Origin of the sequence: Methanoculleus sp. DTU007, assembly GCF_001512385.1 — an archaeon.
GTDB classification, from domain to species: Archaea; Halobacteriota; Methanomicrobia; order Methanomicrobiales; family Methanoculleaceae; genus Methanoculleus; species Methanoculleus thermophilus.
In genome coordinates this window covers 1-46,691 of record NZ_LFRO01000033.1, presented here as the reverse complement: position 1 = coordinate 46,691, position 46,691 = coordinate 1, and the positions used below count along the sequence as shown (strand labels likewise).

Sequence of the window (46,691 nt, the reverse complement as noted above, 5' to 3'; positions counted from 1 at the left end):
TTTGCTATTGTAAGACAGATCTCGAGCGCCTCGGGGTTCATCGGGGCCGGGGGCTCCTCGTCGTGCTCCACCAGGCAGACTGTATCGTAGGTGTAGTAGCAGAACTTCCGCACAAGCCGCATCTCCTCACGTGCCGCCTGGTCGATCTCTCCAAGTTCGCTCTCCGTCGCCCGGAGGTAACGGTAGAACTCCCCGGTCCGCTCGTCAATATCCCGCAGACACGTGGGGCAGCGGCAGAAGAGTTTCTCGGCCGTATCGAGTTGCTGGTGGATCTCGATACCGGCCTTGAGCCCGAGTTCTTTGTAGTCCATTATAGCGACCTCCGCCGGATCTCACCCGCAAGATCGGTCTGCATGAGCAGACGTGCCTTCTCAGGATCGTTCTCATTCCCGAGCACCCACATCAGTTTCACGAGCGCCGCTTCAGGGAGCATATCCTCCCCCTCAACGACGCCGATGGCAAGAAGGTCTCTGCCTGTGTTGTAGACACGGTCGCAGACCCGGCCGTGCAGGCACTGGGAGGTCATGACGACGGTCGTCCCGCCATCGATCATCTCCTGGAGCGGGGCAATCCACTCTGTCGAAACATGTCCTAGCCCGGTCCCCGATATGACCAGTCCCGCATAGCCCTCAAAGGCATCAAGGACCGCAGGAGGCATTCCGGGATAGAAGTGGAGGAGAGCGCAGCGCTCCTCGAGCGCATCGTGGATCTCGAGGTTTTCTGCACCCCGCCGGACCGCCTCGTCCGAGAGGGTGACTGAGAGGGACGGGTAGTCGACGTAGCCAAGCGGCTCCATCCCGATGCTCAGGAAGGCGTCGCGCCGGGAGGTGTGCATCTTTCTTACCCGCGTCGCCCGATGGACGGCGCAGCGGTCATCGCTCGTCGTTGCGTGCATCACCACCGCCACTTCACCGAGGTCGCCGGTAGCGACCGCAGCGCTGCAGAGGGCGTTCATGGCGTTGTCGGAACTCGGGCGGTCGGCGGACCGCTGCGACCCGACAAAGACGATCGGCACCGGAGTCTTGAGCATGAACCTGACCGCTGCGGCCGAGTAGGTCATGGTATCGGTACCGTGAGTGACGATCACCCCGGCGGCGCCGGCCCGGATCTCCTCATAGATTGCCCGGGCAAGATCCTGCCAGAGGGCGGGGCGCATGTTCTCGGAGAGGATGTTTGCAATCTGGCGATCGCGATAGCGGGCAAGATCGCCGAGTTCCGGGATCGCCCGCAGGATATCGTTTGCCGAGAACTGGCTCATCACCGCCCCGGTCCGGTAGTCCACCCTGCTTGCGATCGTCCCGCCGGTGGAGATGATGGCGAGCTCCGGAAGGCCCGGGTTCTGGATGACCACCCCGGCGCCTGCCGGCGGTTGCGGAGCGGGTCGTTCGATCAGTTCTAGTTTTTCGGGGGATACTCCAATATTGTAGCCGCTCTTCAGTTTGATGACGGCCATTCCATCTCGTTCGGCAATGTAGGTCCCGGTGATCGTGACCGCACCCTTCGCGTAGCGCACCAGGTCTCCAGTCAGAAGCGTCTCCATTATGCTGCAAACCTCCGTGATTCAAGGATCAGGTCTCTAAAGGCGTTTGATAACGCCGCGTCGGTCTCCTCCACCCATGCCGCGTCGCGGGCAAGAAGGTCTTTCTGCTCGGAGAGTTGCACCGCGACCGCTGCGGGCGCCGGACCGCCGGTGATGCTGCGCAGCGCGACGGCATGGCGTGGGTCGAGCACCGTGGTGATCTTCTCCTCGGTCACCCCCAGCTCCACGACCGAGATGCCGGCAGCCTCCCGGGCGGCGGCATCGAGCGTGGCCAGATCGAGCGAGCCATACCTGACCGCCCGCCCTACGATCCGGTGGGCGGTGCGGAAGGGCAGTCCATACTCACGGACGAGAAGATCCGCGAGATCCGTTGCGGTAGAAAAGCCTCTTCCCGCCTCGGCCGCCATCCGCTCCACATTGAAGGTCGCAGACCCGATCATACCAGAGAGGAGCGGGATGCTCTGCCGGGCGGCCTCCACTCCCCGCCAGAGGTGCGGGGTCAGTTCCTGGAGGTCGCGGTTGTAACTCATGGGGAGACCCTTTGTGATCGTGATCGCCGCGGCAAGCTCACCGGCAACCGTCCCGGCCTTCGCCCGCATGATCTCCGCCACATCCGGGTTCTTCTTCTGGGGCATGATCGAGGAGGAGGAGCAGTAGACGTCGTCGAGCTGGACGAACCCGACGAATGCAGTGCTCCAGAGGACAAGCTCCTCACAGAGGCGGCTCGCCGTCGTCATGCAGATGGCGGCATCGGAGAGCACCTCGATCGCAAAGTCACGAGTGGCAACCGCATCCATGCTGTTTGGCGCCGGGCGGGAGAAGCCGAGGAGCCTCGCGGTGTAGGCGCGGTCGAGCGGAAATCCGGTCGAGGCAAAGGCCGCGGAGCCGAGCGGCGATACATCCAACCGGGCGTATGCCTCCCGGAGCCGGGCCGTATCTCGCGAGAAAGCCTGCTCGTAGGCGAGAAGGTAGTGCGCCAGTGTCGTGGGCTGGGCGTGCTGGAGGTGGGTGAAGCCCGGCATCACCGTCTCGATATGGGCGGCGGCAACGTCGAGCAGGGTCCGCCGGAGTTCGGTGAGCGACCGCACGAGGGCGATGATCTCCTGTTTCAACCGAATCCGTATGCAGGTAGCGACTTCGTCGTTCCGCGACCTCCCCATGTGGAGGCGGCCGCCATAATCCTCCCCGACTCGGTCGATGAGGTAGGCCTCCTTGCCCGCGTGGACGTCCTCGAACTTCTCGTCGAACGCCTCCTTTGGGATACCATGATCGTGAAGATCGAGGAGCGCCGCCATCAGCGCCCGGGCCGGAGCCTCGTCGATGATCCCCTGCCGGCGAAGCCCGAGGAGGTGAGCCATATCCACGAGGAGATCCGCCTCTGCAATCCAGCGGTCGGCCTCCATCGATGCAAGGAAGTGCTCGATATCGCCCGAACGCTCGCCGGAGAGACGGCCCTGCCGAATCTGATCCGAACGCATTCTATCAACAATCCTGTCTGTACCGTTTGGCCGGAGAAGAGATTAAAACCACGCACGGGGTGAGGAAGGGGGGCGAGTGGAGGAGGGGCAGGTCCTCATCCGGGGGTGCGCAGTCCCGTGGCTGCGAACCTGATGGCATCTCTCAAGCGTTGAATCGTTTCAGCCGGCCGCATTTCGATAATGCGAGACCCATACAGGGGTTTTCACCGGTTTTTCATCTGGTGGTGCTTAAGCTCCGGTCCTTCGGACTATCGCAACTCGCACCCCCGGTGCTCGAACTCCGGTCCTTCGACCGTCGCACTCGAAAACCGCCATCCGTTCAGGACAACTTGAAACGTGCTGATACCTATATGGCTCCACCTGACACGGATTCCGTGGGGACATCACGCTTGGGGGTGGGGCTGACGGGGGGGAGCATCCCCCCTCCCCTGTCCCCTCCCCCCTATATTGTGATGCCCCCACGGTCCAGTGTATCGGGTTTTTCCCACCAGTTCCCGGCCCACGCCGGCAGCCAGCCATACGCAAGCATACCTCCCGACCGATTTCTACCACACAAATTGTCAACATAAGGAAAAATAAATTGCAGGATTTTCAACTATGGTATAATAATATTGTCAATTTTCGACAATACTATATACCCATAGCGTGAAGATTAGGCCATATACAGTTACTTTTAGGTGGAGACTCATGAGAGCAGTAACCGCAATTCTCCTGGCCGTGGCCCTGGTCGCGGCGTTCACGTTTGCTGCCGGGTGCACCGGAACCAGCGATGTAACGCACCTGCGCATCGGCTACCAGCCAAGCACCCACCAGGTCGCCCACACCACCGCGATGGAGAAGGGATGGTGGCAGGAAGACCTCGCGCCCTACGGTATCACGCAGGTGACCGACTACCAGTTCGGGACCGGTGCGCCCGAGATGCAGGCGATGCTTGCCGGCGACCTTGATATCGCCTACGTCGGCTCCGCCCCGTTCATCGCAGCCGTGAGCAGCGGACTTGATGCCAAGATCATTGCAGCGGTGCAGACCCAAGGGTCCGACCTCGTGCTCAGGAACGATGTGTCCTACTCGAGCCCTGCAGATCTCGTCGGCAAGAAGATAGCCACCTTCCCGCCGGGAACCATCCAGGACACCATCCTCCGGACCTGGCTTGAGGAGAACGGCGTCGACCCGGCAAGCGTCAACATCGTCCCCATGGACCCCGGCGCCGCAACCACCGCAATCTCCGCAGGCCAGGTCGACGGCGTCTTCCTTCCCCACCCGTCCCCATCCATCATCGCAGCGGAAGGCGTGGGAAGGACCGTCGTGCACTCGGGCGAGATGATGAAAGACCACGCCTGCTGTGTCCTCGTGGCGAGCGGTTCTCTGATCCGCGAGCACCCTGAGCTCGTCGAGCAGATCGTGAAGACGCACATCAGGGCGACGGAGTACAATTTTGAGCACCAGGACGAGGCCGCAGCCCTCTACTCGAACAAGACCGGTCAGAACGTCGAGACCGTGAAGGCATCCTTTGAGGAATGGGACGGCACCTGGACCGCTGATCCGAACGTCATTACTGAGTCGGTCGTCGAGTACACGAACCTCCAGTATGAACTTGGCTACATCAACAAACCCCTGACACAGGATGACCTCTTCGATCTCTCATTCTACGAGAAGGCTCAGGCGTAACTCCTAAACCCCACTCATTTTTACCGCCAAAAGTATCTTTTAGCGAGATGCTGATGAAATAAGGGAGAAACTCCCGGAGAGATGCGGCCCATACCACACCTTCCGACAGGAAAAATCAGGCAATGGAACAGAGACATGAACCTTAAAACAAAGAAACGAGTACTCGGCATTACAGCGCTCGTTGTGGCTGCAGTGATCTGGCAGATCGTCGCTGAATACGTCGTCGGCCGATCCTTCATCCTCCCGAGCGTCACCGACGTCGCCATCGCGTTCGTTGACCTCTTCGAGTCCGGAACCCTTCTTGCCGATATCACGGCAAGTCTTGAGCACTTTGGGATCGGACTTATTGCGGCGCTCCTCCTCGGCATCCCGATCGGGATCCTGATGGGATGGTTCAGAGTGGCGGACTTCCTGCTCGACCCGATCATCGAGATCCTCCGCCCAATCCCACCGCTCGCCTGGATCCCGTTCGCCATCATCTGGTTCGGGCTCACCACCCAGGCAGCAGGATTCGTCATCTTTGCCGGAGCGTTCTTCCCGATCTTGATCGCGACGTACTCCGCGTTCCGGAGCGTCCCGAAGGTCTACGTCGAGGCGGGCAAGGTGCTCGGGTGCGACACTTCACTAGAACTGATCCGTCATGTTGCCCTTCCCGCCGCCATCCCGGCTATCGTCTCCGGCATCAGAACCGCCATGGGCGTCGGGTGGATGTGTCTTGTCGCCGCCGAGATGTTCGGCGTCTCCGCGTATGGTCTCGGCTACCAGCTCTGGCATAACTACTACCTCCACCAGATGTCCGAAGTCGTCGCGTACATGCTGATCCTCGGCATCATAGGCCTTGTCATCGACCGGATCTTTAGAAACTACGTAGACCAGCGGCTCCTGCGCTGGCATGCCGGGGAGGTGGCCTAGAATGGGCGCGGTAAGTATAAAGGACGTCAACAAGGCATTCCCGAAGGAAGACGGCACAGCGACGCAGGCACTATCCGGCGTAAACCTCGAGATCCGCGACAAAGAGTTCGTCTGTCTGGTCGGCCCCTCGGGATGCGGAAAGACTACGCTTCTGCGGATCATCGCCGGGCTTGAGACGGCAACCTCCGGGAGCGTGACCGTTGACGGTCATCCGGTCATCGGCCCGGACCCAAAGCGGGGGATGGTCTTTCAGGAGTACTCCCTCTTTCCCTGGCGAAAGGTGATCGATAACGTCGCCTTCGGCCTTGAGATGAAGGGCATCGCAAAGGAAGAGCGCCATAGAATTGCGGAACACTACATCGAGATGGTCGGTCTTGCCCAGTTCCGGAACGCTTACCCCTATGAACTCTCCGGCGGGATGCGGCAACGGGTGGCGATCGCAAGAGCGCTCGCAAACGACCCCGACGTCCTCCTCATGGATGAGCCATTCGGGGCGCTGGACGCCCAGACACGCAACAGGATGCAGAAAGAACTCCTCTCCCTCTGGGAGCAGACGAAGAAGACAATCATCTTTGTCACGCACAGTGTCGACGAGGCGGTCTACCTATCCGACCGGATCGTCGTCCTCTCGCCCCGGCCCGGAACGGTTCGGGAGGTCATGGAGATACCCTGGTCACGGCCACGAGATCGCACCAACGCCGAGTTTGCAGAGGTCCGGCGACGGGTACTCAGAATGATCGACGAGACTGAAAACGGCCAGTAAGGTTTATTAGAGGAAATCCCCATTTTATAAAGCACCTATAGATCGGCAGGAGTTTTTAACCATGGTAAGAAAACCAGCGAAGATGTACAGGAACCTCGCAAAGAAAGCATATACACGCAGAGAATATATGGGCGGCGTACCGGGCAGCAAGGTCGTGCAGTTCGATATGGGCAACCTCAGCCAGGACTTCCCGGTCGAGCTCTCCGTCGTCGTCGACGAGGCCTGCCAGATACGCCACACGGCTCTTGAAGCTGCCCGTACCAGTATCAACAGGCAGCTCATGAAGGAAGTCGGGAGGGCAAACTATCACCTCAAGATCCGGACCTACCCGCACCATGTTCTCCGTGAGAACAAGCTGGCAACCGGCGCAGGTGCTGACCGTGTCTCGGAAGGCATGCGTCTCGCCTTCGGGAAGGCCGTCGGCACCGCAGCACGGGTTGAGAGGGGCCAGAAGGTCTTCACGGTCTGGACAACCCCACAGTATGCAGAGAAGGCAAAGATCTCCCTCAAACGTGGCATATATAAGATCCCGACTCCCGCAAGGATCGTCGAAGAGCGGACTGTGACTGCATAAAACCACAGCCGTTCTCGTCCTTTTTTTGAAACCCAATCCCCGAGTGCATACCTGCAGGAATACAGGTATTTATAGTCTCTTCCCACCAGTATTACATGATGCATCCGGAAACTGCGCGGCTTGCAGGAGCACTGGCAGACGCTACAGAGAGAGCATTGCGGGAGGCAGAGATCCGGCTCCCCCCCGATGTTCTCGCGGCGCTGAGAAAGGCCGCAGAAGCCGAGAGGAACGAGGTCGCACGGCAAGAGTTGGCCAATATTCTGGAGAATATCGCACTTGCAGAGGAACGGCAGGTGCCTATATGCCAGGATACCGGTGTGCCGGTGGTCTATCTCACCCTGCCACCCGACATCCCGCTCTCTCCGGATCTCTATCAGGGGGTCCGGGAGGGGGTGCGCCGGGCGACAGCCACAGTTCCGCTCCGTCCGAACGTCGTCGATCCCCTCTCCCGGGAGAACACCAACGACAACACCGGCGCGGGGATGCCGGCAATCCACGTGGCACCCGGTGATCGGTTCACGGTAACGGTCCTCCCGAAGGGCGCGGGATCCGAGAACGTCTCAAGGATCGGGATGCTCCTCCCCTCGCAGGTGGCGGAGATCAAGCGATTCGTCGCGGAGACGGTGCTCCTTGCAGGTGGGCGGCCCTGCCCCCCTGTGATCCTCGGCGTCGGGATCGGCGGGACGTTCGATCTGGCTGCAGCGCTCGCAAAGGAGGCCCTGCTCCTCCCGATCGACGTCATGGACGACTACGAGCAGGAACTCTGCGACGCGGTGAACGCCCTCGGGATCGGCCCGATGGGACTCGGTGGGGATACGACAGCGCTCGCGGTGAAGGTGAAACGGGCCGATTGCCACACCGCCTCCCTTCCGGTGGCGGTGAACGTGCAGTGCTGGGCCTGCCGACGGGCGACCGTGGAGGTGGAACGATGATAGACCTTACAACACCGCTCGGCGACGAAATCCTCTCGCTCCGGGCCGGCGATCAGGTCACCCTCTCGGGGACGATCTACACCGCCCGGGACGAGGCACACCTCCGTATGATAAAGGAAGGAATACCCTTCGATCCAGAGGGCGCCGCAATCTATCACTGCGGCCCGGTGGTGCAGGGCGATCGCCTCGTCGTTGCCGGGCCCACGACGTCCGCACGGATGAACGCGCTCACGGGGTTCCTCATCGATGCTGGTGTCCGGGCCCTCATCGGCAAAGGGGGAATGGGCCCAGAGGTGGTCGAGCAACTCCGGGGGCGCGCCGTCTACCTCGCGCTCACGGGAGGATGCGCCGCGCTCGCTGCCGCCCGGATGAGCCTATCCGGCGTCTATTTCGAAGACCTCGGGATGGCCGAGGCGGTCTGGGTCCTCAAAGCCGATCGCCTGCCGCTGACGGTCGGGATCGATGCCCACGGCGGCGACCTCTTCCACACCGTACATGAGAAAGCGAAAACACAATTTCACCAGCAATTCAATATCAAATAGGATACCGTCTCATGAAACTCGTCATCGATGAAAGCCGCTGTAAAGGATGCAACCTCTGCGTTCTGGTCTGCCCCTACAAGATCTTTCGGGAGGGAAAGGAACTCAACAGCCGGGGGATCGTCACCCCGGTCCTCGACCGACCCGAACGGTGCACGAACTGCAGGTTGCAGGCCCTCTACGGACGGATGCTCTGCGGCGTCTGCCACATGATCTGTCCCGACCAGGCAATCTCCTGGGTCGAGGAGAAGCCGTTTGAACCGCACCGCGTGGAGGTGGAGTTTTGAGCAGGACGGAGTTCATGCAGGGGAACGCCGCCTGCGCTGAAGGTGCACTCGCCGCCGGGTGCCGGTTCTTTGGCGGCTACCCGATCACGCCGTCGACCGAGATAGCCGAGATGATGGCACGGCGACTCCCCAAGGTCAACGGCGTCTTCATCTCCATGGAGGATGAGATCGCAAGCATCGCCGCGGTGATCGGCGCCGCCTGGACGGGTGTTCGCGCCATGACCGCGACAAGCGGTCCCGGGTTCTCGCTGATGATGGAGAATATCGGTTACGCCGTCATGACCGAGACGCCGTGCGTCATCGTCAACGTTCAGCGGGGCGGACCGAGCACCGGCCAGCCGACGCGGGCGGCGCAGGGGGATATGCTCCAGTGCCGGTTCGGTTCACACGGCGACTACAGCACCATTGCACTCACCCCGAACTCCGTGCAGGAGATGTTTGACCTGACCGTGAAGGCATTCGACCTTGCCGACCGGTTCAGAGTTCCCACCTTCCTGATGTCCGACGAGATTGTCGGCCATATGCGAGAGAGGGTGACCCTTCGCGATTCGGTCGAGATCGCTCCCCGTCGCCCGCTCGCAGAGGGCTGCCTCCCATACGAAGCAGACGATGACGGAATCCCGGGGTTCGCACCCTTCGGGTCGGGTCGAGCCATCCACGTGACCGGCCTCACCCACGATGAGCGGGGCTACCCGGACACGACCGACCCAGGTGCTCACGACCGCCTCGTCCGTCGGCTGGTTGCCAAGGTCGAGTCGGCACGCCACGAGATTGCCGACTACGAGGTAACAAACCCCGATGCAGAGACGGTCTTTGTCACCTACGGTCCCCCGTCTCGGACGGTCGAGCAGGTGATGCGCGACCGCCAGGACGACTCAATCGGCCACCTGCGGCTTCGGGTTGTCTGGCCGTTCCCGGAGCAGGCTCTCCAGAGATTCCCTAACGCCAAGGTCTTCCTGATGCCGGAGCTGAACATGGGCCAGATGGTGCGGGAGGTCCAGCGCCACGTAGACCAGCCGGTCATCTCCCTACCGAAGATCGGCGGCGAACTGCACACCCCTGCCGAACTCGTCCGGGCACTGGAGGTGCACCGATGATCGCGCCAGAGTGGTTGAGAGCTGACCGCCTCCCCCACATCTACTGCACCGGATGCGGCAACGGAACGGTCATCAACTGCACTCTTGCCGCAGTGGAGGAGATGGGATGGAAGCGCGACGAGACGATCTTCATCTCCGGGATTGGATGCTCATCCCGTGCTCCCGGCTACATCCTCTCCGACTCGCTCCACACCACCCACGGGCGGGCGCTCGCATTCGCCACCGGGGTGAAGATGGCAAAGCCGGACTTAAACGTCGTCGTCTTCACAGGAGACGGAGATCTTGCCGCCATCGGCGGGAACCACTTCATCCACGCCTGCCGCCGGAACGTGGACATGACAGTGGTCTGCATGAACAACCACATCTACGGCATGACCGGCGGACAGGGGAGCCCGACGACCCCAAGGGGAGCATACTCAACAACGACGCCCTACGGTATGAGTGAGCCGGCCTTTGACCTTGCTGAACTTGCCGTCGCCGCCGGCGCAAACTACGTCGCCCGCTGGACGTCCTATCACGTCAAGGAACTCACAAAGGCCATCGCCACCGGGATGCAGACCCCGGGGCTTTCGTTCATCGAGGTACGGACCCAGTGCCCGACGAACTACGGCCGTCACAACAAACTCCGGCGGGTCTCGGATATGATAGAGTACCTCCGGAGCCACGCGATGCTTGTCCAGAAGTACAACCGACTGGTTGCAGAGGGTAAGCCGATCCCGGACGGGACCTTCACCGTGGGAGAACTGGTCCGACGGAAGCGGCCGGCGATGGGGGTGAAACCGTGAGGCACGAAGTAAGGTTCTCGGGATATGGCGGTCAGGGGATCATCCTCTCAGCAGTCATTCTCGGGCGGGCGGCGGCGCTCTACGACAACAAGTATGCTGTCCAGACGCAGGTCTACGGCCCGGAGGCCCGGGGCGGGGCCTCGATGGGGCAGGTGGTGATCGACGACGACCCGATCCTCTATCCAGAGGTGACGGACCCCGATATCTACGTCATCATGTCCCAGCAGGGGTTTGAGAAGTACGGGGTTCGGGCAGGCAAGGATTCCGTCATGCTCCTCGATTCGGACCTGGTCCGGTCCCGCCCGGCCTCCCGTTACTATGAGATCCCGGCAACGACTGAGGCAAAGATGAATCTCGGTCGTGAGATCGTGGCGAATATCGTCATGATCGGGGCCCTCGTGGCGGCAACCGGAGTCGTAAGCAGAGAAGCAATCGAACGTGCGGTCCTTGACAGCGTCCCGAAAGGCACCGAGGAGTTGAACGTAAAAGCACTGAAACGAGGATTTGAACTTGGAGAGCGAGCGTGTAGATCATGAAGATGCTGGAGTACGAGGCAAAATCTATCTTTTCTAAGTATGGGGTGCCAGTCCCGAAGGGAATTCTCATTCGGACGGCGGAAGAGATCACGAAACATCTGCCGGAGTTCGGCGACGGCGTGGTGCTGAAGGCACAGGTGGACGTCGGCGGGCGGGGGAAGGCCGGTGGAGTCCTGATGGCCGATCGCACGACTGCGGTCGAGACCGCCCGGGAACTCTTCTCGCGAACGATCAAAGGAGTTCCGGTCAGGGAGATCCTTCTCGAGGAGCGGCTCCCCATCGAGCACGAGTATTACGTCAGCATTGCCATCGACCGGTCGAGCAAACAACCGGTGGTCCTCTTTGCCGATGCCGGCGGTGTGGAGATCGAGAATATGGCGCTGGCAGACGAGTCCGCCGTGAGGAAGATCGTCGTATCCCCACTCCTCCACGATATCCCTGCGTTTCTCATGCGAGAACTCCTTGGTGGCGCCCCTAAGGAACTCGCCCCCGTCATAAACAGCCTCTATCATGTATTCCAGGAGAAAGACGCCATGCTCGCAGAGATAAATCCGCTCGTGACGACACCGCGGGGAGTCTATGCGGCAGACGCGAAGTTGATCATCGACGACAACGCCCTTGCCCGCCAGGGGATTGAGATCAACCGCGACCTCTCCGAGCGCGAACGTGAGGCCGAGCAGCACGGCTTCTCCTACGTGGAACTCGACGGGACCATCGGGGTCATCGGGAACGGTGCCGGACTCACGATGTCGACGCTCGACCTCATCGAGTACTACCACGGCCGGGCGGCGAACTTCCTCGACGTCGGCGGCGGTGCCGACCAGGAGCGTGTGATGCATGCCGTCCGGCTCGTCGCGAGCATGCCGAAGGTGAAGGTGATCGTGGTCAACCTCCTTGGTGGCATCACCCGGTGTGACGAGGTGGCGAGAGGCATCATCGCCGCCGGCGTCGCACCACCGGTCATAGTCCGAATGGCCGGGACGAACGAGGAGGAAGGCCGGAAGTTGCTCGCGGAATGCGGCTACCGGATGCTTGAGAGCATGGATGCAGCCGTAAAGGCAGCGATGGAGGCCACACAATGATCTACGGGGACAAGAATCTCGGGGTGATCGTTCAGAACATCACCGGCAAACAGGGCACGTTCCACACGGAACTGATGAACGCCTATGCCCGCGAGGTCGGCGGACGGGGAGTCGTTGCGGGGGTTGCGCCCGGCAAGGCCGGTCGGGAGGTCCACGGCGCCCCGGTCTACAACACGGTAAAGGAGGCGCTCGCCGAGCACGACGCGACCGCAAGCGTCATCTTCGTTCCGGCGCCCGCCGCATGCGACGCGATCATGGAGGCGGCACACGCGGGGATTGAACTAGCCGTCGTCATCACCGAACATATCCCGGTCCACGACACGATGAAGGCCCTCGCCTACGCAAAACTCCACGACTGCACGGTCATCGGCCCGAACTGCCCGGGCCTCCTCTCGCCGGGGGAGTGTAAACTCGGGATCATGCCTGCCCATCTTGCCACCCGGGGAAGTGTCGGTGTCGTCTCCCGGAGCGGCACCCTCACCTACGAGGTCGTCGACGAACTCACCCGCGCCGGTATCGGCCAGAGCACGGTCGTCGGGATCGGGGGCGATCCGGTGATCGGCCAGACGTTTGTGGACGTCCTCGCACGGTTTGAGGAGGACCCGCAGACCAAAGCCGTCGTCGTCATCGGCGAGGTGGGAGGCAACCTGGAGGAGGAAGGTGTCCGGTCGACCGATCTCCCGGTCGTCGCTTATATCGCCGGTGTGAGCGCTCCTCCAGAGAAGAGGATGGGCCATGCGGGGGCGATCATCGAAGGGGGTGAGGGCGACGCGCGCTCCAAGGTGCGGCGGCTCTCGGCTCTCGGTGTCCCGGTCGCATCCCGGCCCTCAGAGATACCAGGCCTTATCCGTGAGATGTTATGAATGGCGATCTGATGCTTGCAACCGCCTGTGATGTGGCGGTAAAGATTGGCGCGCGGGCGGTCGTCTCATTCATCGAGCCGATCCCGGTCCTTGCGGAAACGCCCGAGATCCCGATCATCCAGGTGCAGGAACTCCAGCTCGACGTCCTAAAGGACCTTACCATGCACGACATCCTGGAGGTGAGCGAGCGGCATATGCTCGATGCCGCAGTCCACCTCTATCTCCGAAGAAACCTGGAGAGCGGCCTTGTCGTCGGTGCTTTTCCCTATGCTATCATCATCTACGATATAGAAGAAGGAAAGAACTTCATCAGCCTCAAGGACTTCACCGATATCGTCCCACGCGACGTCCTCCACGCAGCCCTCACACTGGCCCTCGAGATCGCGGTCGAAGGCCGTGAAGGACGGTCGATCGGGACCGCGTTCATCATAGGTGACCCCGAAGAGATCTTCAAGCACTCGCACCAGGCGATCCTCAATCCTTACCAGGGGCAGCCCGCAGCCCTCCGGGACATCAAGAACAGGAACAACTGGGAGAGCATCAAGGAATTTGCCCAACTCGACGGTGTCTTCGTCATCGACAAAAACGGCGAGGTGCGGGCGGCAGGACGCTATCTCGACGTCACCGGGCGGGGGATCTCCCTTCCGAGTGGTCTTGGGGGGCGGCACCGCGCAACCGCATCAATCACGCACGAGATCCCGGCCGTCGGCATCACGGTCTCGGAGAGCGGAGGCATGGTGCGTGTCTTTAGAGACGGCTCCTGCAAGATAGTCATCCGTTCCGACATCAGGGTTCGGAGCAATGGTTAGAAATGGTTATATGAATTGCAGTCATTCCATATATAATACTTTAGAACTACGGTGGATTTGATGACCAGAAACATCTGCGTTGAAGGGCTTGACCAGATCCCGATCGAGAAGCAGCAAATTGAACTCGTGGAGAGGAAGTGCCTTGGACACCCCGATAGCCTTGCGGACGGCATTGCAGAGTCGATCAGCCGGGCGCTCAGCAAGGCATACCTGGAGGAATGCGGCAGCGTCCTGCACCACAACACCGATCAGGGCGAAGTCGTGGCAGGCGAGTCGCTCCCGAAGTTTGGCGGAGGCCTGATCACAAGGCCGATCTACTTCCTCATATCTGGTCGGGCGACCAAGACCTTCAACGGCGCAAACATCCCCGCGGACGCGATCGCCGTCGAGGCGGCACGCGACTACATCCAGAAGATCCTCCCAACCATCAATATGAACCGCGACGTCATCGTCGACTGCCGGATGGGTAAGGGGTCGACCGACCTGCAGGACGTCTTTAGGACCTGCGAGGGAAAGGTACCGCGGGCGAACGACACCTCCTTCGGTGTTGGATATGCGCCGTTTAGCGAGGCGGAGAGCATCGTTCGGGGAGTAGCCGCGTACATCGACGAAACACTCCGCCCAAGATACCCGGTCATCGGCCAGGACTGCAAGATCATGTGCCTGCGTGACGGCGATTCAATCACCCTCACGATCGCGATGGCATTTGTAGACCGCTACTGCTCAAGCCTCACGGAGTACATCGAGCAAAAGAACATCTTTACCGAGCAGATAGCCAATATCGCTCAGCAGTTTACCAAGAGATCCGTCAACGTCGCCATCAACACCGCTGACGACCTCGAGAACGGCAGTGTTTTCCTTACAGTCTCGGGCACTTCCGCCGAGATGGGCGACGATGGATCGGTTGGCCGCGGCAACCGCGCAAACGGACTGATCACACCAAACCGCCCCATGAGCATGGAGGCAACGAGCGGAAAGAACCCGATCAACCACATCGGCAAGATCTACAATCTTCTCGCAACGCAGATTGCACAGGACTGTGTAGCTGAGATCGACGGCATCGAGGAGATATATATCCGGCTCCTCTCACAGATCGGCTACCCGATCGACCAGCCGCACGTAGCAAGCGCTCAGATTCTCACAAAGCCCGGCGTGAAGATCGAGTCCATCAAGCCCGATGTTGAGGGTATCATCGATGAGTGGCTGGAGAGGACCACAACCATCACCGAGAAGGTTATCAAGGGAGAACTCTCCACCTTCTAATACTTTCTAACTTTTTGGAGTTCACAATCCATGAGTGACCCATCATCCCAAAGGCCTAAACCAGGGCCCGCTCTTGTTCGTCTCGTCATCCCTAACAAGGGAAGAATCGCCCAGCCCATCAACGAGTTGATCGAGAAGAGCGGTCTCCATCTGGTTGACGGAGGGGAGCGAAGACTCATCACACGGACTCGTGACCCGAACGTTGAGATCCTCTTTGCCCGGCCGATCGATATACCGGAGTACGTGGCAAACGGTGTTGCCGATATCGGCATTACCGGGAGGGATATGGTCATGGAACGGGGCTCAGTAGTCGAGCAGGTGCTCGACCTGCAGACCGGCAGGGCAACCCTCGTCGTCGCGGTGCCGGAAGAGTCCAGGATCGAGACCGTCGCCGACCTTGCGGGAGCGAAGGTGGCGACCGAGTTTCCGGGGATCACGCGCTCGTTCTTTGCGGAGCACGGGATTGATGTAACGATCGTGACGGTCGGGGGGGCATGCGAAGCGACGCCGCATCTAGGAATCGCCGACGCCATCGTCGATCTCTCCTCCTCAGGGACGACGCTTCGGACGAACCATCTTCGAGTCATTGAGGAGATTCTTACCTCCACGACGATCCTGATTGCAAACCCCATATCGCTTGCAGAAAAGAGGGAGAAGATCGACGAGATCGTTCTTGCTCTCGAGAGCGTCATCAGGGCGAAGGGTCAGTGTTATCTGATGATGAACGTCCATAGAAGCGCTCTTGCGGACGTTAGAGAGGTGCTGCCCGGCCTCTCCGGCCCTACGGTGATGGACGTTGCATCCGACGAGAACCTGGTCGCAGTTCACGCCGTCGTCAAAGAGGAGCGGGTATATCAGCTGATCAACCAGTTGAAGCGTGCGGGCGCAAAAGACATATTAGTCATGCCCATTGAACGGATCATACGCTGAGAGCATGGAGATCTATCCCGCAGTCGATATCCTGGATGGGCGATGCGTCCAGCTCGTGCAGGGGCGGCCGGAGGCAGCGACGGTATACGGGGAACCGGCCGCCTGGGCATACCGGTGGCTCGACGAGGGCGCGGACGGCATCCATATCGTCAATCTTGATGGCGCTTTCGGCCAGGCGCAGAAGAACGCCGACCTGATCCGATCCTTTATTAGAGAGACCAGCGCCTTCGTCGAACTCGGGGGCGGTATCAGGAGCGTCGAGGACGCCGCCGGATGGCTTGATACCGGCGTCGACCGGGTCATCCTCTCAACGCTGGCTGTCCGGGAGCCGGAGACGATCCGTACGCTCGCCGAAGAGTTCGGCAGCGAACGGATCATGGCCGGGATTGACGCCCGGGGGGGTGAGGTGATGATCGAGGGCTGGAAACGCCCGGCTGGCAGTTACCTAGCGTGGGCTGAGCGGTTCGAGAACCTCGGCGCCGGAGCGCTCCTCTACACAAATGTGGACGTGGAGGGGCTTCAGGGAGGAATCGCGGTTGCCCCGGTGGCGGACCTCCTTGCGAGAACAAAGGTCCCGGTCGTCGTCTCGGGCGGGATATCGAGTCCGGCGGATGTCCGTGCGCTCCGCGCGATCGGGGCGGCAGGTGCAGTCATCGGCTCGGCCCTCTATGCCGGTAAAGTGCGACTATCAGAACTTCTGGAGGCAGCAGATGAGGATAAGTGAGGTCCACCGGACCACGAAGGAGACCGATATCAGCCTCTCTCTCGACCTCGATGGCTCCGGAGCGGGGACGATCGAGACGGGGATACCGTTCTTTGACCACATGCTGAACTCTTTTGCCCGGCACGGCAGAATGGATCTCAGCATCCGGGCGATCGGGGACCTTGCGGTGGATGCCCACCACACTATTGAGGATATCGGGATTGTCCTTGGAATGGCACTTGCCGAAGCGGTCGGAGATGGACGCGGGATCACCCGGTTTGCCGATGCCGCCGTCCCGATGGACGAGGCGCTCGCCCGGGTGGCACTCGATGTAGGCGGGCGGGGATACCTCGTCTTCGAAGGAACGTTCTCGCCGGTGGGCCCGGGCGGCATCCCCGGCGACCTTATCGAGCATTTCTTCTACAGTCTCTGTAACCACGCCGGGATCACCGCGCACATCACGGTCACGGGCAGGAACGATCACCACATCTGCGAGGCGGCATTCAAGGCGTTTGGACGTGCATTACGGGCGGCCGTGGCGATCGATCCCTTGATAAGCGACGTCCCGAGCACCAAAGGGACACTTTAAACAAGCATCAAGCATACCAACTATTTTTCGGGGTCTCCCGGGAGCATACGGCAGCCATTGGCATCAGAGCGACGTAGCGGCTCATAGGGCACCTGTCACGACGGGATCGTTAATTACCATCCCTCAACTATAGCCCGGCTAGAATCGCCAGGAGATGGCTTTGTGTGGCATCCTGGTGGCGGTCGCACGTCTGACATTGGAAGAGACGAGCCAAGCCCCCTATGGCAACAAACGACGCGTGAACCAAAGGTGCAGGCGGAAGTTCGAGCACCGCAGGTGCATAAGTCCCCACGATCCAGTGCACCCCAGCAAAAACCCACAGAATAGAGAGACCAGAGAAGGGGGTTTGATCAACCCCCATAAAGAGGGATGATCGAGTTACGCGGATTTAACCGCAAGCTCGACGTCTTCTGCCTTGATCGTCTTGCGTCCGGCGTGCTGGGCAAGCCTGTTGGCTTCCTTGGTCAGCTCAGCGATATACGCCTCAGCCTTGGTAACCAGCGCAGCAGCAGCATCGCTGCCTACTCTCTCAGCACCATTCTTCTTTGCGATACGTACAACCGCAGCAATAGGTAGATCTGCCATAGTCAAATTCACCTCTAAAAAGAGGTGTACGAGTTAATATTTAAACGTTTCGGGATTATCTCAAAAATTTGCGTTCCTCTTTCCTATCGGAATTACATATGGGGAGTGCATCTTGATACCCGGCAGATAATTGAGGCAATTCAAATAAATGTGGATACAGCCTCCTTTAGCAAAATAAACGAATATCTACGATTTCTTAAATTCCGCCAAAGATTTTGCGAGCATTACTGCATTGGTATAATTTGCTGAGGCGCGCGACGTATCTACGAAAATATCATCGATATTTACCACCGGTGCACCATGCCCCGTCCCCGCTCCGAGGAACGTGAGCGTGCGAAAGATCAGGTTCCCCGATATCCCATCGGGAGCGAGAATCATCCCATACCGCCCCACCACATCCTCGATCAGGATCTCGGCATGCTCCGCACCGGTCAGGCGAGCGACAAGTTCAGCATCCGCCATGCTCCGGTCGACGGTCGGATGCCGCCCGACATCTCCGAGCCTTCCGCCCGAGAGGACCGCCACCTTCTCCGGGAGACCGAAATTTCGGGCAATAAGACGGCCACGCTCTACGAACCGCATCTTCTCTGTGACGGTCCAGCCCTCGTCGACTCCGACCGGGGCGAGGAGAAAGAGGCGCCCGTCGGCGGTCTCAAGAAGGGCAATCCGCTCCAGTTGATCGACGCCTGCGACTCGTTTGAGAGCCTTCAGGGTGGAGGACGCAGGCAGCGTGCCCCTGACGGCGGCGTCAATCCTGCCGTCGGTGAGAGCCGCAACAAGGGCCTCCTCTGGTTGCTCCGCCTCGATGACCTTCACAGCATCTCCGAACGAGCCAGCAGTCCCCGGCTGGGAAAAAAGAACGAGGTCGACCTCATGACCGACCGCCCTGACAGTTGAAAGGATGCTCTCTGTGGGGGATGCCGCTCCAAGCCCAACCGTTACCGGCATGCTCCACCTTCGGAGAAGATCCGCATGATACCCTCCTGGTCCAGATCAAAGACCTGTGTCTCACGGCCCAGGTACCTGACAGCCAGTCTTCGGCTTCCGTCGACCTTCCCGATTGGGGCCGCAGTGATGCCGACGTCGGCAAACCGATGGCAAACCTCCTCCACATTCTCCTCCTTCGCGGTCAGGATGAACCCCATACCCGGGTACATGCGCACCCACTGCTCGAAGGGCAGCTTGAGCGCGGCGAGATCCGGTCGGGGTATCGCCTCCAGGTCAATCACTGCACCCTTTTCGCTTACCTCAAGGAGCATACCGAGTGTCCCGATGACACCAGGGTTGCTGATGTCTTTTCCGGCCGTCACCAGATGCTCTCTCCCGAGATCCTCCATCAGCCGGATCTGGGCGCGGACCACTTCTGCGGACTTCATCGTGACCGAATCCCAATTGTAGCAGCATGAAGGGTGTATCCGGCCATCGAGGTCTATCGCCGCGATCACCCGGTCGCCCTCCTCCGCTGTATTCGAGAAGATGATCTGATCCATCCTGGCTGTTCCGAGGATCGCCACGTCCACAACGTTGTATGGTGTATCGGGGTGCAGATGCCCACCCACGATCGGAACGCCGAACTGCGCCGATGCCGTGACCATACCCCGGGTCACCTCATCGCGGATCCGGTCGTTCGTGACTGAGAGGATATCGACTATCGCAACAGGCCTCCCTCCCATGGCAGCGATATCGTGAACGTTCACGAGCACGGCACAATACCCAGCCCAGAGAGGGTCCGCTTCCATGAGTTTGCTCCAGATGCCGTCAGCCGCAAGCAGCAGTGCATCATCTGTATTATGCCTGATAACTGCAGCATCCTCACCAAACGAGGCGACGACATCGGGGCTCTCTATACGGAGGGAACGAATCACGTCTCCAATAACTTTCTTCCGGATAACGCCCTCATACTCTCTGACGGCCTGTGCTACCGTATCGGTGGAGCAATCCTTCACCACAGGAACACCAACACTCCACTTTTCTTTATGGTATTCTGCCTCATCAGAGATAATGTATTTGATTCCCCGGTATTATGCACACTGTTCCCGATGATGATCAGGGCGGCAGAGATCCGGGTCATCTCGTTTTGCAAGAAGAACCGCGGACTGTTGCCGCGCAGGGACGAGTCCAATCCACGTGTTCTGATACAGAGTTGAATTTTTGTTCCACCGCGACGAATAGATCAGCATGGACTGGGCGGAGAAGTACAGACCACAGCATCTCTCGGACATTGTGGGGAACTCGAGCGCCATCAGGCAGATGTACGAGTGGGCGCGGGACTGGTCGCGAGAGAAAAAACCGCTCGTCCTGTACGGAAAGCCCGGCATCGGCAAGACCTCGAGCGCTTATGCCCTTGCAAATGATATGAACTGGGAGGTGGTAGAACTGAACGCCTCCGACCAGCGAACAAAATCGGCGCTCGAGCGGGTGGCGGGGTCGGGATCTACAACAGCCAGCCTCTCCGGGGCGTCCCGTAAACTCATCCTGCTCGATGAAGCCGACAACCTGCATGGGCAGGCTGACCGGGGCGGGGCAAAGGCGATCATAGAGATCATCGCCGAGTCGAAGCAGCCAATGATTCTGATCGCAAACGATTACTACGCTCTCTCAAAAGAGCTCAAAGCAGCCACCGAACCCGTCCAATTCCGGGCTCTTCAGGCCCGCTCGATCGTACCCCGCCTCCACCATATCTGCGCTGCAGAGAACCTGGCATGCGACCCTGCCGCACTCGACGAGATTGCAAACCGCGCCAGCGGTGACATGCGGGCCGCTGTGAATATGCTCTACGCCGCAGCCATAGGTAAGGACAGCCTCACGATGGACGATCTCCAGACCTCCGCAAAGGATGAGCGCTCCACCATCTTCGAACTCATCGGGGAGGCATTCAAGGGTCGTAGAGATGCCGATCTGATTCGCATGGCTTTGGAGGTCGAGGATACCCCGGATACCATCGCACAGTGGCTCGAAGGGAATATCGATCAGATGCCCGATCTCGCTTCCCAGGCAAAGGGTTATGCTTACCTCTCAAGGGCCGACGAGTATATCGGCCGCACCTATCGGCGGCAATACTACACCCTCTGGCGATACGCGAGCGCTGTGATGCTCCTTGGCATCGCCGATGCTGCGGGAGGGCACGGAATCCATAGCCGCATCATGCCGCCGGCGCGCTGGCAGAAGATGGCATCATCCAGGAAGCAGAAGGCAATCAGAGCGGGTTTGACCAGGAAACTCAGCGAGATGATGCATATCCCGGAGAATCTCCTGCGCGAAGAGTTCTTCACCGCAATCAGCCTCCTCGTTGAGGCAGATCCCGCTGCTTACGTCCGCGAGTTCCAGCTGGATGCCGACGAGCTCGTCCTCTTCGTTCACGACAAAGCCCTGGCTACGAAGGTGGTCAAAGGTGTTGCAAAGGAGGAGAAGGATAAAGCCAAGAAGGCTTCCAGAAAAGAGAAGACCTTGAAAAAAGGGCAGAAGCCAAGAGACGATGATCCTCCCGACGAACCCGATGAGGTGCGGCAGGACCTACCCCCGGGCCAGGCAACGCTCTTCTAAGTTCGGCGGTGGTAGCGGTGAAGGAGAACGGGACCACAGTTCACGAGTTCTCCGCCGCCCTCATAAATCTCGCATCCCAGATGGTAAACCAGGAGATCGCTGTTGACCGATCTTGCAAGCGCGATCAGCGGCGGGATCATCTCCACACCGGGGCGGACGGCATAGATCACGTCCGCACCCGCATAAAGTTCACGTTTGGGCTCGAAGATGTCATCGGTCACAACGGGGAGGCCCTCGTGTCGGATATCGGATCGTATGTCGGTGCAGAGCATGAGGGCGCCGGCAGAAGCGACCATCCTTGCGGCCTCGGGATTATTCCCGATGCCCACTTCCACGGCCCGCCGGTAATGATCGGCAATATACTCCCCAATACATCGTTCAATACGTTTATACCGACACATTACCCAGAAATTAGGTAATGAGCATCAATATTCTTTGGGATCAGCAGGCACCAAGAGGTATCGAGCTCCCCGTCGCCCGGATGATCGAGATGATCCTCGGGCGAGAGACCAGACTCCTCGAACACCCGTTCCTCATCGATGGCTACAACAGGGACCGAGACCAGCACGATGCTCAAAAGATCCTTGATCGCCTGCAGGATACGTTCACCCGCAGGTATTCGATCAATGGCCCCCTGCTGCTTGTGACCTCCCGCGACCTCTACGTCACCGGGTGCGACTTCGTCTTCGGCCTTGCACGATCGGCAAGCAGTGTCGCGGTCGTCTCGACCGCCCGACTTGGTAATGAATACTACGGCAGAAGACCGGATGATGCCGATCTGATCGATCGGACAGCAAAAGAGGGAGCACACGAACTCGGGCACCTTCTTGGGCTTGGACACTGTGACAACCCCGAGTGTGTCATGTTCCGGCCGCGGACACTGGACGAACTGGACCGAAAGAGAAAGATGCTCTGCCCCGCCTGCAAGGAAGCCCTAGACTCGTGAGAAAGAAGGTGTCTATGTGCATCAAAGACACCAAAAACTCACGCTCCGAGTACTACCGGCGTTCAGAAGCGAGCGGCGGGGAAGGATAAAGGAAAGTATTAAACGAGGGTCTGGGAAACCTAGAAGTGAGTTAGTATGGGCTACTCTTCTTCCTTGATCCAGCGAAAGTTCAAAGATATTGTCGGGAGGCGCTACGAGGCAGTTCTCAAGGAATATGGCGAATTCCTGCTTACCGACGAGGAGATGATCATCCCGGAGGTCCGCTCCATCCTGATGCCGCTCGATCTCTTCGTCCAGGATATCACCGATGAAGCCATCGATGTCCTCTCCGCCTACGATGCCACCATCTCGCTCGCCTACATTACCGATGCCAGGGTTATCGAACTCATTGAAGAGACACTCGACCATGAATCGATGAAAGAGTTTCTGGCAAAGAAAGAAGAGGAGGGCCAGAAGTTGCTCAAGCAAATCGCAGCAAGACTTGAGGAACACGGTTTTTCAACACAGTCAAGGATGTTTGTCGGGCGTAAGGGTGATGATGTCGTCCGAATGGCAAGTAACTTTGATATGGTTGCGCTCTCCCGGCGCTATGCCCATGGTACGGAGACCGATCCCTCGATCAGCCCGACCGTCCTGCGCATCTGCCAGCGGGTAGAGATCCCTGCGTTCATCTACTGACGGGTGCCGAGATGGATACGGTTGCACTGATCGCGGTAGCGGTCTTTCTCTTCACCTACGCGCTCATCATCGACGAGCGGATCCACCGGGCGGTCGCCGCCATGCTCGGCGGCGCGATCGTCGTCTTCGTCGGGATCGTCCCCTGGGATGCACTTCTTCACCATATCGACTTCGGGACAATCTTTCTGCTCCTCGGGATGATGATCATCGTCAATACCGCCCGCGGCAGCGGTCTCTTTGAATATATTGCAATACGGACAGCAAAACTCGCTAAAGGCAGCCCGATCAAGGTTCTCGTCCTCTTTGCGGCCGTAACGGCGATCGTGAGCGCGTTTCTTGACAACGTCACCACTGTTCTTCTTCTCACCCCGATGCTCCTCTACATCGCGAGGGTGATGAACCTCAACCCCGTCCCGTTCCTGGTCACGGAGATCTTTGCCTCGAACATTGGCGGGGCGGCGACGCTCATCGGGGACCCGCCGAACATCATGATTGCATCCTCTGCAGGACTGACGTTCAACGAGTTCCTGATCCACCTTGGGCCCATCATGGTCATCGATATGGTCATCCTCATCGGGTTGATGTACGCCATCTATGGTCGGTCCATGAAGGTGAACCCCAGTGAGCGCCAGGAGATGATCAGGGTACTTGAGGGACTTGACGAACGGGCGGCTATCGTCGACCGGTCCCTCTTCAACAAGTCGGTGGCCGTGATCGCCTTCGTGGTTCTCCTCTTCTTTGTCCACGACCGAATCGGGGAGATCCTGCATATTGTACTGCCGTTCGTCGACCCGGCGATGGGGCTTGAACCCGCAGAGGTGGCCCTTATCGGGGCGGCGATCCTCCTCTTCTGGAGCCGGCAGTCGCCTGAGGAGATCTTTGAGAAAGTCGAGTGGCCCGCCCTCATCTTCTTCGGCGGACTCTTCGTCATCGTCGGCGCCCTCGTCGAGACCGGCGTCATATCGAGCATCGCCGCGATCATGATCGAGAACGTCGACTCGACCGGGGAGGCGATGTTCATAGTGACCTGGTTTGCGGCCATCGCCTCGGCAATCGTGGACAACATCCCCCTGACCGCGGCGATGATCCCGCTCATCCACGACCTCGGATCGACGATGGACATCTACCCGCTCTGGTGGTCGCTTGCCCTCGGTGCGTGCCTTGGCGGCAACGGCACCGCCATTGGAGCATCGGCAAACGTCGTCGTCATCGGTATCGCCGAGCGGGAAGGGATCGGCATCACGTTCATTGACTTCCTCAAAGTTGGAATGCTCGTGCTCTTCCTGACGGTAGCGGTAGGGTTTGGAATACTCTGGTTGAAATTTGTGGTGTGAATAGTATGAAGATACTCGTGCTCATCGATGGGTCAAAGTGGAGCCAGAAAGCGGCTCTCCACGCGATCAAACTGGCAAAGCGGAAGAATGCCGAGGTCGTCCTCTTCTCAGTCCTGGATATCGCTGAGGCCAAAGCGATGGCGTTCAACTTCTGCACGCAAAGCGGTATCTGCGAGATGTTGAAGGATTATGAGGGCCGGATCTGGAACGATATGAAGAAGAGCATCGCGGACGATCAGAACAACATCCTCACACGATACCGGGGGGAGAAGATCCTCTGTTCGGGAAAGATTGTCGAGGGCAATATCCGGGATGAGGTCATCAAGGAGGCAAACTCCGGCGGATACGGTCTGGTCGTGATGGGCGCTTTCGGTCGGAGCGGAAAGAACCGGATCAGCGCCCTGCTCGAACAGATCGGCGGCGCGGTCAAGCCGCCGCTGCTCGTCGTCAGATAACCCTCATTTTTTGACAGACTCCACCTGTTTGAGATCATCTGTGAGGTCTTCGGATAGGTCAACCGTCCAGAAGTCTCCGCTCGCCGGAAGCCTCATGGTGAAACTCGTCGTAGTGTCGACCGAAACGATGCTGCCAGCGGGCACAACGATCTCAAGCAGGTGCCCACCGGCGGTGCGGTCGGCGGTGATGAAGTGGAGATGGTAGCCGGGAACGTTGATACCCTCTGCGAACCTGGGTGCCCAGAACCCGACGGCGGTTCCGGTGACGTTCTCTAAGGTAAAGACCGTCTGGTTTGCCGTCACGTCCGCCAGCCGCGGGTAGGGCTTATCCTGGGCGGGCACGCTCCGGGTTACCGCCCGCGGGAAGGTGCCGTCCATCCGGATCGCATAAAAGAGGTTCTTTGAGGGGAGCTCCGCCTCCAGGCAGCGCCCGAGACTGGTGAGGTTCATCGGCTCGCTGGTAACGAGAAAGAGATCCGGGTTAAAGAACGTCGTCGCTGCAAACGGCGTCGTCGCGTTCCCGGCGACAGGGTAGGCCCGTCCATCGACCCGTATCAGATACCACTCGCCGTCCACCCCAACGAGTTCCCCGTCGAGCCGATCGCGCACCCGATCCCGAGGTCCCCATAGGTTGCGAGTTCGTCGTAGGTCATGCTCCCGTCATACACGCCCTGCAGGAGCGCATCGATCGTCGAGACCTGAAAGAGCCTCTCACGGTCGATCTCGTCATCGGGCCCGGCAAAGATTGGTGCGATCATAAGGGTGATGCAGACCCCGGCAAAGAATGAGATGGCAAGAGCAGCAGCGCCATAATAAAATAATGTCCGTTTATTCATGTAAAACCGCTCATAATAGCCCGATATCCTCATACCAGAGGTCGGGATGAGCCTCGATGAACGCATGCATCATCGTCTTGCAGACATCAAGATCCAGATCGAGCACCTCAACCCCATGGGACTCAAGAAACTCCCGTGCTCCCGGGAAGTTCTCCGACTCCCCCGCCACGACCTTCCCAATCCCGAACTGGACAACCGCTCCCGCACAGAGATAGCAGGGCATCAGCGTGGAGTAGAGGGTGCAGTCCGAGTAGTTCAGGATCCTCCCGGCGTTTCTCAGACAGTCGATCTCGGCGTGGAGGAGGGGGTCGTTACACTGGACACGCCGGTTCCGGCCCCGCCCTATGATCCGACCATCGCGGACCAGCACCGCCCCTATAGGGATCCCGCCTTCTCTCAGCCCCGCCTCTGCCTCCTCAATGGCACACTTCATGAATAGATCCAACTCACCACACCACCCTGGCGCCTAATTCAGTATATAACCTGATCGCAACGGCCAAATAAGTAAATGAGGTTGTTCCAAGATTATAAACCCATAGGAGTCGAGAGTGGTGCACCCAAAGATCAGGAGTCGGTATGACTCCCGCAAGAAGAAATGCATCCAGGATGGAACGGTGCAACGAAATCCGCACCGCGCAAGGCTCCAAGAACCGGAACTTCGGTGAGATGCTTCATGCAACCTATGGCATAACCAGTATCGAGGAGCGGTAACACGATCCCCGGCAGGGGGCTTTGCTGGCCATAAACAGATCGTCTCTCCCGTAACGAGCAAGGCCCCAAAGAGGGCAGCATCCTGTCAGATGGTTGGGATCTCTCGCTCGGTTACAATCTCATCAAGCGCCTCCCGGGCAGCAAGCCTGACCTCGCGGTCGGCGTCGCCGAGAAGGTTGACCAGGGGTCCCCTGGCACGCAGATTTCCTATCCGCCCGAGCGCCCATGCAGCCATCTTCCGGACTCGCGGCTTTGGATCGTTGAGCACCCGGATCAGCGGCTCGACCGCCCGGGGGTCGCCGATATTCCCGAGCGCCCACGCTGCACCCGCCCGAACCCAGGGGCTCTCATCCGCAAGGCAATCTATCAGCGGGAGAACGGCTTCGCGTCCATCGAGATGCCCGAGTGCCTTCGCCGCCTTCCACCGAACATCGACATACTCGTCATCCAGCGCCTGGATCAGGGGCTGCACCGCACGACTATCGCCCAACTCACCAAGCGCATCAGCAGCTCGCCATCGGTCGTTGAGATTCTCGGACTCCAGCATCGAGAGGTACCGATGAAGCCTCTTCTCCCTGTTGAGGCTTCCTATCTCTCCTCCAGTTACTGACGAACCCTCTCCCACCATAGGCCATCTTGCGCTCACTTGGGCCGCCCAAGTATAAGGTTTTGCCCCGGAGAAGTATGCCTCTCATGAGGTGCATTTTTCTACTTTCCCTGCCTTCACCATAGTATGGAGAGTTCGACCGGTAAACCGGAGGGCACAGCATTCCCAAAGGACCTGGAAAGCATCGGCATCGTTCCCGGAGCGAAGATTGATATCAGAGACCTTGACACGCTGAGTAAGCAGCGTAACTTCCATGTCTACCTTTACTTCGAGGAAGACCTGGCCCGGGACTCCACACTCCCAAAAGACCTGCAGGAGTATAGCGACGTCCCCGACCTTGAGCGCCCGTTCATCAGACTGGATGCGTTCCTCCGGTTCGCCACCGAGTCGGACCCTTACTTTGTCCAGCGCCTGAACGAACTTCCGCTGGTCATCGAGGTCATCGCCTACGGGGAACTCAACATACGGGAAGGGAGATCCATCCCATACATAAAAGGAGTGATGCCGTTCCTGGACGAACTCACGATGGAGGATACGCCGGGCGTATCCTGATCCCCCTGTCGCTTGATCCGCAGGCACCTTAAGGACATCCAGATGAAGGAAGGTGCCTGATCGACATTTTAACGCCGCTCTGGCCCGAGAAGGAGCGGTTCTACATTATATAAAGATCGGAAGCATATTTTAGTGCGAGATCGAAAACCCTATGCCATAATTATCTCAAAACTACAGTCCACTCACTCAAGCAGACAGGATGTAGTGCACCCCGATCCCCCGGAAAGGGATCTTAATTATTGTATAGGAATGTTGCCACAGTGACAGAGAGTTATTGCCCAACGGACCTACCAGAAATATCCTGGGGTACGCATGCCTGCCTCTTCTACCAGAACCAGCATGAGATCGTCAAGACTCTGGTGCCCTATGTCCAGAGTGGATTGGATCAGGACGCATATTGTCTCTGTATCGCGACAGAGCCTCTGCCGGTCGACTCATTAAGGAAGGCCCTTGCAAGGAGGATTAAAGACCTGGACCGACGCCTGAGGCGAGGAGAGATCGAGATCCTGGATATCCACGATTGGTATTTACGGGGCGGCAAATTCTCGTGCTCTACAGCGTTGGAGAACTATCTCCAGAAAGGCCTCGACGCCCAGGAGAGGGGCTACGAAGGCATGTTCATTACAGGTATCCTCTCCTGGCTGACAGAAGCAGAATGGGATGCCTTCATGAATTACGAGACGTCGGTTAACCGGACAATAGGTGATTGCCGGATAGCTGCCCTCTGTGATTATTCGCTTGAGACCTGCGGGCCATGCGAACTGTTGGAAGTCGCTTCCAGGCACCAGGTGGTTATCATCCGGCGGGACGACGGATGGCAGCAGATCAGCATGCAGGATGAACCGGCATCCTTTATAGAACAAAGCGTTATTGACCAGCTTGAGACGAACATCGGGCAATTCGCAACCCTTGCCGACCGAATCCGCCATCCCCTTCAGATGCTCATGGCGATAGCCGACCTACATGAGAGTGAACACTCTGAGACGATCCGCAAGCAGGTCCAGAGCATCAATGCAGTCGTCCGGCAGCTCGACGCCGGCTGGGCCGATACGAGGGTGGTCAGGGAGTATCTCCTGAACCACGATCTCGCGAGGAGCCATCCGGGATCAGTCAGGGGAGCCGGATCGTGCCTGCACCCTTCAGGATATCCAGACTCACATCAAAATTCCTGACCGTATGGGTGAGGGCGCCCATGCTGATGATGTCGATCCCGGTCATGGCATACCTGGCAAGGTCAGCGGCAGAAACCCCTCCGGAAACCTCGAGGATCACCCGTTCCCGAAGACCCCGCTCTTTGAGTGTACGGACTGCCTCCTCGACCGCATCCGGCCCCATATTGTCGAGCAGGATGATGTCGGCTCCGGCATTGGCGGCCGTGACCGCATCCTCAGCCGTCTCGACCTCCACCTCGACGGCACGGTAGAGACTCTTTTCTTTCGCTCTTCGAACTGCTTCCGGCAATGGCACCAGCGCGAGGTGATTATCCTTGATCAGGATCATGTCCGAGAGCGTGTAGCGGTGTGGGTCTCCCCCGCCAAGAACCACCGCCTTCTTGTCCAGCAACCGCAGCCCCGGTGCCGTCTTTCGGGTCGCTGCAACCCGCACGGTAGGCGAGACTGCTCTGACCGCATCGACCGCTTCACGGGTCCGGGTCGCTATCCCGCTCATGCGCCCGATGATATTGAGCGCTGTCCGCTCAACAAGAAGGATCGCCCTCGCAGGACCGTCGAGTTCGAGAAGGGTGGTCCCCGGCCTGACCGGCCGACCGTCGGCTGAGCGTGCTCGAACCGTGACCCCAAAATGCTCAAAAAGCGCCCGTGCCTCCGCAAGACCGGCGATGATTCCTGAATCCTTCGCCTGAATAACTGCCCGGCAGGTTACCTCGGGAACAACCGCATCGGAAGTGACGTCGCCCCACGGTGCGTCTTCTTGAATAAACCTGAGGAGATCTTCGATCGGGATCACAGGCTCACCTCCCGACAGCAAGCATCCGTTCGATGGCTCGCCGTGCCCGGTCCATGACCTCAAGCGGCAGGACGACCTCGTGCTCCTCGTGCTCGAGTGCTCTACGAAGGTCAGCGAGGGTTATCTTCTTCATATCCGCGCATACTGCCTCCGGTTTCTCGTAAAAGACCCTTCCCGGGTAGAGCATCCGGAGGCGGGCGACCAGCTCACGCTCGGTGAAGACCGACCAGGGCTCATCCGTACCTGCAGCGTTCCGGAGCATGCCCCCGGTGGACGCAATCAGGTCGGCCTGCTCCAGGACCTCCGGCGGGCATTCGGGATGACAGACGATCATACCGCCTTTCTTTCGTGCCGCCTCAACGTCGGCAAGGGTGAATCCGGCATGGACATAGCAGTGGCCATAGGGCGGTACCGGAATGATAGTCTTTTCGGGAACTTCCCGCTGAACGTACGCTGCAAGGTTTGCATCCGGCCCAAAGAGGATTGTATCATTCGGTAGCGATCGAACGACGCTGACTGCGTTTGCAGAAGTACAGGTGATGTCGGCAAGTGCCTTGACCTCTGCCGTGCTGTTGACGTAGACTACAACGGCCGCATCAGGATACCGCTCTTTTGCCTCCAGGAGAAGATCCGGGGTCAGGAAATCGGCGAGAGGGCATCCCGCATCCTTAATTGGCATGATCACTTTCCGTTCAGGGTTGAGGATCTTCGCCGTCTCGGCCATAAACCGGACACCGCAGACGACGAGCAACTCCGCACGGGTCTCCTTCGCTTTCACTGCAAGCTCGAGGCTATCGCCCACCACATCGCCGAGTGCCTGAATAGCTACGGGCTGGTAGTTGTGCACCAAGACGACGGCATTCTTCGCAGATTTGAGAGCACGGATCTCCGTCTCCATTGTTACGTACCCACCACCAGAGGGTTCTCGAGGTTCTTTAGGAGCGTCAGGATGGAGAGGGCAGCCATATAACTTGTTGCAGGGTTATCGGGGCTCGGGACGTTCCTGACCCGGACATAAATATCCCCGAAGTCGCCCTCGACGAATATCTCATGAGTGTTCCTCTCTGCCTCGGGGTCAACCCAGAGTTCCACATCGGCATCCCTGCCGGCAGCGAGTCCCAACGCTACTGCGACATTGATGTTTTTCGGGTATTGCCTAATACAGTCGTGCGCCAGGCCCTTAAATATCTCCATCCGCCTCGTAGCCGACATCCCAAGCGACGAAGGCGGTTTTGTCGTTCGCAGGAGGAGTTTTGTCGGAGGTGAAACCTGGCCTATCTTGAGGTTATCAAGCCCGAGGATTGCGCCGCTCGGGATCCGGATCTTCCTTCCCGCCTCTCGCGCAACCCCGACGAGATGATCACGGAACTCCGCATCCGCAAGGGCTCCGCTTGAGAGAAGGATGATATCTCGCCCGGAACGGAGGACCTTTTCCGCGTAGTTCCTGACAGCGTCGACGGAGGCGGCTTCCACAACGATCGAGAAGTCCTCTCGCATGAAGGCGTCAAAGTCCGTATAGGGGCGGGCGTGACAGAGTGCCGCTAACCTTTCCGCCCGCTCAGGAATAATATCGAAGACCGCAACAACCTGGATGCTCTCAGCGTGCGTGGCGATGATATGTCCAACGTTGCCGCATCCCAGCAACCCTATTTTAATCATCAAATAAAGAAATTGTAATATCAGCGGTTAAGTATTGTGCTCCACGCAGAAAAAAACGCATCCTACGACGGCGAATAGACCCGTCGCTGAATACGCGCAGGGGAGTCGATGGTCATTACCCTGGATAACTTACAAGGAAAGAAGGTTTACATCGAGAGTTATGGGTGCACCTACAATCACGCCGACACCCGGAGGCTTGAAGCGATACTGGAAGGTCTCGGCTGCCAATTGACCGGGCCGGACGAGGCGGACGCTGTGATCATAAACACCTGCACGGTGATTGGTGCAACGGAACGTAAGATTCTCCGACGCCTTGCGGCGTTCGCCGACCGGGACCTCTATGTGACCGGGTGCATGCCGCTTGTCCAGGAGGAGTTGATACGATCGGTCTGCACCCCACAGATCATACACCCGGACGAAATCCACAGGCTCTCCAGCGGCGTGGGAACCCGTAGTCCTGGAGCTGTCGGTGTGGTGCAGGTGGCAAGCGGATGCGTCGGCCGGTGCAGTTACTGCGTCACGCGACTTGCGCGAGGACGGTTGAAGAGCGCGCCGCCCGACGAGATCATCAATGCCGTCCGAAACCTTGCCGCATCGGGGGCCTACGAGATCCAGCTGACCGGACAGGACGTGGCTGCCTGGGGACTCGACCGGGGCGAGTCCCTCCCAGATCTTTTGAGGGCGATCTCAGAAGTCCCCGGACGGTTCGCTCTCCGGCTGGGGATGATGCACCCCGCCTCGGTTCTTCGGATCCTCGATCCCCTGGTTGATGCCTATGGGAGCGAGAAGGTCTTTCGGTTTCTCCACCTCCCTGTCCAGTCAGGCTCAGATACAGTTCTAGAGCGGATGCAACGCGGGTACCGTGCGGCGGATGTTTTGACGATCGTCGATACGTTCCGGGAACGCTACCCGGATATGATGATCTCATCGGACTTCATCACCGGCTTCCCCGGAGAGACGGAGGCGGAGTTCCAGGAAACGCTCGAACACCTCCAACGCGCAGCATTTGTGAAGGTGAACATCACCCGCTATTCCCGGCGACCCGGCACACCCGCCGCAGCCTTGAAAGACCTCCCCGAGCGGGTGCGGAAAGTCCGGTCCCGGGCGCTCCTTCGTGAGGCGGACCGGATCTACGACCAGTACAACGAAACCTGGATTGGAAGAGAGACTCCAATCGTTGCAACAGAGAAGAACGCACCCGGATCGACCGTCTGCCGGAACCCGTGCTACCTCAACGTTGTCATCAAAGAGGATCTGCCGTTCGGATTCTCCGGCCGGGCGGTGATCACGGAGAACCACCGGCACTATGTCATCGGGGAGTTGGTCCCGGGCGATGATCGGGGCGAAGTTTAGCCCCACCGAAACTTTTTCTACCGGTGAAGCGCACTGATACCTCATGCAGGAGATCACCGGGCACGAGCTCTCTGCGAAAAAGGCAGAATATCTCAAATACATCCATATGCAGGGCGGCACCGCGAAAACGAGCGAGATCGCCACACATTTCTCGGTCGCGCCCTCGACGGTGACAAAGGCGCTCACGGAGATTGCAAAAGCAGGATACCTCGAGCACTCACCATATCACGGGGTGAAACTCACTCCCCGCGGTGGCGACTACGCCCGGTTTCTGATCCGGCGTCATCGGATCGTCGCCCTGGTGCTCAGCCGGCACGGTCTTGAGCCAGACGAGGCATGCAGGGAGGCGAAAAAGATAGAGCAGTATTTCTCAAAAGACCTCACCGACCGAATGTGCACCTCGCTCGGACATCCGATGATGAGCGTCTGCGGCGAGATCGAGCACGATCACTGCTGCTGCCCTTCAAGTGATGGCCGGCGGTGAGAGCAGAACGTATGTATTCCTGTGCAGAAAAATTTAGACCTCTACCAAATTTAGAGGAAAAGCAATGAGGTCGCAGCGCAAAGGCAACACCGCCCCAATATCCCCTGTTGCAGCCATACTTGCAGTTCTCCTGCTTGCAGCAGTCACGGCAGGGTGTACCGAAACCGGGGAGGAGGGAGAGAAAGATATCGTCGTCGCGGTCACCATACCGCCCGAACAGGAATTTGTGGAGCGTGTTGGAGGCGACCACGTTCGGGTGATCGTGCTCGTGCCGCAGGGAGCCGATCCGCATACCTATGAACCGCCGCCAGGAGTCCTCGCCGGGGTTGCAGAGGCAAAGATGTATGCAGCGGTAGGATCGGGGATCGAGTTTGAACTCGCCTGGATGGATAAGATCGCCTCACTGAACCGCAATATGCTGGTCGTTGACTGCTCGCGCGGCGTCGACCTGATATCGACAGGCGAAGGCAGCCACCAGGGAACCGACCCGCATATCTGGGTCTCCCCGAGGAACGCGAAAGTCATGGTAGAGAATATCTGTGAAGGGCTCATGGAGGTAGATCCGGCAAACGCCGATGAGTATCGCCGAAATGCCGATGCCTACCTGGAGGAACTTGACAGACTTGATGCCGAGATCGCTCGCGCGCTTGCTGAGTCGGGCGTAGAAAAGATCATGGTCTACCACTCGTCATGGGCCTATCTAGCCCGTGACTACGGTCTTGTCGAGGTACCCATCGAGGACGAAGGGAAAGAACCCTCCCCACAGAGGATCGAGCGCCTCGTCACGCTGGCAAGGGACGAGGGGATCAAGGTGATATTCGCATCGCCCGAGCACTCCACCCGGAGCGCTGAGGTGATCGCCGACGAGATCGACGGCACGGTGGTGACGATAAGTTCCCTCGAAAAGGACTACATCGAAAACATGCGCTACGTGGCCTCGGTCTTTGCAGGGAGCAGCGAACCATGAAGAGCCCCGTCATCGAGGTCGATGATGTCTGGGTCAGGCTGCGCGGCCAGACCGTGCTCGAGGGGGTGAGCCTGGCGGTCCACTCAAACGATTTCTACGCAATCATCGGGCCGAACGGCGGCGGGAAGACGACACTCCTCCGGGTGATCCTCGGTCTCCTCACCCCCTGCCGCGGGGAGGTCCGTATTCTTGGTGCCACGGGAGCGGAGATGCGAAAGGATCTCGGCTATGTACCTCAATTCCGGACATTCGACTTCGAGTATCCCATAACCGTGCGCGAGATGGTCCTCTCCGGCCGCCTTGGCCACATCAAGCGCCATCCACGCCGCTATAGTAAGGAGGACAATGCCCGGGCAGAGGAAGCGCTTGAGACGATGCATATCGCCGATCTTGCCGACCGGCAGATCCGGGATCTCTCGGGCGGCGAGCAGCAGCGGGCGATCATCGCCCGTGCACTCGTCAGCGATCCAAAGGCCCTGCTCCTCGACGAACCGACGGTCTACGTGGATGCCCCGACGGAGGCGCAGTTCTACAAAATCCTGGACCAACTCCGCGAACGGATGGCGATCGTCATGGTAACCCACGATATCGGTGTCATTCCTGCACACGTGACCCGGGTTGCCTGTTTGAACCGGCGCCTCTATACTCACGATACAAACGAGATCACACCGGATATGCTCGAAGCCGCATACCGCTGCCCGGTGGATCTGATCGCCCACGGGATCCCCCACCGGGTCTTCTCAAAACACTCGCGGGAGGAGGAGTGAAGATGTTTGAGGTGCTCGGTTTTGAGTTCTTCAGAAATGCTCTCATCGCAGGGGCTCTCGCGAGCATCGCCTGCGGGATCATCGGGACCTATGTTGTGGTTCGGCGGATGGTCTCGGTCAGCGGCGGGATCTCCCATGCGGCCTTCGGCGGGATCGGGCTTGGCTACTTCCTCGGGATAGATCCCCTTCTTGGTGCAACCGGATTCACCGTCGCAACAGCGCTCGGGATGGGGGCGCTCCAGCTCCGGGCCCGGCAGCAGATGGATACGCTCATCGGTGCAGTCTGGGCGGCCGGGATGGCCGTAGGCATCCTCTTCGTCTACCTAACGCCCGGGTTCGCCCCGGACCTCTTCTCCTACCTCTTTGGGAATATTCTCCTTGTGCCGCGGGGGGATATCCTGCTGATGGCGATCCTTGTGGCCGTCATCATCGTCACCGTGGTCTTTCTCTACCGGGAGCTCCAGGCGATCACTTTCGACCCGGATTACGCAACGGTCATGAATCTGCCGGTCGAGCGGCTCTCGCTCCTCCTTCTCGTTCTGATCGCACTAACAGTGGTGATGCTGATTCGGGTTGTTGGGATCATCCTGGTGATCGCCCTCCTCACCCTCCCGGCGGCGATCAGCCGCCTTTATACGACCCGCATCTGGAGCATGATGTTCCTCGCCGCCGTTCTCGGGATCGTATTCACTACGGCAGGGATCTGGCTATCGTATCTCGTGAATGTCCCATCGGGGGCGACGATCATTCTGGTGAGCACGCTCGCGTACGCGGGTGCTCTTGGGGCTGAGCGCCTCCGACAGGGGACTTAACGGGACAAACCGGTGCCCTTATGCCGGCGCGCGCAAGAGATAGGTGAGCAATGGATCCGATCATCGAAGAGGGATACGCCAGGCTCCTTGAGGTCATCGAGGACCTGCGGGCAAAGAATGAAGAGTCGGCCGAAACGATTCGGGAGAACTCAGGGGCCCTCCTTGGGAAGATGGCCGCCGATGCGGCGCCGGTAATCAAGCAGATCGGGCTTGAGATGCTCCGGCGCGCAAAGAGGGAAGCATCCGGCGACCTCTACGATCAGGAGTTTTACGAGAAGAAGATGATCCTCCTCGGGAAAACCGACCCGCTCCCATACCGCCCAGACAACCTGGGCATGCCCGTCGATGCGCAGTTGTGCGTCCTTGACGAGGACGGGATCTTCCATGAGTTGATGTACACGAACACCGAGATCCGGACGGATTCATATCTCAGCTCGCTAACACCGGAGGAAGCTTTCGAGATCTACGGTTACGACCTCGTCTTCATGCTCTACCGGGCGCTGTATGAGTATGCAGAGAAAGAGCAGGAACTGATGGCGGCACTGGCACGGACGATCGAGTACATCCAGTCATAACTTCTGTGACCGCTCTCCCGACAGAAGCCGGGGGTGACCGGCAACCGCACCCCCAGGCACGTGTACTGCAGTCAGTATATCGATCCGGATATCCGTTTTTCCATCTTTTCCGCTTCACCGGCGCCCGAAGATCGGGAACATCGGTTCGGTGAGGTCCCTCCCGGCCTCGAGCGCTTTGAGGGGGTACGATCGTGTCTGCTTCTGACCGGCGGTGTTTTCATACGTGACGACCGCTTTCGCCTCAGAGATCATCGATTCGAGACTGAATCCTGACTCCTCATCCGGTTCGAGCGAGGCAAGCTCGAAATCGATGTTCAAGGGAACAAGGGCAATCCGAATATTCTGCGCCTTTGCGGTCCCCGTATTGGTGACGATGATCTCGCGTGCATCTTCTGAGAGAGTTGCGGTAACGAGGGGATAGTTGCCGGTCTCCTCCATGATACGAAGACTCATCAGGAGAACAAGCACCAGGATCAGGGCAATGAGGGCGATGAAGGGGTCGATGAAGAACAGCCCGAGCGTAATGAGGCCGCCAATCACCAAGACGATCCTCTGGTTCTTATTCATAGAAGAATGGTTGGTTTTCCAGAGATTATAAGAGTAAGTTCCCGGGGAGAGGGCATGATGGATGCTACCCGGGCGCAAGGACTGGAACACCTGCGCAAAACCCGTCTGCCAAGGAGGGCAACACCACCATATACCGTCATGCCAAATGTACATACAGAGACAGTATGCTTGAGTTGAAGTTCGTTCGTGCGCACCCCGAGATCGTCAGGGCAGACCTCACGAAGAGAGGAGACACCGAGAAACTGGCCTGGGTCGACGAGGTGCTGGAGATGGACCGGAGAGTACGGGAACTCACCGTAGAGATTGGGGACCTGCGCAACCGGAAAAACGTTATATCTCGCGAGATCAGCCAGGCAAGGAAGGCCGGACAGGATACCGCGGGTCTTCTAGCGGAGGCGGCGAACCTTCCCGCACGGGTCAAGGAGGCGGAGGCGGAGCGCGACCGCCTTACTGAAGCTGTGAAGTACCGCCTGATGCGGCTCCCGAACATCCTCCACGAGAGCGTGCCCATCGGCAAGGACGATACTGATAACGTCGAGATACGGCGGTGGGGCGAGCCTAAGGTTCCTCCGTTTGAACTGAAAAACCACGGCGCGCTCGCCGTCGAGCATGACTGGGCGGACTTCGAACGCGCGGCAAAGATCGCCGGCTCCGGGTTTTACTTCTTAAAGGGCAGGCTCGCTCTGCTCGATATGGCTCTTCAGCGGTTTGCAATGGACCTCCTTGTCAAGCGCGGCTACACCCCGATAATTCCCCCGTATATGCTGAACCGGGCCGCATACGAGGGCGTGACGGATCTCGCCGACTTCGAGAACGTTATGTATAAGATCGATGGCGAGGACGAGTATCTCATTGCAACGAGCGAGCACCCGATGGCCGCGATGTACAGCGGTGAGATCTTCGAGGAGAAGGATCTTCCGCTCCGGCTGGCGGGCCTAAGCCCGTGCTTCCGGCGCGAGATCGGGGCGCATGGGATCGATACAAAGGGGCTCTTCCGCGTTCACCAGTTCCACAAAGTAGAGCAGTTCATCTTTGCGACGCCGGAGCAGTCCTGGGACCTCCACGAGGAACTGCTGGCGAACGCCGAGGAGGTCTTCCAGCAGCTCGGCCTCCCCTACCGGGTCGTCCTGATCTGCACGGGGGACATCGGGACCGTTGCCGCAAAGAAGTACGACCTCGAGGTCTGGATGCCCCGCGAGGAGCGTTACCGCGAGGCGGTATCATGCTCGAACTGCACGGCTTACCAGGCGGTCAGGCTGAATATCAAGGTGCGCGATCCGACCGAGTTCACCAAGAAGCGCTACGTCCACACCCTAAACAGCACCGCGATCGCGACCTCGCGCGCGATCCGGGCGATCCTCGAGAACTACCAGAACGAGGACGGGTCGGTCACGATCCCGAAGGTCCTCAGGCCCTACCTCTACGGCGAAGAGACGCTGTAGGCAGTTTAAGAGATCCGATCAATACAATTTTTGGAAGGGGCCTGCAGGAGTCCCACCCCTTCAATATACCCTCAACCGCGCGGATCGTGCCCGCCGAAGGCCCGAAAAGCCGCTGCCCGACTATAGGCACGCCCCAGGTGCCTTTTGGGGCAAATAGACAGATATATTTCATAAAATCCGCACATAGGAGGTTATGGCCCCCTTTTCTCGTACAAAGCCTCACTCCGGGTATCTGCAGGACAGCAGACCCATGCAGGGGACAGATGACCATAGCAGTCCTCCGCCCTCGGCGGTGGCCTCCGACCTTGAGTCGATCGTTTCGGCAGGCGTCCGGAATGCCGGCGTTCCCGGAGCCCTGATCGAGATCTCGACACCGGAGTGGACCTGGAACCACGCGGCCGGCAAGGCCTCGCTCTCCCCGGAAATGGCGGCAACGCCGGAGATGCGGTTCATCATCGCGAGCGTGACGAAGACCTTCACGAGCGTCGCAATCCTGCAGCTCGCCGAGAACGGAAAACTCTCGCTCGACGATCCCATCGACCGCTGGCTCCCGGCGGACGTGGCGGAGGCGATCCCGAACTCTTCCGTGATCACCGTCCGTCACCTCCTCGACCACACGAGCGGGATCGCGGACTACGACGAGCATGCGATCCTCCTCAAAGAGTACGAAGACCCCGACACGCCGGTCCCTTACCAGGTGGGGCTGCGGCAGGCCCTCGATGCAGGCCCCCTCTACCCGCCGGGAACGGACTTCACCTACTCAAACGCGAACTACATACTCTTGACGCTGATCATCGACAAGGCGGCCGGCATCCCCTACGAGGACTACGTCACCCGCAAGATCCTCGTCCCGGTGGGGATGAACAATACGTTCGTTCATCGGACCAACCACATCCCCGGCCCGCACATGAGGGCTCTGGAGAGCGACGTCTTCATTGCAAATGCGAACTCGCCTTCCTCCCGCTTACAGGCAATTATGAGCACTCTGGAGAGCGGGGAAGACGGCACCGTCATGGACTTCAGCGACCTCTACATCCAGTTCGACCGCGGCGCCGGGGACATCGTGAGCACGACGGCCGACCTCAACAAATTCCACCGTGCGCTCCGAACGGGTGCGCTGATCGATCCTCTGTCGTTTGCGGCGATGGAGAATGTCTCCCCGCAGTCCCACAAGATCGAGCAGGTGCCCGGACTGGGAGAGATGAGCGTCGGATGCGGTTACGGATACTTCATGCAGCAGAACGCATCGGAGGGCCTGACCCTCTACGGCCATACCGGCGGGTACTACGGCTTGTATACGGCATTGTACTACTGGGCCGAAGGGGACACCTACATCGCGATGAATAGCAACGTTTTGGCGAAAGCGGGCGCGATAAACAAGGAGGTTCTCGTCCCGGTACTCCGGTACCTCAGGGAAAGGAAGGCGGCCGGACGGTAGGCCGGCCTGTTTTCTCCCTTACGGGATCGTCCGGACGATCCGCTCCTTCGTCACAATTCCAGCGATGAACCGGGCGAGGACGAGGAGCGCGAGCCCGACCGCCCCAAGGACCGCCTCTAACGTTACCGAGATGCCCGCCCCACCCGGCACGACTTCCTGTAGCCCGCCGGCCAGGAAGATGAACCCGAAGATGAGGATAAATCCGAGGATCTGATTCTCCCGCATCCCGAGCGCAAGCTGCGCCGCGCCGATGAGTCCGGCCGCGGCGAGGATCCAGACCGGGACGATGACCACGAGGTGGAGGAGGAGCAGGGGTTCGGTGGCGATGGAGGCTCCCAAGATGTTGGAGGCCGCCGCAATGGCCACGCCGGCAGAGAGGAGCATCATCAGGTACGCCGGGACGGCGACCCCGATTGCCTTCCCCTCCCAGAGGCGGCGGAGCGAGACGGGGGCACATAGAAGCGTCTCGATGGTTCCGTCCCGCTTCTCGCGGAGGAAGGTGTCGGCGCAGAAGATGTAACCCATGAAGACCCCGACCGGGAGGGTGATCGCGGCAATACCGCCGGCAACGGCGGCAGCATCTCCCCCGGCGCCCACGGCAATACCAAGGACCGATATGACCGGGAACCAGACGGCAAGGATGAGGGATGCGATCAGAGCGCTCCGGTTCCGAAGGGCAAGTCGCATCTCGCGGCGGGCGATAACGGAGAGCGTTCTCATACCCTGCCCTCCGCCGGGTTGACATACTCGAGATAGATCTCCTCAAGCGATCGGGATGACCGGCGGACCTCTTCTATGCGGAACCCTGCCCTGACGAGTGCCTCGACAAGGTCCGGGGTTGCACCCGGGTCGGTGAGGGTGCAGAGGAGGGCGCCGCTATCTGCATCGCACTCCGCGACGTACGGCAGGCTCACGATGATATCGCGCGCACGGGCGTGCTCGCCCGGATCGGTGAGGGTGACCGTCACGGTCGGGCGGCCGGAGGCGCGGGTGAGGTTTGCCACCGAATCAAAAGCCCGGATCCTCCCTCCCGCGAGGATCGCCACCGTCGAGCAGATGCGCTGGACCTCGTCGAGGTGATGGGAGTTTAAGAAGACCGTCATCTCCTCCCGCCGGGAGAGGTCGAGGATGAGGTCGCGGACCATCCTCTGCGCCCCGGGATCGAGCCCGGAGGATGGCTCATCAAGAAAGACGATCTCCGGCCGGTGAAGTATGGCACGGGCGATCCCGAGTTTCCGCTTCATGCCGGTCGAGAACGTCCCGACAAGGTCGTCACGCCGGTCGGCTAGACCGACGATGGTGAGAAGTTCGTCGATCCGCTCCTTTGGAGCCTCGACATCGTAGAGCCCGGCATAATAGGCCAGGTTGTCCGCGGCGCTCAATCGATCGGAAAGGCCGTTGTTCTCAAAGAGCACCCCCACTCTCCTGCGCGCCTCATCGTTGGAAGTGAGGTCTTCTCCAAGAACCCGGACCATCCCCGCGCCGGGCGCAAGGAGGCCGAGCAGGATCCGGATGGTCGTCGTCTTCCCCGCCCCGTTCGGGCCGAGGTAGCCGAAGATCTCGCCATGCCCGACGGAGAACGAGACATCGCGGAGGATCTCGCGGCCGTCGAAGGACCGCGAGAGACCCCTGACCTCGACGGCATTCATACCTGCCGCCCCCTTGTGCCCCCCGCGACGCGGGGGCGAGAGGGAAGATAGGAGATATCAGAGGTTATGCGGGAAGATTCTCCCGCATGACCGTTACAAACCATGGGAGTACCTCTCAATCGCAAAAGGAATAGATTTTGTGTGGGCGGTAGAATCTGTGGCTCTGCACGGGATCCTTATGATAGATCATCTTGTGGTATCGACAACCGGCCCGGATCGGCACACCGCCTCATCTTCGGTCTGCAGTGGCTGGTGGTGAGTATGCCCCCGGTTCTCATCTCTGATCACAAGCGGCATTGGGTGGGCACCGTCACGGTCATCGCGCTTGAGCACCTCGTCTACCGCAGGCGACAGCAAGATATTGAATGACCTCGTTTTCGCGAAAAAAAGCAACGATGGAGCCTCAAAGAGTTTACCGCAGAGGAGAACTACTGAAAAAGAACAGTGGGCCCGATGCGATTCGAACGCACGACCTCCCGGTTATCAGCCGGGTGCACCACCGGCTATGCTACGGGCCCAAATGCACTCGTATTAGTGCCTACAAATGTTGTATTACAACCCCCTTAAAGGTTGCGCTAAGTTCTATTCCTGAATTGTCCAATATCAGGGATCCGCGGCGAGCACGCGGAAGATACCGTAGCAACAAGCCGCCAACATGGGGATCCCGGCGCCAGGATGAGACCGCACACTCTAGCCCTGCAGAAATACGGAAAAGATGATGGGCCCGATGCGATTCGAACGCACGACCTCCCGGTTATCAGCCGGGTGCACCACCAGCTATGCTACGGGCCCACTAAAGTTACCCTGCAGTTTCTGACATTCAAACACTTAATTTTTTGGATCGATATCCAAACCACTATGTTAAAAACCGACAATAAAAGTACAGTTGAGTTGAACAATGGCAGTACGATACCTACTCGGGAATGAGGGCATTGCGCACGCATGCCTGGAGGCAAATATTGATTTTGCCAGCGGCTACCCGGGAACGCCGTCATCTGAAGTGATCGACGTCCTCCGGGTGCAGAAGGAGCGCCCCTTCACCGTGGAGTGGTCCACGAACGAGAAGGTTGCCTTCGAGAACGCGCTCGCCGCCGCCTGGTGCGGCCTGCGGGCACTCTGCACGATGAAGCACGTCGGGCTGAACGTGGCGGCCGATCCCCTGATGACGAGCGCATACACCGGAGTGACGGGCGGATTTGTCATCCTCTCCGCAGACGACCCCTTTGCGCACAGTTCCCAGAACGAGCAGGATACCCGGCGCTACGCTCATTTCGCCCGGCTCCCCTGCCTCGACCCGGCCTCGGTCCAAGAGGCGCACGACATGGTGCGGGACGCCTTCGCCCTCTCCGAGGAGTTCGGCCTGCCGGTCATCTTCCGCCCCACCACCCGGATCTGCCACTCAAAGAGCGACGTCGACCTTGGAGCGATCGGGACCGAACACCGGAGCGCTACCTTCCAGCGCGACCCAAAGCAGTACGTGGTCATCCCCGCGCATACCCGGGTGTTGCATAAAAGACTGAACGAGAAGCAACCGGCACTCAAGCGGCGCCTGGTCGAACTCGGTTACAACCGCTATACCATCCGGGGCACGACCGCCGTCATCGCAAGCGGCGTCGCCGCCTCCTACGTCCAGGAGGTGCTGCCCGAGAACGTCTCGCTCGCGATCATCGGGGCCTACCCCATCGACGAGGAGTGGCTCAAGGGCTTCGTCGACCAGCACGAGAAGGTCCTCGTCGTCGAGGAACTCGACCCGGTCGTCGAGGAAGCAGTACGCCAGGTGGCGACGAAGACCGAGATCTTCGGAAAGATGACCGGTACTGTCCCATACGAAGGGGAGTTCAACCCGGCGATCGTCGCTTTCGCCCTCGAGAGCGCAGGGATCACCCCCACGACGACCTTCCCCGCGGCAACCCCGGTCCAGGGAGTCCCGCCCCGCCCGCCGATCCTCTGCGCCGGGTGCATGCACCGGCCGACGTTCTATGCCATGCGGAAGGTCTTCCGCGACGGCATATTCCCGAGCGACATCGGGTGCTACACCCTCGGGCTCCAACTCGGTGCGGTGGATACCACCATCTGCATGGGCGCCTCGATCACCGTCGGGAGCGGGATCGCCCGGTCGGGGGAGGAGCGCCCCGTGGTCTCGACCATCGGCGACTCCACGTTCCTGCACACGGGCATTCCAGGGCTCTTGAACGCCGTCTACAACGGCGCCGATATGGTTGTCGTCATCCTCGACAACCGGATCACCGCCATGACCGGTCACCAGCCAAACCCCAACACGGGCCTCACAGCCACCGGGGAGGAGAGCACTCCGATATCGCTTGAAGCGCTCTGCCGGGCGTGCGGGGTCTCCTGGGTCGAGACGGTCGACCCATATAACCTTCCGGTGCTTCTTGACACCTTCCGGAGGGCAAAGGAGCGTAAAGGGGTCCGGGTGATCATCTCAAAGCAGCCCTGCGTCATCACCGCACGAAAGAGCGGGATCAGGCGGAAGGCTTACGAGGTCGATCCCGAACGGTGCACAGGCTGCGGTGTCTGCCGGCCCTTCGGCTGCCCTGCAATGGCGTTTGTCAATGATCGCGCAACGATAACCGAACTTTGCGCAGGATGCGGCGTCTGCGCGGATATATGTCCATCGGGCGCAATTGGTGTGGAGGGACGGCGATGAAGTCTTCATTTGATATCCTGATCGTGGGAATAGGAGGCCAGGGGACGGTCCTCGCCTCGAACGTCCTCGGCGAGGCGTGTATCCTCGAGAACCGTACCGTCCGGAGCGCCGAGACCCATGGTATGGCGCAGCGCGGTGGATCGGTGGAGAGCCACGTCCGGATCGACGGGAAGTTCGGGTCCCTGATTGCCCCGGGAACGGCCGACCTTCTCATCGCCTTCGACCTCCTCGAAGCCCTCCGCTACCGCCACTACCTCCCGCCCGGCGGAAGGCTCGTGGTGAACAGGCGTCTGGTGGTCCCCACATCGGTCTACCAGCAGGCCATAGACGTGCCCGATGAAGAGAGCATTCTCTCCGCACTCGCCGACCTCGAGGTCACCTGCATCGATGCCGCAGCCCTCGCAGAGGAAGCGGGGAGCATCCTCTCGCAGAACATCGTTATGCTCGGGGCAGCGTCGGGCAAGATCCCGCTCAAGCCTGAAAGCCTTGAAGAGGCGGTCCGGATATGCGTGCCGCCTAAGACCGTCGAGGTCAACGTACGGGCCTTCCGGCTCGGGCGAGAGGCGGCTGGACTGAATCCCAGCACGCCTTAAGCGGGAAGGGAGAACGCCCCCACACCCAACTCTTTCTAGATCTGCAAACGCCGCAACCTGTATAACCCACCCCGCCGAGCTGGTACGCCATGAGCGAGCGGGATACTGTTGCAGCACTTAAGCGCCTTGCAGAGGCGAGATCCGAGTTCCGGCTCTCGGAATTGCAAAAAGACCTGGAGCACGGGCAGTCGCTTAAAGATCTTGCCGAAGATATCCGCCTGCACCTCGGCGACCTCGACCTCACGATCACATCTGCCGGCGACGATTACGTGATCAGCCGCCGCCCAAAAGCCGAACCGTTCATGCCAGGCGAAGCCGGGCGGGAACGGCAACTTGCATTCTTCCGGGATCCCGGGGTGCCGGACTACATCCAGAGATTGGTCGAGGCCTACATCGAGCAGAAGACCGGCAAGTCATGGGACGATCCAGTCGTCCTCAACCGGATGGCAAACGCCATCCTCGCCCAGAAGAGCCAGTACTGGAAGGGGCGGGAGGTAAGTTACCGGAAAGCGTACTCGGTCCTCGGCTACCTCGCCTACCACGCGCCCGTCTACCTGGTGCAGTTCGAGCATATTCTCTGGCAGATCATCACCCAGGGGCTCGCGAAGCCCCACATGCGTATCCTCGATCTCGGCACCGGGCCGGGGGTCGTCCCGCTCGCAATCATCGACCTCTACGGGCGGATCGGGGGCGGTTCGGCCGAGATCTACGCCGTCGAACAGTCGGAGGAGCACCTTGAGGCCTACAACGCTCTCGTCCCCGCCGCTGCGGCATCGAAAGGGAACGCTGTGCGAGTGAATAAACCCATCCGAGGAGACATCGGAGCGCTCGACGTCGCAGACCTGCCCGATAGAATAGATCTCATGATCTTCTCAAATGTCTTAAACGAACTCCGCCGCATCGATATCGACCGGCGGGCCGACCTCGTCGCAGGTCTAGCCGAACGCCTCGCACCCGACGGAACGATCGTCATCGTGGAGCCGGCGGACCTTGCCAATTCGACCATGATGCGCCAGACTGTGCGCGCAATCGCGGATCGGGGGTTCTCCATCCACAGCCCCTGCTCGTTCATCTGGGGCGCTACCTGCAACCCCGCACGGTGCTGGACATTCGAGCAGAAGGGCAATATCCGGCCCACGCGGCTGATGGAGCGGCTTGGTGCGGAAAAAGACGGATATCGGTTCGTCAACGTCGATATCAAGTATTCCTCAGCGCTCCTCAGGAAGGATAGAACAGTGGAACACACCTACCGGGTTCCGCCGGGAGCGAAGTTCGCCCGGCTCTCTCAACTCCGCCGCCACCAGGATCGAAAGATCAACGTCGTCGCTTCGCTGATGTCCGGGAACCTCGGCGATACCCGAACAAAGGTCTACAAGGTCTGCGACGGGACGCCTGCAGACCCGACCTACGCCATCATCCCGGCAACGCTGCGCGGCGCAAACCGTGATGCACTTGATGGGCTCACCTATGGGGCAATCGTCCAATTCTACGGAGTCCTCGTCCGCTTCAACCGGGATCATGGCGCATACAACCTTGTCATCCTGCCGGGGACCCGGATCGAGCCGGTCGGATGCCCGGTGGAGGAAGGGGTGGAGGCAGCGTAGACCGATGAAGAGAACTGCAACTCGCATGTATGGGGTCTTGAGGGGGCACGGGCCCAGAGGTGCCCGGGCCCCGTCTTTGCTGGAATGCCGCCTGACGCACTGCTTCCCTTGTACCGAGGATGATGAACAACCGCTGCCTAAGGAAGGAGCCTCCACCACCCAGGGGGTGCGTGGCCCTTTGAGACATAGTACCGCCTGCCGGGAAATACGCGTTCTTCCAGAAACTGCAGGTATTTGAGCAGCGCAGGTGTCTGGGTATGAGGTAGAGGCATGGAGGCATGCCCCTCGGGCCCCACAGGTTCTCAAACTCCGCTCCTCTGGTGCGTCGCAACTCGCACCTAACAGTGCTCGAACCCCGCCCCTGTGGAGCGTCGTCCCTCAAAACCCCCTGTCCAGGACAACTTGAAATGTACTAGCATCCAGTGGCTTCACCTGGCACGGATTCCCCACGGATTCCCGCTGGACATCGCATTAGGGGGGGTGGGGCTGACGGGGAGAATGAGGGGCGGAACGCCCTGAGTTCGACCACCGTCTGGTGGGGAGGGGGGAGT

The 46,691-nt window shown here is 59.6% G+C and carries 49 protein-coding genes, 2 tRNA genes and 2 pseudogenes; 35 read left to right on the top strand and 18 right to left on the bottom strand.

Going from position 1 to position 46,691, the window contains the following annotated elements; translation table 11 throughout:
- The 3 genes and pseudogenes from ACI94_RS03840 to argH form a co-directional block, all read right to left on the bottom strand.
- Positions 1-311: pseudogene (locus ACI94_RS03840) on the bottom strand (Glu-tRNA(Gln) amidotransferase GatDE subunit E); the annotation flags it as partial.
- The gene (gene gatD, locus ACI94_RS03835) at positions 311-1,540 is read right to left on the bottom strand and encodes a Glu-tRNA(Gln) amidotransferase subunit GatD (RefSeq protein ID WP_066955120.1); all 1,230 of its coding nucleotides are present in this window, start codon (positions 1,538-1,540) and stop codon (positions 311-313) included. The gene gatD and the pseudogene ACI94_RS03840, both read right to left, overlap by 1 nt.
- Positions 1,540-3,018 carry an argininosuccinate lyase gene (gene argH / locus ACI94_RS03830; RefSeq protein ID WP_273259149.1) on the bottom strand — a complete coding sequence of 493 codons (1,479 nt, stop codon included), beginning with the start codon at positions 3,016-3,018 and terminating at the stop codon, positions 1,540-1,542. Before argH ends, gatD begins: the two co-directional genes overlap by 1 nt.
- A 687-nt stretch (positions 3,019-3,705) precedes the next feature.
- Here argH and ACI94_RS03825 point away from each other — a divergent pair.
- The 17 genes from ACI94_RS03825 to hisB all read left to right on the top strand — a co-directional run bounded on the left by ACI94_RS03825 (position 3,706) and on the right by hisB (position 17,350).
- Entirely contained in the window at positions 3,706-4,686 is a 981-nt protein-coding gene (locus ACI94_RS03825; RefSeq protein ID WP_066955114.1) for an ABC transporter substrate-binding protein, read from the top strand.
- Between the two features lie 135 nt (positions 4,687-4,821).
- Entirely contained in the window at positions 4,822-5,598 is a 777-nt protein-coding gene (locus ACI94_RS03820) for an ABC transporter permease (RefSeq protein WP_066955111.1), read from the top strand.
- 1 nt (position 5,599) lies between these two features.
- Positions 5,600-6,361, top strand: a complete 762-nt coding sequence (locus tag ACI94_RS03815; protein ID WP_066955108.1) for an ABC transporter ATP-binding protein — start codon at positions 5,600-5,602, stop codon at positions 6,359-6,361.
- 61 nt (positions 6,362-6,422) lie between these two features.
- Complete coding sequence (locus ACI94_RS03810) at positions 6,423-6,935, top strand: 50S ribosomal protein L16 (protein ID WP_273259143.1); 513 nt, start codon at positions 6,423-6,425, stop codon at positions 6,933-6,935.
- Positions 6,936-7,030: 95 nt separating this feature from the next.
- Positions 7,031-7,867: a fumarate hydratase gene (locus tag ACI94_RS03805; RefSeq protein ID WP_083524729.1), complete on the top strand. Its 837-nt coding sequence runs from the start codon at positions 7,031-7,033 to the stop codon at positions 7,865-7,867.
- On the top strand, positions 7,864-8,409 hold the full coding sequence (locus ACI94_RS03800; RefSeq protein ID WP_066955102.1) for a FumA C-terminus/TtdB family hydratase beta subunit: 546 nt from the start codon (positions 7,864-7,866) through the stop codon (positions 8,407-8,409). Before ACI94_RS03805 ends, ACI94_RS03800 begins: the two co-directional genes overlap by 4 nt.
- An 11-nt stretch (positions 8,410-8,420) precedes the next feature.
- The gene (locus ACI94_RS03795; RefSeq protein WP_066955099.1) at positions 8,421-8,693 is read left to right on the top strand and encodes a ferredoxin family protein; all 273 of its coding nucleotides are present in this window, start codon (positions 8,421-8,423) and stop codon (positions 8,691-8,693) included.
- On the top strand, positions 8,690-9,790 hold the full coding sequence (locus ACI94_RS03790) for a 2-oxoacid:acceptor oxidoreductase subunit alpha (protein ID WP_066955096.1): 1,101 nt from the start codon (positions 8,690-8,692) through the stop codon (positions 9,788-9,790). The genes ACI94_RS03795 and ACI94_RS03790 overlap by 4 nt, the downstream gene beginning before the upstream one ends.
- On the top strand, positions 9,787-10,575 hold the full coding sequence (locus ACI94_RS03785) for a thiamine pyrophosphate-dependent enzyme (protein WP_066955092.1): 789 nt from the start codon (positions 9,787-9,789) through the stop codon (positions 10,573-10,575). Before ACI94_RS03790 ends, ACI94_RS03785 begins: the two co-directional genes overlap by 4 nt.
- The gene (locus ACI94_RS03780; RefSeq protein ID WP_066955089.1) at positions 10,572-11,111 is read left to right on the top strand and encodes a 2-oxoacid:ferredoxin oxidoreductase subunit gamma; all 540 of its coding nucleotides are present in this window, start codon (positions 10,572-10,574) and stop codon (positions 11,109-11,111) included. Before ACI94_RS03785 ends, ACI94_RS03780 begins: the two co-directional genes overlap by 4 nt.
- Complete coding sequence (locus ACI94_RS03775; RefSeq protein WP_066955087.1) at positions 11,108-12,193, top strand: succinate--CoA ligase subunit beta; 1,086 nt, start codon at positions 11,108-11,110, stop codon at positions 12,191-12,193. The genes ACI94_RS03780 and ACI94_RS03775 overlap by 4 nt, the downstream gene beginning before the upstream one ends.
- On the top strand, positions 12,190-13,056 hold the full coding sequence (gene sucD / locus ACI94_RS03770) for a succinate--CoA ligase subunit alpha (RefSeq protein ID WP_066955084.1): 867 nt from the start codon (positions 12,190-12,192) through the stop codon (positions 13,054-13,056). Before ACI94_RS03775 ends, sucD begins: the two co-directional genes overlap by 4 nt.
- A complete protein-coding gene (locus ACI94_RS03765; protein WP_066955081.1) occupies positions 13,053-13,865 on the top strand; it encodes a diadenylate cyclase in 813 nt (270 codons plus the stop codon). The genes sucD and ACI94_RS03765 overlap by 4 nt, the downstream gene beginning before the upstream one ends.
- A gap of 60 nt (positions 13,866-13,925) precedes the next feature.
- Complete coding sequence (locus tag ACI94_RS03760; RefSeq protein ID WP_066955078.1) at positions 13,926-15,128, top strand: methionine adenosyltransferase; 1,203 nt, start codon at positions 13,926-13,928, stop codon at positions 15,126-15,128.
- A gap of 30 nt (positions 15,129-15,158) precedes the next feature.
- Positions 15,159-16,058, top strand: a complete 900-nt coding sequence (gene hisG, locus ACI94_RS03755) for an ATP phosphoribosyltransferase (protein ID WP_066955075.1) — start codon at positions 15,159-15,161, stop codon at positions 16,056-16,058.
- A gap of 4 nt (positions 16,059-16,062) precedes the next feature.
- On the top strand, positions 16,063-16,782 hold the full coding sequence (gene hisA / locus ACI94_RS03750) for a 1-(5-phosphoribosyl)-5-[(5-phosphoribosylamino)methylideneamino]imidazole-4-carboxamide isomerase (RefSeq protein WP_066955073.1): 720 nt from the start codon (positions 16,063-16,065) through the stop codon (positions 16,780-16,782).
- Entirely contained in the window at positions 16,769-17,350 is a 582-nt protein-coding gene (hisB, locus tag ACI94_RS03745; protein WP_066955070.1) for an imidazoleglycerol-phosphate dehydratase HisB, read from the top strand. The genes hisA and hisB overlap by 14 nt, the downstream gene beginning before the upstream one ends.
- 378 nt (positions 17,351-17,728) lie before the next feature.
- Here the strand turns inward: hisB and ACI94_RS03740 are convergent, their stop codons facing one another.
- The 3 genes from ACI94_RS03740 to ACI94_RS03730 all read right to left on the bottom strand — a co-directional run bounded on the left by ACI94_RS03740 (position 17,729) and on the right by ACI94_RS03730 (position 19,884).
- Complete coding sequence (locus ACI94_RS03740; protein WP_066955067.1) at positions 17,729-17,935, bottom strand: histone family protein; 207 nt, start codon at positions 17,933-17,935, stop codon at positions 17,729-17,731.
- Between the two features lie 186 nt (positions 17,936-18,121).
- Positions 18,122-18,883, bottom strand: a complete 762-nt coding sequence (mtxX, locus tag ACI94_RS03735; protein ID WP_066955064.1) for a methanogenesis marker protein Mmp4/MtxX — start codon at positions 18,881-18,883, stop codon at positions 18,122-18,124.
- Positions 18,874-19,884 (bottom strand): methanogenesis marker 2 protein, encoded by a 1,011-nt coding sequence (locus ACI94_RS03730; protein WP_286681104.1) that lies wholly within the window; start codon positions 19,882-19,884, stop codon positions 18,874-18,876. Before ACI94_RS03730 ends, mtxX begins: the two co-directional genes overlap by 10 nt.
- A 229-nt stretch (positions 19,885-20,113) precedes the next feature.
- Between ACI94_RS03730 and ACI94_RS03725 the strand changes: the two genes are divergently transcribed.
- Positions 20,114-21,478: a replication factor C large subunit gene (locus ACI94_RS03725; protein ID WP_286681103.1), complete on the top strand. Its 1,365-nt coding sequence runs from the start codon at positions 20,114-20,116 to the stop codon at positions 21,476-21,478.
- On the opposite strand, the gene ACI94_RS03720 is transcribed toward ACI94_RS03725, so the two are convergent.
- Entirely contained in the window at positions 21,475-21,879 is a 405-nt protein-coding gene (locus ACI94_RS03720) for a UPF0146 family protein (RefSeq protein ID WP_066955053.1), read from the bottom strand. The genes ACI94_RS03725 and ACI94_RS03720 overlap by 4 nt on opposite strands.
- Positions 21,880-21,896: 17 nt before the next feature.
- Between ACI94_RS03720 and ACI94_RS03715 the strand changes: the two genes are divergently transcribed.
- The 4 genes from ACI94_RS03715 (at position 21,897) to ACI94_RS03700 (ending at position 24,891) form a co-directional block, all read left to right on the top strand.
- Positions 21,897-22,424, top strand: coding sequence for an archaemetzincin family Zn-dependent metalloprotease (locus tag ACI94_RS03715; RefSeq protein ID WP_066955051.1), 528 nt, complete (start codon positions 21,897-21,899; stop codon positions 22,422-22,424).
- A gap of 135 nt (positions 22,425-22,559) precedes the next feature.
- Positions 22,560-23,102 (top strand): universal stress protein, encoded by a 543-nt coding sequence (locus tag ACI94_RS03710; protein ID WP_066955048.1) that lies wholly within the window; start codon positions 22,560-22,562, stop codon positions 23,100-23,102.
- Between the two features lie 11 nt (positions 23,103-23,113).
- Entirely contained in the window at positions 23,114-24,436 is a 1,323-nt protein-coding gene (locus ACI94_RS03705) for an ArsB/NhaD family transporter (protein WP_286681102.1), read from the top strand.
- 5 nt (positions 24,437-24,441) lie between these two features.
- On the top strand, positions 24,442-24,891 hold the full coding sequence (locus ACI94_RS03700) for a universal stress protein (RefSeq protein ID WP_066955042.1): 450 nt from the start codon (positions 24,442-24,444) through the stop codon (positions 24,889-24,891).
- Positions 24,892-24,894: 3 nt separating this feature from the next.
- Here the strand turns inward: ACI94_RS03700 and budA are convergent.
- The 3 genes and pseudogenes from budA to ACI94_RS03685 all read right to left on the bottom strand — a co-directional run bounded on the left by budA (position 24,895) and on the right by ACI94_RS03685 (position 27,066).
- Positions 24,895-25,544 (bottom strand): annotated as a pseudogene (gene budA / locus ACI94_RS03695) (acetolactate decarboxylase).
- 193 nt (positions 25,545-25,737) lie between these two features.
- Complete coding sequence (locus ACI94_RS03690) at positions 25,738-26,160, bottom strand: nucleoside deaminase (RefSeq protein ID WP_201784928.1); 423 nt, start codon at positions 26,158-26,160, stop codon at positions 25,738-25,740.
- Between the two features lie 363 nt (positions 26,161-26,523).
- On the bottom strand, positions 26,524-27,066 hold the full coding sequence (locus tag ACI94_RS03685; protein ID WP_273259246.1) for a HEAT repeat domain-containing protein: 543 nt from the start codon (positions 27,064-27,066) through the stop codon (positions 26,524-26,526).
- 105 nt (positions 27,067-27,171) lie between these two features.
- Here ACI94_RS03685 and ACI94_RS03680 point away from each other — a divergent pair, with 105 nt between their 5' ends.
- Together ACI94_RS03680 and ACI94_RS03675 are read left to right on the top strand one after the other, a co-directional pair.
- Positions 27,172-27,597 (top strand): hypothetical protein, encoded by a 426-nt coding sequence (locus tag ACI94_RS03680; protein ID WP_066955033.1) that lies wholly within the window; start codon positions 27,172-27,174, stop codon positions 27,595-27,597.
- Between the two features lie 260 nt (positions 27,598-27,857).
- Positions 27,858-28,769 carry an MEDS domain-containing protein gene (locus ACI94_RS03675; RefSeq protein WP_286681101.1) on the top strand — a complete coding sequence of 304 codons (912 nt, stop codon included), beginning with the start codon at positions 27,858-27,860 and terminating at the stop codon, positions 28,767-28,769.
- On the opposite strand, the gene nadC is transcribed toward ACI94_RS03675, so the two are convergent.
- The 3 genes from nadC to nadX are packed head-to-tail and all read right to left on the bottom strand — an operon-like array spanning position 28,708 to position 31,221.
- Positions 28,708-29,562: a carboxylating nicotinate-nucleotide diphosphorylase gene (gene nadC, locus ACI94_RS03670; RefSeq protein WP_273259247.1), complete on the bottom strand. Its 855-nt coding sequence runs from the start codon at positions 29,560-29,562 to the stop codon at positions 28,708-28,710. The two genes, ACI94_RS03675 and nadC, sit on opposite strands and share 62 nt — an antisense overlap.
- A gap of 4 nt (positions 29,563-29,566) precedes the next feature.
- On the bottom strand, positions 29,567-30,460 hold the full coding sequence (gene nadA, locus ACI94_RS03665) for a quinolinate synthase NadA (RefSeq protein ID WP_066955023.1): 894 nt from the start codon (positions 30,458-30,460) through the stop codon (positions 29,567-29,569).
- Positions 30,461-30,462: 2 nt separating this feature from the next.
- Positions 30,463-31,221 carry an aspartate dehydrogenase gene (gene nadX / locus ACI94_RS03660; protein WP_066955019.1) on the bottom strand — a complete coding sequence of 253 codons (759 nt, stop codon included), beginning with the start codon at positions 31,219-31,221 and terminating at the stop codon, positions 30,463-30,465.
- 108 nt (positions 31,222-31,329) lie between these two features.
- Between nadX and ACI94_RS03655 the strand changes: the two genes are divergently transcribed.
- The 6 genes from ACI94_RS03655 (at position 31,330) to ACI94_RS03630 (ending at position 36,179) form a co-directional block, all read left to right on the top strand.
- Complete coding sequence (locus ACI94_RS03655) at positions 31,330-32,574, top strand: tRNA (N(6)-L-threonylcarbamoyladenosine(37)-C(2))-methylthiotransferase (RefSeq protein WP_273259250.1); 1,245 nt, start codon at positions 31,330-31,332, stop codon at positions 32,572-32,574.
- Positions 32,575-32,617: 43 nt separating this feature from the next.
- Positions 32,618-33,058 carry a metal-dependent transcriptional regulator gene (locus ACI94_RS03650; RefSeq protein ID WP_066955014.1) on the top strand — a complete coding sequence of 147 codons (441 nt, stop codon included), beginning with the start codon at positions 32,618-32,620 and terminating at the stop codon, positions 33,056-33,058.
- A 64-nt stretch (positions 33,059-33,122) separates the two neighbouring features.
- The gene (locus tag ACI94_RS03645) at positions 33,123-34,025 is read left to right on the top strand and encodes a metal ABC transporter solute-binding protein, Zn/Mn family (RefSeq protein ID WP_066955011.1); all 903 of its coding nucleotides are present in this window, start codon (positions 33,123-33,125) and stop codon (positions 34,023-34,025) included.
- Positions 34,022-34,792 (top strand): metal ABC transporter ATP-binding protein, encoded by a 771-nt coding sequence (locus ACI94_RS03640; RefSeq protein WP_066955008.1) that lies wholly within the window; start codon positions 34,022-34,024, stop codon positions 34,790-34,792. Before ACI94_RS03645 ends, ACI94_RS03640 begins: the two co-directional genes overlap by 4 nt.
- 2 nt (positions 34,793-34,794) lie before the next feature.
- Positions 34,795-35,604 (top strand): metal ABC transporter permease, encoded by an 810-nt coding sequence (locus ACI94_RS03635; protein ID WP_066955005.1) that lies wholly within the window; start codon positions 34,795-34,797, stop codon positions 35,602-35,604.
- A gap of 50 nt (positions 35,605-35,654) precedes the next feature.
- Complete coding sequence (locus ACI94_RS03630; protein WP_066955001.1) at positions 35,655-36,179, top strand: hypothetical protein; 525 nt, start codon at positions 35,655-35,657, stop codon at positions 36,177-36,179.
- A gap of 114 nt (positions 36,180-36,293) precedes the next feature.
- Here ACI94_RS03630 and ACI94_RS03625 read toward each other — a convergent pair whose 3' ends face one another.
- A complete protein-coding gene (locus ACI94_RS03625) occupies positions 36,294-36,746 on the bottom strand; it encodes a hypothetical protein (protein WP_066954998.1) in 453 nt (150 codons plus the stop codon).
- Between the two features lie 164 nt (positions 36,747-36,910).
- On the opposite strand from ACI94_RS03625, the gene serS reads away from it, so the two are divergent.
- On the top strand, positions 36,911-38,188 hold the full coding sequence (serS, locus tag ACI94_RS03620) for a serine--tRNA ligase (protein WP_066954996.1): 1,278 nt from the start codon (positions 36,911-36,913) through the stop codon (positions 38,186-38,188).
- 250 nt (positions 38,189-38,438) lie between these two features.
- Positions 38,439-39,626, top strand: coding sequence for a serine hydrolase (locus tag ACI94_RS03615; RefSeq protein ID WP_224732747.1), 1,188 nt, complete (start codon positions 38,439-38,441; stop codon positions 39,624-39,626).
- 18 nt (positions 39,627-39,644) lie between these two features.
- Here ACI94_RS03615 and ACI94_RS03610 read toward each other — a convergent pair whose 3' ends face one another.
- The 4 genes from ACI94_RS03610 to ACI94_RS03595 all read right to left on the bottom strand — a co-directional run bounded on the left by ACI94_RS03610 (position 39,645) and on the right by ACI94_RS03595 (position 42,067).
- Positions 39,645-40,346 carry an ABC transporter permease gene (locus ACI94_RS03610; RefSeq protein WP_066954994.1) on the bottom strand — a complete coding sequence of 234 codons (702 nt, stop codon included), beginning with the start codon at positions 40,344-40,346 and terminating at the stop codon, positions 39,645-39,647.
- Positions 40,343-41,275 (bottom strand): ABC transporter ATP-binding protein, encoded by a 933-nt coding sequence (locus ACI94_RS03605; RefSeq protein WP_066954992.1) that lies wholly within the window; start codon positions 41,273-41,275, stop codon positions 40,343-40,345. The genes ACI94_RS03610 and ACI94_RS03605 overlap by 4 nt, the downstream gene beginning before the upstream one ends.
- A 445-nt stretch (positions 41,276-41,720) precedes the next feature.
- A tRNA-Ile gene (locus ACI94_RS03600) sits at positions 41,721-41,793 on the bottom strand.
- 201 nt (positions 41,794-41,994) lie between these two features.
- Positions 41,995-42,067: transfer RNA gene (locus ACI94_RS03595), tRNA-Ile, on the bottom strand.
- Positions 42,068-42,173: 106 nt separating this feature from the next.
- Between ACI94_RS03595 and iorA the strand changes: the two genes are divergently transcribed.
- The 3 genes from iorA (at position 42,174) to ACI94_RS03580 (ending at position 46,140) form a co-directional block, all read left to right on the top strand.
- Entirely contained in the window at positions 42,174-43,943 is a 1,770-nt protein-coding gene (gene iorA / locus ACI94_RS03590; protein ID WP_066954989.1) for an indolepyruvate ferredoxin oxidoreductase subunit alpha, read from the top strand.
- On the top strand, positions 43,940-44,536 hold the full coding sequence (locus tag ACI94_RS03585; protein WP_066954987.1) for an indolepyruvate oxidoreductase subunit beta: 597 nt from the start codon (positions 43,940-43,942) through the stop codon (positions 44,534-44,536). Before iorA ends, ACI94_RS03585 begins: the two co-directional genes overlap by 4 nt.
- A gap of 89 nt (positions 44,537-44,625) precedes the next feature.
- Positions 44,626-46,140 carry a class I SAM-dependent methyltransferase gene (locus ACI94_RS03580; RefSeq protein WP_224732748.1) on the top strand — a complete coding sequence of 505 codons (1,515 nt, stop codon included), beginning with the start codon at positions 44,626-44,628 and terminating at the stop codon, positions 46,138-46,140.
- Positions 46,141-46,691 lie beyond the last annotated feature (551 nt).

Coding starts and splice junctions, on each gene's coding strand:
- ACI94_RS03805 (WP_083524729.1), top strand. CDS start 7,031: ATGATGCATCCGGAAACTGCGCGGCTTGCAGGAGCACTGGCAGACGCT.
- ACI94_RS03605 (WP_066954992.1), bottom strand. CDS start 41,275: ATGAATGCCGTCGAGGTCAGGGGTCTCTCGCGGTCCTTCGACGGCCGC.
- ACI94_RS03690 (WP_201784928.1), bottom strand. CDS start 26,160: ATGAAGTGTGCCATTGAGGAGGCAGAGGCGGGGCTGAGAGAAGGCGGG.
- ACI94_RS03685 (WP_273259246.1), bottom strand. CDS start 27,066: ATGGTGGGAGAGGGTTCGTCAGTAACTGGAGGAGAGATAGGAAGCCTC.
- mtxX (WP_066955064.1), bottom strand. CDS start 18,883: ATGCCGGTAACGGTTGGGCTTGGAGCGGCATCCCCCACAGAGAGCATC.
- gatD (WP_066955120.1), bottom strand. CDS start 1,540: ATGGAGACGCTTCTGACTGGAGACCTGGTGCGCTACGCGAAGGGTGCG.
- ACI94_RS03785 (WP_066955092.1), top strand. CDS start 9,787: ATGATCGCGCCAGAGTGGTTGAGAGCTGACCGCCTCCCCCACATCTAC.
- ACI94_RS03580 (WP_224732748.1), top strand. CDS start 44,626: ATGAGCGAGCGGGATACTGTTGCAGCACTTAAGCGCCTTGCAGAGGCG.
- iorA (WP_066954989.1), top strand. CDS start 42,174: ATGGCAGTACGATACCTACTCGGGAATGAGGGCATTGCGCACGCATGC.
- ACI94_RS03645 (WP_066955011.1), top strand. CDS start 33,123: ATGAGGTCGCAGCGCAAAGGCAACACCGCCCCAATATCCCCTGTTGCA.
- ACI94_RS03740 (WP_066955067.1), bottom strand. CDS start 17,935: ATGGCAGATCTACCTATTGCTGCGGTTGTACGTATCGCAAAGAAGAAT.
- ACI94_RS03640 (WP_066955008.1), top strand. CDS start 34,022: ATGAAGAGCCCCGTCATCGAGGTCGATGATGTCTGGGTCAGGCTGCGC.
- ACI94_RS03720 (WP_066955053.1), bottom strand. CDS start 21,879: ATGTGTCGGTATAAACGTATTGAACGATGTATTGGGGAGTATATTGCC.
- ACI94_RS03615 (WP_224732747.1), top strand. CDS start 38,439: ATGCAGGGGACAGATGACCATAGCAGTCCTCCGCCCTCGGCGGTGGCC.
- ACI94_RS03815 (WP_066955108.1), top strand. CDS start 5,600: ATGGGCGCGGTAAGTATAAAGGACGTCAACAAGGCATTCCCGAAGGAA.
- ACI94_RS03810 (WP_273259143.1), top strand. CDS start 6,423: ATGGTAAGAAAACCAGCGAAGATGTACAGGAACCTCGCAAAGAAAGCA.
- ACI94_RS03825 (WP_066955114.1), top strand. CDS start 3,706: ATGAGAGCAGTAACCGCAATTCTCCTGGCCGTGGCCCTGGTCGCGGCG.
- ACI94_RS03705 (WP_286681102.1), top strand. CDS start 23,114: ATGGATACGGTTGCACTGATCGCGGTAGCGGTCTTTCTCTTCACCTAC.
- ACI94_RS03725 (WP_286681103.1), top strand. CDS start 20,114: ATGGACTGGGCGGAGAAGTACAGACCACAGCATCTCTCGGACATTGTG.
- ACI94_RS03715 (WP_066955051.1), top strand. CDS start 21,897: ATGAGCATCAATATTCTTTGGGATCAGCAGGCACCAAGAGGTATCGAG.
- ACI94_RS03700 (WP_066955042.1), top strand. CDS start 24,442: ATGAAGATACTCGTGCTCATCGATGGGTCAAAGTGGAGCCAGAAAGCG.
- hisG (WP_066955075.1), top strand. CDS start 15,159: ATGAGTGACCCATCATCCCAAAGGCCTAAACCAGGGCCCGCTCTTGTT.
- ACI94_RS03630 (WP_066955001.1), top strand. CDS start 35,655: ATGGATCCGATCATCGAAGAGGGATACGCCAGGCTCCTTGAGGTCATC.
- ACI94_RS03760 (WP_066955078.1), top strand. CDS start 13,926: ATGACCAGAAACATCTGCGTTGAAGGGCTTGACCAGATCCCGATCGAG.
- ACI94_RS03585 (WP_066954987.1), top strand. CDS start 43,940: ATGAAGTCTTCATTTGATATCCTGATCGTGGGAATAGGAGGCCAGGGG.
- ACI94_RS03655 (WP_273259250.1), top strand. CDS start 31,330: ATGGTCATTACCCTGGATAACTTACAAGGAAAGAAGGTTTACATCGAG.
- nadA (WP_066955023.1), bottom strand. CDS start 30,460: ATGGAGACGGAGATCCGTGCTCTCAAATCTGCGAAGAATGCCGTCGTC.
- sucD (WP_066955084.1), top strand. CDS start 12,190: ATGATCTACGGGGACAAGAATCTCGGGGTGATCGTTCAGAACATCACC.
- ACI94_RS03650 (WP_066955014.1), top strand. CDS start 32,618: ATGCAGGAGATCACCGGGCACGAGCTCTCTGCGAAAAAGGCAGAATAT.
- ACI94_RS03765 (WP_066955081.1), top strand. CDS start 13,053: ATGAATGGCGATCTGATGCTTGCAACCGCCTGTGATGTGGCGGTAAAG.
- ACI94_RS03800 (WP_066955102.1), top strand. CDS start 7,864: ATGATAGACCTTACAACACCGCTCGGCGACGAAATCCTCTCGCTCCGG.
- ACI94_RS03795 (WP_066955099.1), top strand. CDS start 8,421: ATGAAACTCGTCATCGATGAAAGCCGCTGTAAAGGATGCAACCTCTGC.
- ACI94_RS03820 (WP_066955111.1), top strand. CDS start 4,822: ATGAACCTTAAAACAAAGAAACGAGTACTCGGCATTACAGCGCTCGTT.
- hisA (WP_066955073.1), top strand. CDS start 16,063: ATGGAGATCTATCCCGCAGTCGATATCCTGGATGGGCGATGCGTCCAG.
- ACI94_RS03775 (WP_066955087.1), top strand. CDS start 11,108: ATGAAGATGCTGGAGTACGAGGCAAAATCTATCTTTTCTAAGTATGGG.
- ACI94_RS03635 (WP_066955005.1), top strand. CDS start 34,795: ATGTTTGAGGTGCTCGGTTTTGAGTTCTTCAGAAATGCTCTCATCGCA.
- serS (WP_066954996.1), top strand. CDS start 36,911: ATGCTTGAGTTGAAGTTCGTTCGTGCGCACCCCGAGATCGTCAGGGCA.
- ACI94_RS03710 (WP_066955048.1), top strand. CDS start 22,560: ATGGGCTACTCTTCTTCCTTGATCCAGCGAAAGTTCAAAGATATTGTC.
- nadX (WP_066955019.1), bottom strand. CDS start 31,221: ATGATTAAAATAGGGTTGCTGGGATGCGGCAACGTTGGACATATCATC.
- argH (WP_273259149.1), bottom strand. CDS start 3,018: ATGCGTTCGGATCAGATTCGGCAGGGCCGTCTCTCCGGCGAGCGTTCG.
- ACI94_RS03625 (WP_066954998.1), bottom strand. CDS start 36,746: ATGAATAAGAACCAGAGGATCGTCTTGGTGATTGGCGGCCTCATTACG.
- ACI94_RS03610 (WP_066954994.1), bottom strand. CDS start 40,346: ATGAGAACGCTCTCCGTTATCGCCCGCCGCGAGATGCGACTTGCCCTT.
- ACI94_RS03680 (WP_066955033.1), top strand. CDS start 27,172: ATGGAGAGTTCGACCGGTAAACCGGAGGGCACAGCATTCCCAAAGGAC.
- hisB (WP_066955070.1), top strand. CDS start 16,769: ATGAGGATAAGTGAGGTCCACCGGACCACGAAGGAGACCGATATCAGC.